The sequence below is a fragment of the Mycobacterium sp. TY814 genome (assembly GCF_030755175.1).
GTDB lineage: Bacteria > Actinomycetota > Actinomycetes > Mycobacteriales > Mycobacteriaceae > Mycobacterium.
Window position 1 is genome coordinate 1,262,730 of sequence record NZ_JAUFRY010000001.1, and the last position, 56,898, is coordinate 1,319,627.

The window sequence follows — 56,898 nt, forward strand, 5'->3', positions numbered from 1 at the left end:
CCTCGTCATCTGCGAAGGCGACTTCGACAAGGAAACGGTGCCGGAAGCGCAGGTTCAGGGAGCTGCACGCGTATTCGCCTGGGCAGCAGCCAGATACGGCATCTCGACGAACACGCTGGCCGGCCACCGGGATCTCGCCCAGACCTCGTGCCCCGGAAAGAACCTGTACGCCTACCTTGCGTCGGGCGAACTCAAGCACCGCGTCGACACTCTCCTGGAAGCCGGCGGCGTGGACCTGCAGCCATTGTGCGGAGCCGCAGGCGCGGCGAGGGTCGCCGACATCGAAGCCGGCAACTGACGCACGGCATCTGTGGGCAAAGTTCTTTTACGCTGCACCACAGAGCTTTTGATCGATGGTCTCGATAATCCGCACAGTTGCCTGCATTCGACTGAATGCCGATCGCGGGACCGGCGGTGTGCCCTCGGCACGAAGCGCGCCGTGCCGCGGCAGTTCGTCGCGACGCAATCCCTGAAGCTTTGGGTGAACACCGGTCGACGAACCCTTATCCTTCGAGGGTGGATCTTGCACGTGAACGCGGGCGCGGGGCCGGTTCACCACGAGGACCGGGATGACTGCCGGAGACCATCCGCTCGCGCAGTCCCTGGCCGATTGCGCGAGCGAGCAGTTGCACCTGTCGGGCCGCATCCAGTCCCACGGGGCGCTGATCGCCGCCGACCTGCAGGACAGCCGAATCACCTATGCGAGCGCCAACACCGCTGAGTTGATCGGGGTGGCGCCGGACCAACTTTTCGACTCGCCGTTGCTGAGCGTCTTCCCTGCGGACGAACACCAGCGGCTCGAGGAGGCGATCGAGCAAACCGGCTACCGGCCCTCCTCCCCCGACCTCTACGGGGTACGCCTGGCCGCTGCCGTCGGCTTCAAGGTCGATGTGATTCTGCACCGGGTGGCCGGCCAGATCGTCGTCGAGCTCGAGCGGGCGCACGGCGAGGATCCAGCCAATCTTGTTCCGGTCCTCTATGCCTCACAGGGGATCGGTGAAGCGATGAGCGTTCCCGACATCGAAGCCGCCGTTGCGAGCGCCGTCCGGGCGATGACCGGATTCGACCGCGCAATGGTCTACCGGTTCCACGAAGACGAGCACGGCGAGATCGTCGCCGAAGACCGTCTGCCCGGCCTGGTTCGATACCTCGGGCATCACTTCCCCGCCAGCGACATTCCGCCCCAGGCCAGCCACATCTACACGCGCAAAGCGTCGCGCTTCATCCCCGATGTCGACGAGGGCGACGTCGCGGTCATCGCGTCCCCGCGGATGGCCGGAACCGCTCTGGACCTGAGTCACGCTGCGCTGCGCAGCGTGTCGCCGTTTCATCTGCAATTCATGCGCAACATGAATACCGCTGCGAGCGTGTCGTTTTCGATGGCGGAGGGCGGCCGGCTGACCCGCCTCGTGTCGTGCACGTCGGAACACCCCCGTTGGCTTTCCCGCTCCGAGCGCCGAGCGTGTGAATTGCTGGTCCTGCAGGGGAAGCTCCAGGTCACCGCGGCCGAACAGATCTCCAGGCTCAATGATGCGGCCCGTCGTGAAGCTGTGCGCAACCGCCTGCGGGCCGCCATGCAGACGGCCCCTGCCATCGGCGAAGGCCTCGCTTCCGCTTCCGAGGACCTGCTGGATCTCTGCGGGGCGGAGAGCGCGGCAGTCTGCGCAGACGGGCACTACCAATCGATCGGCGCAGCGCCATCAGAGGATGCCGTCCGACGACTCGCGAGCGAAATCCGCGCCTCCAGATCGCCCGGCTCGCCCTGGGCCGCTGACCGCTTGCAGCAACAGACCGCGGACAATCTCGGGGCGGCCGGCTGCTTGTTCGTCGCACTCAGCGCACCCGACGACTTCGTGATCTGGTTCCGGCGAGACCGACTGCAACAACTCCGCTGGCTGGGCGATCCGCGCACGCATTCCACGGGATCGCTGAATCCGCGCAAGTCGTTCGACACCTGGCTCGAGCAGACCAGCGGCTCCAGCGTGCCCTGGACAGAGGCCGACCTGCGGGCGGCGCGCCTGCTGGCATACGACGTCGAATCCGCGCAACTCAGCCGCGCCCAGGCCCAGCTCGCCCACCTCGGCATGCACGACCCGCTGACCGGGCTACCGAATCGTCACCATCTGAGCAGTGTGATGGCCGCCATGCTGGCGGGAGCATCGTCCGCCGCCCCGGTGGCCGCCATCTTCATCGACCTCGACCGCTTCAAAGCGGTCAATGACAAATACGGGCACGAGGCCGGGGACTGTGTCCTGCGCGAGGTCGCCAAGCGCATCGCCGAGGTCACCCGCACCGGGGCAGACGTCGTGATCCGGGCCGGCGCGGACAGCCCGCCCGCGGTCAGACTGGGGGGCGACGAGTTCTTCGTGCTGCTGCCCGGGGCCGATGCCGCCGGGGCATCTCTGGTGGCGGAGCGCATCCGTCAGTCGCTGCTCGAGCCGATCGCCATAAACCCAGATCTCCGGCTGACCATCGGCGCTTCCATCGGGGTGGCGCTGGCGGCGGAGCCCGAAGAACTGCACCATCTGCTGAGCCGGGCCGACGCCGCCATGTACGAAGACAAGCGACGCCCCAAGCCCGTGGAAGCATCCTGATTCGTCGTCCTGAATCGTCACTGAAAGTCGATGAGCCCCCCGTCGGAGTGGCATATCCCGGCGACCGCCAGTTTCACCAGCACCTCGCCGGCCCGCGGTGGATCCAGCTCGATCTCACGGATCTCCCATGTCCGGCCCGCGCCCAGCAACACCGCGCCTTGGCATTTCATCGGCCGAGCATTCCATTGCGGCAGATCGGCCCGCCGACCAGGGACCATCGGCCCTACAGCGGGCCCACGCCGGGGGCGCATGATGCGTGCATATACCGGGAGGAGCGCCATCATGGCAGAAACAGACGCCGAGAAGAAGACCGTCGCGGAACGGGCGGCTGACCTGACCGAACGAGCGGCCGGCCTTTCTGACGAAGTCCTCAAGTCGGTCGAATCCGGACAACGGGCGGCGATCGATGCGGTGCGCAAGTTCGTCGGCACGGTCGAGGATTCGTTGCCCGGGCACGGTGAGGATCACCCGTCACGACGCAACACCATCGTGGACGCCGCTTTGGACATGGCGGACAAACTGGTCAAAACCCAGTACGAGTTCATCCGGAGCGTCGTGAGCAGCGCAAACGAGTCGTTGCACAAGCAGCCCGAGGACAAGCCACCCGCTGAGTGATCGCCGTCGGCCGGGTGCGGTTGCGGTGGGCGAAATTCGCCCCCCCGCCGTGCCGGTTTGTAGGCTTTCGGGCATGCCGTTCAAAAACGGCGAGGTCTTCGCTGGCTACGTGATCGAGCGGCTGCTCGGCACTGGTGGGATGGGCGAGGTCTACCTCGCCCAGCACCCACGTCTGCCGCGTCACGATGCGCTGAAGGTCCTGTCCCTGGCGGCCACCTCCGACCAGGAATTTCAGGCCAGGTTCAAACGCGAGGCGGAACTGGCGGCCACGCTGTGGCATCCACACATCGTCACTGTGCTGGACCGCGGTGAGTTCAACGGCCGGCTCTGGATCTCGATGGAATACGTCGACGGTATGGATGCGGGCCAGCTGGTACGCGACCGCTACCCGGATGGCATGCCCGAGCGCGACGTGGCCGACATTGTGAGCGCGGTCGCAGAGGCGCTTGATTTCGGTCATGACCGCCGGCTGCTCCACCGCGACGTCAAGCCGGAGAACATCCTGGTGGCCGCGGCCGATGGGCAGCGGCGCCGGGTGTTGCTGACCGACTTCGGCATCGCCCGCAAGATCGACGATGTCAGCAACCTGACCGAGGCGAACGTCGCGGTGGGAACCATCAGTTACGTGGCTCCCGAGCAACTGCTGGGCAAGTCGCTGGATGGTCGGGCGGACCAGTATGCGCTGGCCGCGACCACCTTCTTTCTGCTGACCGGCGCTCCGCCGTTCCAGGACTCCAACCGCGCCGTGGTGCTCAGCCACCACCTGAATTCGCCGCCACCGCGCATCTCACAGCGGCGGCCCGAGCTCGCTCACCTCGACGCCGTTCTGGCGAGAGCGCTGGCCAAGGACCCGAACAAGCGCTACCCGACGTGCGCGGACTTCGCCCGGGCCCTCGCCGAGGCTGGTAAGGCCGGAAATGCCGGCCTGGCCGAGCGTCCCACCACCCAGCGACTCGAACGTCTGATCGTCACCGGTACCGCCCGCGCAGTCCGCTCGGACGGTGCACCAGATCAGGTCGGGACGCTGTCACTGCAGGTGGTGCCGCACGAACCGCTCGAGGACCTGCCGCCTGTGCTGCCGGTCGAAATCCAGACCGATCTGGTCGCCGGTCAGCTCTCCGACGGCGACGAAGTCGAGGTCACCGGCATGTGGGACGGCGAGACCCTCGACGCCGACAAGATCGTCAATCTGTCGGCCGGCGCACGCCCGAAGCGGCCCCGGCCCGAGGCCCCCGCCGTCACATCGACCAGATCGACCACATCGCCGACAGCGCCGATGGACAAGCCACCACGGCGCAAGAGGGCATGGATACTGGCCGCTCTCGCCGCCGTCGCCGTCATCGCGCTGAGCGCCGGTGCGGTGCTGTACTTCACGCACGGATTCGGCCGCGAGACACGCCCGGGGCCCATCGTCAAGCCGGTGAGCGCCACGGTGTTCTCCCCCGACGGCACCCCTGACAATCCGCAGGACGCCAAGCTGGCGATCGACGGCAACCCCAACACCGGTTGGTCCACCGTGACCTATACCGACGCCGTGCCCTTCCCGAAATTCATCCAGGGCATGGGTCTGATGCTGCACCTGTCCGAACCGACGGCGTTGAGCGTCGTGACGCTCGATGTGCCCAGCACCGGAACCCAGATCCAGCTCCGCTCGTCCCCCACCGAGAAGCCCGCCAAGCTGTCCGACACCACGGAACTGGCTCCGACCACGTCGCTGGAACCGGGACGCAACCGCATCACGGTGACGAGCAAGACCAAGACCTCGAATGTGCTGGTGTGGATCTCCCGGCTCGGCACCACCAACGGCGAGAGCCGCACGGAGCTGTCCGATATCACCCTGCAGGCGGCCGGCTGAGCCGCCTGACGAGGAGCTTTCGTCCGAAAGACCCGCCGGGCAGGGACCTTGTCCTCTGGCCGCCTGTGGCTGTGGTCACCGATTCTCAAACGATGACCGAGACCACGCCAGCCATCCCGTTCTCCGTCTGGCGAAAGATCGCCATGGCGACCTGGCGGCCGCGGACAGACCCGACTATTTCGGCCACGATCGACGTCGAAGCCGGTCAGCTGCTCGATTACATCGACCAGGTTCGCCTGGCGACCGGCCAGCACATCACCCCCGTAGACCTCATCGGCCGGGCTGCGGGCAAGGTCGTCGAAGCCCTGCCCGGGCTCAACGGCCGCGTCGTGTTCGGGAGCTTCCTGCCGTCCCCCACCATCGACTGCTTCTTCGTGGTGTCGCTTCGGACCGATCCGGTGGCCGGGGTCGAGGCAGCCAGGACCGATCTGTCCGGCACCGTTGTGCGCCGCATCAACGAGAAGCCGCCGTGGGCGATCGCCAAGGAGCTGGCCGATCGGGCCGGCCGGATCCGCCACGACAACGACCCGCAGTTCAAGAAGATGAAGGCGATGGTCAAAGGGCTGCCGCCGCTGCTGCTTCGCCCCCTGATGGCGGGCGTCGGATTCGTCACCGAGAGCCTGCAACTGCCGCTTCCGTTCACCGGCCTCGAAGCCCGCCCGTATGGATCCATCCTCGTCAGCAACGTCGGGACCTACGGCCTCGATTCAGCCGCCGCCCCGGTGCCGAACTTCTGCCACGTGCCCATCACAATCCTGATCGGTGCCGTGACCGACAAGGTGCTGGCGCGAGACGGTCAACCCGTCGTCCGTCCGGTGTTGCCTCTAACGATCAATCTCGACCACCGGTTCGTCGACGGCTACCAGGCGGCGACGATGGCCCGGATCTTTCGCGAGTATCTCGCTGATCCCGCCGCGTTCGACCCGGTGCCTGCGGCGATCCCGTCGGGCGAGCGGGAGCCCGCGCAGTCTGATGCGAAAAGCCCGGCGACCGCCTAAACCCGCAGTCAGGCCGCGATGCCGAGTTGCTGGTTGATTCCAGGCCAGTAGGGCAGACCGCTCGGAGTGAGCAGGATGAAGTCGTGAATCCCAGTCTGATTCAGGATGAAACTGAACGGAGCACCCTGCGCGACGGCCGCTTGCTGCAGGATCGCCGCTTGCTGGACGAGTGGGTCCAGGGCGCCGGAGTAGACGTAGGTCGGGGGAAGCCCGGCAAGGGACCCGTACAGGGGGCTCACCATCGGGTTGGTCGTGGACAGACCGCCTGCCCAGATCCCACCGAGACCGCCGCTGTTACCGACGTCCAGCCACGGCGATAGCAACACCATGGACGACGGAACGGGCTGACCCTGGCTGACCAGGTACTGGACCGACGCCAGCGCGAGGTTACCGCCGGCGGAGTCGCCGACCACGCTGACATTGGCCGCCCCGTGCTGGGTGATCAGCGAGGAAATCAGGCCTGCCGTTCGGGGCACCACCCAGCCGGCGGTACCGCCTTCCTGCACGAGCGGGTAGATCGGCACCTGGAAGGTCGCGCCGGTCTGGTAGGCCGTCACCGAGTAGTTGATCCAGTGGAAGAACGACGCCGGGAAGATGAACGCACCGCCGTGCAGGCCGACGACGTATTCGCCAGTCGGGTTGGCCGGCGTGATCTGTACGACGCGCATTCCGTCGTATGACGTGAACTGGACGGTCTGGCCGAGCAGCGCGTTCAGCAACGGTGGCGGCGAGTTGCCCAGGAACCACGACAACGGCGGGGCGTCGCTGGCGATCAGCGCCAGCAGCGGAGAACCCTGCACCGATGTCAGCGATGCGAATCCGGCGGCCAGCGTGTTAGGGATCTGCTGAATGCTGAGCACCGTCTGCTCGAATGCCGCCAACGGGGCAGCGCTTGCCGCCTCAGCGGAGGCATACGCTCCGGCCGCGCCGGCCAATGCCTGCGTGAACCGCTCCTGGAACACGGCCACCTGGGCGCTGAGTACTTGATAGCCCTCGCCGTGGGCGGAGAACAGCGTCGCGACCGCCGCCGACACCTCGTCCTCGGCCGCGGCCAATACCGCTGTGGTGGCGCCCGCGATGGTCTCGTTTGCGCTGGCGACCGCCGAACCGATGGAAGATACGTCGGTGGCCGCAGCAGACATCAATTCGGGAAACGCAACAACGTAAGACACAGCGCCGCTCCACCCTTCGATCGCCCGATTGTCGGGAGCTTAAGCCGCCGTGCAGCGTTCGGGAAGCGGTTTGCCGGAAACCGATGTCGGCCGTCGCCGGCGTGGATATGCTGCCGAAGATGCAGGTTGCGCCGGAAAGTCTCATCAGCGCGTCACGTCATTTGGCGGCCATCGGGTCCGATCTGGATTGCGCCCATCTGCGGGCAGCGGCACCGACAACGAACATCGCCAGCGCCGCGGGCGATGAGGTGTCGACGGCGATCGCCGGGTTGTTCGGCTCGCACGCCGAGGAGTTTCAACAGGTCTCGTTGCAGGCGGCCGCGTTTCACGAGCGGTTCACGCAGGCCCTGACCAACGGCGCCCACGCATATGCGAGCGCGGAGGCGTCCAACGCCGCGGTGTTGTCGGCCGCCGCGCCCGCCGCGGACGACAATCCCTGGACATTTCTCGTCCAGTTGGGAGCCCTGATCCTGACGCCGCCCATTTTCGTTGCGTTGCTGGGCCTTGCGTCGACTCTGCTGGCGACTTACTGGGCGGCGACGCTGTTCAGCACGATCGTGCTGGGCAACGCGTAGCGCTCCTTGCCCCGGGGAGCCTGGCGCTCAGCCGGTGATTACGCCCCACCCATTAGGGCCCCAGCCGACAGTCTCCGGTGTCGCGCGTGTTGTTGCGGCTACTCGAAACGCGCGACCGTTGTCGTTGATGTCGATCGCGCCTTGCTTGCCATCGTCAGCAGACCACTGCAGCGTCGCAGTCCACTCACAGGTGCACGTGGTCGTCACGGCACTGATCCGCAGATTCTCGGGCGCAGCGCTGCTGACGGTGTGAGGCAGCTTCTCGTCGGTCTCCGCTGTTACTGCAACCGGAGTTGCATCCAAGTTCAACCCGAACTGATACGTGTCCGTTGGCCCCTTCTGCCTCATCAGGACCACGTATGCCCCCCGCAGCGGCTCGGCCCTCGACACGACGTTGACGGTGATCCTCTGGATCACCACATGGTGCCCGTGCAGGCCCTGCAGCCTGAGCTCGACGACGTTGCCGCTGGCGGGAATGCCGCCGTTGTCCGATGCCCACCGGTCAACGTCACCGTGCTCGGGCGGCAAAGGCAATTGCGCAGGGGGCGTGGCGAATACCCAGCCGTTGTCGAACTCCACCGGTGACGGAACGGTGACCACTACCGCGAGATACTGCGGCGGGTGCAAAAGCTCGTTGATCCAACGCACACCCGCCGTCACCCCCAAAGTAAGGAGTGGGATCACCACCGCGGACGTGAGGACTGCCCCCACCCATACCCGTGTCTTCGTCCACCGGGCGCGCCGCCGGCCGGCGGTCGCGTCCGGTACCTCGGGTGCCTGTCCTGGCGCGCTCATCGTGCCCGGCCGACCGGTCAGGTGCCCTGCATAGACGCTGCGCCGCTTGGCTTTCTGCTCCGAGTGGCGGTCTTCTTCCGGGCGGGTGTTCGCCGCGAGCGCGAGGCCAACGGCGTGGCCGAACCGGGCTCCGCGGCTGCTGCGAGCGATGGAGTGACCGTCTGGTCGCCGTCTGCCCGCTTGAGAACCTCTGCCACGGCATCCACCAGAGTCCTGCCGTCGAGTTGCGGCCAGCCCTTGCCGTCGGGACCCAGCAACTGCTCCCAAATCTCCTGCAGCAGAATGTGATCGGTGGGTTCCGCCTTCTTCGGCTCCTCGACCTGCGTCGTCAACTTGCCGAACTGGTCGAACATACCGAGCATCGCCTTCTTCACCTCACCGCGGAACCATTTCATGTCCATGTCGCCCGGGTCCGGCTTGCCCTGTTTGTTGATGCCGAGAGGATTCTCCGCGCCGGCCCATTCCTTGTGCCCGATGACATGGCTCGCGTCGTCGTAGCCCAGCTTCGTGAGCACCGCCGCACTGGCGTCGCGCATGGTGTTGATCTGCGCGGGCGGCCACGTCTCATTGCCCGGATAGTGTGCCCCTGGTTGCCACGCGCACTCGAAGCCGATCAGCCTCGTGTTGCCACAGCCGTCGGGGATTCCCGGATAACAGCCGGGACCGGCGTGATTGCACGGACCGATAGCGACCAGGTGGAACTTCCCGTCGGAGGTGATCAACCCTTGCGACAGCGGGCCCGGCAGCCACCCTCCGGGTTGCATCACACCATCGCGGATGACCTCCCACTTTTCGTTGACGTTTCCGGTGTGATGGATCATCACCCCCCAGATCGGTCCCATTGAACTGGAACCGTTTTCACCACATCCGGTGCCACGGTCCTGCCAGCCGTCGTGAACGACCAGACGGTCGCCAAGCGCTTGGCGCAGAACTTCCTCCAACCACACAGGGTCCCCGGTGTACGGCATTTCTTTTCCTCCCTCTGGTGCTCCGGCGAAGCGTTCGAACATCTCGCCGGCTTTTGTCCTGCGGCTGCGAATTTCATCGAGATAATCGCGGCGCGCGTCCGGATCGTTGTATGCGTCGTCGGCGGACGTTTCACCGGGACGCTGCTGGAGCCAGAAGATGTTCTTCCAGATGTCCGACGATGCCCCTGCACTGCAACGCTTCTCGTCGAGCCGGTCGAGAAACACCCGAATGTTCTCGTTGGGATCGTCGCGGCCCGGGTAACTTCCGTCCTGTTGGTAGATACCGTGCCAAGCGCCGCCGCCGCCCTGCGCATCTGGGCGCAACCCCGACTCCTGAATCGCCGTCGACAGGCAGGCGATCGCTTCCTCGCGGTTGTAGCGGCGTCGCAGGGTTTCACCGATGATGACTTCGGCGACGGTATCGAGGCCGGACTGTCGGGTCAGCGAACCCAGCCGTTTCAGCGCCATCCAGCGCTCCGAATATTGTTGCACGGCAGCACTTGGTGCGGTGACGTCCCATTGGCCGAAGTCCTCCCGCAGGATGCGATTGCGATCTACGCCCACGCCGCCGACGCTTTGTTTGTCGATCTCGAACTGGTGCAGGTGGGCCGCCGGATGAACCTGCCCGCCGCTATGTCCCTCATCCCAGTTGTGCATCCAGAAGTACGTGCCGATGCCGTCTCGGATTGCCCAGTCGATACAGGGGTAATTGCAGTAGATGCCCATCCGCTCCTTGCCGAGCAGCTCCTGCCAGGCCAGCAAGTAGGGTCGGCACTGGGTGTTCCACTCCTGTTCGCTGGGGCAGGCGTCGATCGACACGTAGATCGGGGCGGTGTCCGGCCCGCCCGCTTCGGTATGCAGTTGCTGTCCACGTTCGGCGTCTTTATATCCCTGCGCCGCCCCGCCTTTCCAGTCGGCGGTGTCGGCCTTGCCGAACTGGTAGTTCGACACCACCACCAGGCCGTGGGCACGCAGGTCGTCGGCCTCCGCTTTGCGCAACGGCTTTCCCTGCATCCAGGTTGCGCGCGGATCCGACACGTAACGCACGGCGCCGGCGTACCCGGCGGCCTTGATCTGCTCGGCGCTGGGAACGCCGGCCGAGTAGTCGAGGAGGATCTGCCCGATGAGTGACTGTGCTGCTTGCAGTTTCGGAGCCTGGCGCGGGTCGACGGCGTCCTTGAGCCACGTCTTGTTCGGGTCACGGTCCGGCCCGCCACTGCGCCCGGGCGGGCCCCAGGTCTCGAAGTGCAGATGCGGGCCTGAGGAACTACCCTCGGAGCCCACCACCGCTATCTGTTGGCCGGCCCGCACGGTGTCGTTGGTTCGCCACGGTTTACCGGTGTCGGGGTTGACCAGTGATGACGGGGGCATGTGTCCGACGACGAAGTCCAGGCCCCATTCCTGCTGCGCGTCGATCCACAACCACGAACCGAAACCGCCTGGATCGTCATTGATTCCGACATGGACGAAGAATCCGTCGGCGGGCGCGTAGATCGGCGTTCCGTAGTTCGCCGCGATGTCGACACCACGGTGGTCGGGGCGGTCATCGGTGCGGTACCCGCTGCTGTCACCGGTATGAGTGCCAGGTGCCAACGGGTGGTACTTGACTTTAGTGGGACTATCAATCCTCAACTGGCGAGCTGGTTTTGGCTTTGTGGCGTGTTTTGATGCCATGATTCGTTTCTTTCTCCGCACACGTCATGCATTGGCCGGACTGGGTGTTGGCGGTGCCACCAGGCGACCGGTGAGCAAGCTCCGCACCCAGTTCACGCCTTCGTTGACGTCGTACGGGGAATAGTGCGGGTTCGGTTTGTCGTGGACGAAGACGACCCCGGAGATGATCGCCTCAATGATGGCCCATATCTCTTCGAGGGGCCGGCTGAACAGCTTGCTGATCTGGAACGCCAGCGAGATCGGGTCCGAGAAGAAGTCGCCGCGGGCGGCGGCCTGGTACACCGCCGCTTTCGCCTTGCTGGCGTTGTCGTCGCCGTTCTCGGCGAAGATGTCGCCCTCGCGGTAGACGTCCATCCAGTTGTCCGGCTTGACCGGGAAGCCGGGCAGGCCGAAGCGCCGGTAGGGATCCAGGCCATGTGTTCCAGTCTTTTTGATCCAACCGGTGGCCCAGGGAGCGATGCTGTCGGTTTGACGGCACGGGTTGCCGTAAGCCAGGACGCCGAGTAGGTCGGCCTCCCGCCACTCGAGCGGCTTGCCTGGTGCGAGATGGTTCATCCAGAAGTCGAAGCCGACGATGGCACCCTGACTGAATATCCCGAGCACCCACTTGGTGCCCGCCGGGAACGGCACCCCGTTGTCCATTACGGTCGCCCCGACCAGGCGGGCGAGTTCGTTCTCCCCGCTGGCGTTGTCGAACGGGAGGGCCGCGTTGTTATAGGCGATCGGCTGATGGCGGCACAGCCCCTCGCCTTCCAGCTGAGTCGCCGTGTCGGCCACCGGGCCGAAGAACATGTCCGACTGGTGCCCTTCGACGGTGAACATGATCGGCAGGGTCGGCGCGGAGCCCGAGCGCACCCTGTCACCGGTTCCGGGCGCCGGATAGCTGCCCAGCCGTTGGCGCACAGCGAGATTGGCGACCGCGCGCCCGCTCGCGTCGCGGATGATCGGCAACCCGGTGCGCTGACAGAACTGTTCGACCGCGCGGGCCACCAGTTCGTCGTAGTTCGGTTGGGCTACCACTCCCAGATCGCGCGCCCACTGATATTTGTCGTGCAGTTTGGCCGTCAGCAGCGTGATCGCATCCCAGTTCGGGGCGTCGCGCGGGGTGTCGGGACTGTCGACGTCACCCACTCCCAATCCGATCCACTGTCCGTTCGCGTCATTCGCCATGTGGATCTCCTGCCTGACTACCAAGGCGAAAGTTCGGCCAGATGCCCCGAAGTGTCTGGCGTCGGCCCCCTCGCCAACAGCGACTTCGCCTATCGCCCATGATCTTCACCACCCCGCCCACCAGGGAGGCTTTGATCACAGCACCGGAGCGAACACGTCGATAGAGTCGAAAGTCCTAATGTGATTCAGTTTGTGCAGCAACGGAATTGAGTTGCTAATCGAGTACTTTCCAGGAGTTGGGACCGCCCTCCGCGGCCGAGCTGGTGCCGGACTCCACCCCCGAACAACTACCGCTGCGGGTTGTCCGCCATTGCCCCGGACCGGAGTGGTCGAGCACGGTTCCGTCCAGGCTGAACTCGAAGGTGGTCGGCACCGACGTGTCCGTCTGCCATCGGCAGCGCGGGTCGTTCGCGTCGTGGCCGGTCTGATGAGTCGTCCACGTCCCCGTCATCGTCATCCCGGACAAGGTGCCGGTGAAGCTTCCGGTGTACGTATCCGCTTGATATGGCTGGTCCCAAGTCGCTGTGCAGGTGACCGCGGTGTCGACGACGTGGCAGTCCTGTACCGGCCCGTAGCTGTCACCACCGATCCGGAAGTGCTTCATTGGCGGCAGGCCGGCACCGTTCTGGTCCCGCGAGGTGGTGGTGCTGGCGGTAGTGCTGGATGGTCCAGTGATGATCGTGAACGGCGCAACCGGAGGCTTACTCGGTGTCGAGCCGCAGCCCGCGAGCGCGAATGCCGTCGACGCTGCCGCAACGGACCGAAATAAGTTTGCCCACATCAGGTTCGCCAGTATCGGCGCCCGCGCACATCGCGATTAGAGACTAAGGACCCTGCTTTTCGGGCCATAAGTCCGCCACCCATCCAGACGGGACCGAATAGAGTCAGCAGATGCGGCTATGGCGGTTTGGGGCGTTGGCTACATTGGGTGCGATGGCGATCTCGGTCGCACCGGCAGTCGCCGCACCCGGTGACCCACCGGTTGATGACCTCGACGGCTATCCGCTCGCCCCGGGCACCTACACCACCTCGTACCGCTCGTGGGTCTACTTCACCACTCCGGACGGGCGGTCATGCGGCCTCGCCCCCAACGGCGGTCCGGTTGGATGTGACGCGGTGCCCGCAGACGCCCCACCCGGCACCAACCAAACCTTCGCCGACGCGACCCACCCCGCCGAGTACCGTCATTCGGACACCAAGACTTTCACCGGCAACGTGACCGTGCTACCCGCTGGATACCGGGTGCAGACCCTCGGCGGTGTGTGCGCGGTCGACAACCAGGGTGCCGTGCACTGCCATACCGAGGGCAGCCACGGGTTCATTCTGTCGACGAGTCACGGGGTGCTCTGGTAATGGCTGGTTCCTGAGGCCTATTCGCCCGGCTCCTTGAGTTCTGCCTGCCATCGAGCGCGGCGCTGTTCTTCGCTCGCCTCCCACCATGGCGGTGAACCACGCTCCCCCAGAGCAACTTTCGTAGCATTGACACCCGCGCGGGCGGTCGACTCCGCAGGCGTTCCCTTGGTGCGACGCACCTCCCGGCGCCAGGCCATCAATATCCGGACGAGCTCTTGCCTGCGATCGTCGGGAATCGACGGGTCCGTTGCGCGCCATTTGCGACCGTCAACGACGATGTAGTGCCCGTCATCGGTGGGTTCGGGTGCTCGATTCGAAATGCGCCACTCCTATCAGCCGACACTCTGGATACCCACCGCCATCGGGGCGGACACCGAACGCCTGAAGCTCCGCCGCGGCCTTCGAGCACCAAACAGTGTCTTTGGTCCTTCGGCTTGCATCTCTTCGGCCCTGATAGTCACTACCTCGCTGAGTGATGCTGCGGGTGGGTAAATGGCCGATCAGAAAAGAGCCGACATGTGGCATCCACCACGCGGCGCGATCCTGGTATGCGTTGATGGCTCGGCCGCGGCGCTGGGTGCCGTCCGATGGGCGGCCCGCGATGCGGTGCTGCGGGGCGCCCCTTTGGCTCTGGTCCACATCTCCGACGCCGCCTTGCCGGAGTGGTTCGAGATCGCCGCGCCGCCCGGCTTCAGGCAATGGCAGGGGCAGCGGGCCCGCGATTTCATCGCGACGGCGATCACGGTCGCCGAGGAGTGCACTGCGGCGTCGGGTCCCGTGCAGATCGATAGCCAGGTGTTCAATTCGGCCATCGTCCCGACGCTCGTGGGCCTCTCCGCAGAGGTGGAGATGCTCGTGGTCGGCCACCGCGGACATGGCGGCGTGTTGGCCGGTGGCGGCCTGGGCTCGGTGAGTTCGGCACTGGTCTACCACGCGCATTGTGCGGTCGCCGTGACCCACGACGATCAAACCGTGAACGGCCATGTCGCGCGGGCGCCGGTGTTGGTGGGCATCGACGGCTCACCGGCATCGGAAGCGGCGACGGCCATTGCATTTGCGGAAGCATCGCGTCGAGGTGTCGCCCTCATGGCCTTGCACGTGTGGACCGAACCCTGGGTTTCCGGCTACTGGGGGTCGTTCCAGGACGCGACGTGGGACGCTCGGCTATCCGAGGAGGAGGAGAGCCTCGCTGAGCGGCTGGCCGGTTGGCCCGAACGCTATCCCGAGGTGCCGATCCGGCGCATCATCGAAATTGGCGATCCCGCACGGTGTTTGATCGAGGCTTCCAAGCAGGCACAGCTGCTCGTGGTCGGCAGCCACGGCTGCAGCTGGTTCCGCGGCAAGCTGCTGGGATCGGTCGGGGCGGCGGCCGTCAGCAGGGCGAAGGTGCCCGTGATCGTCGCGCGTCAGTCCTGAATCCCAGATGGCTCACGCTAAGCCGGGTTGGCGAAAACCGGCCGCTCCCCGGACATTCCAGCGACCACAGCAGCGATTTGGTTGGGCGAGCCGATCAGTCCGGTTTGCAACTCTGATTCGAGGGCGAGAGCAGCCGCGGGGTCATTGCTGACCCAGGTCTGGTCGTACAAGCGCTTCGCGGCACGGATAGCATCCGGCGACTTCTGCGCGATCTCGTCCGCGAGCGCCAGCGCCGCCGACAACGGGTCCGCGGCGGTTCGGGTGACCAAGCCGAGCTCGGAACTCTCACTGCCGGAAACGATGCGGCCAGTGAACGTCAACTCTTTCGCGACGTCGATAGGTAGGAGTCTCGGCAACGTCTGTGTGATTCCCATGTCGGGAACGAGGCCCCACTTGATCTCCATGACGCTCAGCTTCGCGTCGGGCGCGGCGATGCGGATGTCGGCGCCGAGCGCGATCTGCAGACCGCCGCCGAAGCAGTTGCCATGGATCGCGGCGATGACTGGCGCCGGTACCAACGACCAGTCGTAGCTCACGCGCTGGGCGAGGTTCGCCGGCCCGTCTCCGTCTCGGGTCAACAAGACGCCCGTGCCTCGTTCGCCGCCCATGAAACTTGCCACGTCCAGGCCTGAGCAGAAGCTCTTGCCCTCACCGTGCAGCACGACCGCGCGGACCGAGGTATCACGTCGGAGTTGCGCGGCGACATCCACCAGGCCATCGAACATCGCCTGATCGAGCGCATTGTGCTTGTCGGCGCGCACCATCGTTGCCGTTGCCACACCGTTGTCTGCGATCCGAACCCGGACTCTGTCTTCGCTCACGAAGAGCAATCTATCGCGGGCACGCAGAGCGCCGGCCGGGACCGCGCTAGGTGGCGGGGCGGTAGCGCGCCTCGGCGAACGAGAACAATCCGTAGGCGAAGAGGCCGACGGCGATCAGCCAGAGGACCAGCTGTCCCCAGCTCTGGCCGGCGAGTTCGGCCAACAACCCGGACAATCCCTTGGCGTTCTTCGGGTCGAAGGTCAGGCCGGCGATGACGAAGAAGAAGCCGACGCCGATGGCCACCAGTCCGCTGCCCACGTAACCCGCCCGGCCCAGCGCTTCGATGACCTTGCGCTTGTCCTGGCTCAGGCCTCCGGTGCGCTTCATGAACTCGCAGTTGATGGCGTGTTTGTAGATCTCGTAGCCACCGAAGCCGATAGCGCCGAGGCCGACGATCAGCACGATCCACCGTCCGCCGGGCAGGCCCATGACCACCCCGGCGGCATGCTCCTGGCCCTCGCCACCACCGGCGCCGGGGACCGCGCCGGCATCGCCGCCCCAGTTCGCGATGAGAATCGACAGCGACGCCAGCGCCGCACCGCTGTAGAGAACGCCCTTGCCCGCGTATTTGGCCCGATGGCTGCCGTCGGACCCTTCGATCGGATCACCGGAGACGGCCTGGCTGAATTTCCACACCACCAGCGCGATCAAAGCCACCGTCAGGGCGATCAGCAGGAACTTGCCGAACGGCGCCTGCGCGACGGTCTGGATCGCCCCGGTCTTACTGGCGCCGGCCGAGGAGCCATCACCCATCGCGACCTTGATGGCGAGGAAACCTAAGAGCGCATACAGCGCTCCCTTACCGATCAGGCCCACCCTCGCGACCTTGGATCTGACGTCACCCGCATGCCTCTGTGCACTGACAGTAGTTCTGCTCATCGCGTACTCGCCTCCGCCTAGTGGACCGCTGTGCAATAAGCGATTACCCACCGCGAAGGCGCGCGACGCGCACCCGCGTCAATTCATGCGAGTTGGCACAGCCCCGGTCCCGAAGAGCGCTACGACCCGGCGCCCCGTTCGGACGGGCCACCTTCGACCGGATCGCGCCCGGCAGCGCGCTCGCTCCGGCGGTTGTCATTGAGCTGCTGAATGACGCTTTGCGTGTCGCTGTCGCGCAGCCCGAAGTCCTTGCAGGCCGAGCGGATCTCGGCCTCGGTGAACATCGGCACGGGCGCCTTGTCCCCCCAGCCCCAGTTGGGTCGGTCTTCGTTCAACGGAACTCCACAGCCACCGATTGCTCCTTCGGGTGTCGTCCGACGTTACGACCAAGATATGCGCCTGACCTACGCAAGGTCTTCTTGGGAGGCCCGGCCCTGCGCAAGAGTTCCGCAAGGCGTCAGGCGCACGCTGTGGTGACCAACGACGAGAGAGATCCAACATGAGCCGACGAATCGCGGCACTCGCGTCCGCTATGTTGACCGGCTGTGGCGTGGGGCTGGCCGCCCCGGCCCAGGCGGGACCCCTACCACCACACACCTGGTGCCCAGGCCACTCGATGGTGTACTCCCGTTACGACATGTCGTCGGGACCGGGAGTTGGCTACCGATGGGACATGAATGTCTGCCACACCTGGTACTGGGTCAAGAACTCGGCCGGCAACGTTCCGTACCAGGGGCAGCTCCCGAGCGACGTGTGGGACGGAGACAATCCGCCTCCCGTCAAAGAGGATTCGTGCGACTTCTGCTCGTAGGAAGCGGCGCTGACACAGTCCCTCACAGCCGTGCTGATCGCGTACTGATAGAAGTTGTTCTACTGCGGCAGGCGTGATCGCTCAGACATGCTCGACGATGTCAGCTCTCGAAGGGAGCTTGATGACCTGGTACACCGGCAACACCACCTACGACACCGTCGTGACGATAGGTCTGGTCATCGCGGCATTGGTGATCATCGGCGGCCTGTTCGCGCAGAGTCCTTACGGCCGATTCGGCGCGACGGCGCGCGGGGTGAATCTCAATCCGAAGCTCGGCTGGTGGCTGATGGAGATACCCGCGACCGTGGTTTTCGCGATTTTCTACCTCACCGGGCCAGGCCGATTCGACGCCACGCCGCTCGTCCTGGCGGCCATCTGGCTCATGCATTACGGCAATCGGGGTTGGTTCTTCCCGCTCTCGATCAGACAGGTGCCGGGCAAACGCGGCAGCTTCAACATCGTCGTGCTCGCCTTCGGAATGGTGATCACCACGATGCACGGCTACCTCAATGGCGCGTTCTTCAGCCACGACTACAAGCACCAGTACGGCTCCGATTGGTTGACCGATCCACGGTTTCTGGTCGGGTTGGTGGTCTACCTCAGCGGATTCATCCTGCTGGTCCGGTCGGAGTCGATCGTGCGCAACCTGCGCGACAAGGCGAACCCGGGCGCAACTGAGTACAAGATCCCGTACGGCGGGGGGTTCCGGTTCGTCACCAGCCCGGCATATCTGGGCGAGCTGATCGCATGGGCGGGGTTCGCCCTGCTGACCTGGTCGCTCGCCGGAGTGATCATTTTTCTGATCACGGCGGGCAATTTGGTCCCGCGGGCGTTCGCCACTCACACGTGGTACCAGGAGAAATTCCCTGACTACCCGCCCGAGCGAAAAGCGTTGATACCCGGACTGATCTGATCAGGTCAACGCTGCGACCGGCGTTTCCGCCGCCGGGAGGACGCTCGCCGACAAGCACGATCTCCTTTCGTCGGCGCTCAACGCCGCGATGCGCGCAGGCCACATCAAGGCCAAGCCCGGCAGCCGGAGTCCGGCTTCCATGACGCGAGCGTGACCCCCCGTCGACGAGCCCACCGGCGACCATCTGCCAAGGTGGTGAGCATGACTGCACAGAAGCCCGAGATCGATTTCCCCGGCGGCGAGCCGCCCACCGACCTGATCATCACCGACGTCGTCGAGGGCGACGGCGCGGAGGCTACCTCCGGAAAGACGGTGGTCGTGCACTACGTCGGCGTGGCTCACTCCACCGGCGAGGAGTTCGACGCTTCTTATAACCGCGGTGACCCGTTGACGTTCCAACTCGGCGTCGGCCAGGTCATCCAGGGCTGGGACCGGGGCGTGCAGGGCATGAAGGTCGGCGGTCGCCGGCAGCTGCACATCCCCGCCCACCTCGCCTACGGCGACCGTGGCGCCGGCGGCGTCATCAAGCCCGGCGAGTCGCTGATCTTCGTGGTCGACCTGCTCGACGTCAGGTAGCCGCGACCAAGGCTGGCTGGCGTGGACCGAGTCGGGAGTCTTGCAGCGGCCCACCCACGCTAAAGCGTTGTGGTGCACTGCTATTGGTATCAGACGTAGCGGTTGCGGCCCGCGAGGGCGCCCATCGTCATCTGCAGTGCGTAGATCACCAGCACGAAGATCCACGGCACGGTCCAGCCGCTGGTGACGTCATGAAGCAGCCCGAAGAGGAACGGGCCGACGCCGGCAAGCAGGTAACCAAAGCCCTGCGCCATCCCTGACAACTGCGCGGTGTCCTCGGTGGTGCGAGCGCGCAGTGCAATCACGGTGAGCGCCAATGAGAAGACGCTCATACCCAGGCCGACGAGCACACTCCACAACAGCGGCGCCGCAGCCGGATTGATCAGCAAACCTACGACTCCGACAAGGCCGATGACACCCAGCGCGACTATCCAGCCGCTCTGGCTGCCGGATCGAGCCGCCATCGGCGCGAGGAAAATGCTGATCGGCACGGCGATCAGCGACATCAGGCCGACAAGCATCCCCGCGGTCGCCTTGGGCACACCGCTGTCGATGAACACCTCGGGCAGCCAGCCCAACATGATGTATGCGAGTGTGGACTGGAAGCCGAAGAACAGAGTTACCATCCACGCCAAGCGATTTCGTAGCAGCGATCCGCCTGTGGGACGGGCCGGCAGCTCGGCAGAGCTCACTCGCGCGGCACCCACAAGCCACGCGATCAGGGCCAGCAGCGCGAGGGCGGCCCAGCCGCCGAGCGCGCCACGCCAACTACCGAACGCAGACTCCATCGGCGGTGTCAGCGCCGACCCCATCGCGCCGCCACCCTGCAGGGCAGCGGTGTAAATGCCCGTCATCACCCCGATCTGAGCGGGGAACGACCCCTTGATGACCACCGGGATCAACACGTTGATCAATGCGATGCCGCCGGTGGCCACCACAGTGCCTGAGATGACAACGGAGGGTCCGTCGAGTACGCGCAACAGCAGGCCGACGACCAGTGTCACCAACGCGGCGCTGATGGCGTGCTGCAGTCCGATCCGGCGGGCCAGCCACGGCGCAGCGAGTCCGGCGGCGGCAAAACACAGTCCGGGCAGCGTGGTGAGCACTCCGGCCCAGGTGGCCGACGCGCCAAGCGATTCGCGCATCACGCCGAGTAGCGGCCCCACGCTGGTAAGCGCGGGTCGCAGGTTCAGCGCCGTAAGCACCACCGCGGCGATCAGCAGGCCACCGCCCGCTACCTTGACGGCCGGGCGGATCTCGTCAAGAGTGGCTGCGCCGTAATCGGCTTCGGCGCGCATGTCTGCCACTTCACAACTCATTGAACTCTTCGGTGAATGAACCATCGGCACGCGTATACCCCGATGAGCCGAGTCTCAGCGAGGCGCTGGGTGTGGACCGCAGCACAGTGCGAGAGGCGGTGCGCGCCTGACACACGCCGGAACCTGTTTCAGCCGGCCCACACATCCTCGACGTAGTGGTCCGATTCGATGAGACCGTTCAGCCAGTTGCGGGCCTGGGCTTCGTCAGCGCCCGTCCGTGCGCGGTAAATGTCGAGGAACGACCCGCGAACCGCGGGCGCCATCCGCGCGCCGTCACCACAGATGTAGACGTGGGCGTCCTTGTCCGGGTCACCCAACAGGTTCCAGACGTCGTCGGCGTCCGCGGTGATCCGGTCCTGCACGTAGCGAACCCCGTTTTGCGGCGCCCGAGAGAAGGCCGGGCGCATCTGCACGATGCCCAGGGCCTCGGCCTGTTCGAACCGGTCTCGGAAGATGTAGTCGACCTCCGGGTCACGCACCCCGAAAAAGCACAACGCAGGCTCCACCGGCGCTCCGGCCTCCTGTGCGGCCAGCCGGTCGCCGAGGAAACCGAGGAACGGTGCGACGCCGGTACCGGCACTGACCAGTATCACGTTCTTGGCCGGATCGGCACCGGCCCGGAACGCCTGACGGGCCGGGTCAACCCGCGCACGGATGGTTTGTCCTGGTTGAACTGTCGCGAGGTAGTTGGACGCGACACCTTTGAACAAACCGCGCCCCGAGCGAGCCGGCGCATCAAGCACGCTGACGACCAGTCCGACCGTGCGTGGTGACCGCAGTGACGACGATGCGATGGAATAGTGCCGCGGCACCATGGGGTCGAGCAGTTCGAGAAGTTCGGCGCCGGTGAGAACGCAAGCCGGATATTCGTCGAGGCATTCCAGCACGCTCAGCGGGCAGCCGTCTGGGGCCTCGGCGAGTTCGGTAAGCCGCTGACGCTCGGCGGGATTGCTGTTGGCCGTCGCGAGACTGCGCAATTGGCTGCTAGTAGCCGGCTTCTGCAATTCGACGAAGTGCGTCAGCAGTTCTCGAACGCTGACCTCTCGGTCCAGCGCGATGAGCCGTCGTGAGCTGCGCCGCGGGTTGATTGCCAGCCGCAGTCCCGGGTCGAGGCCCAGTTGGGTCAGAACGGTGTCGACCACCTCGGGCGGGTTGTCGGCCATCACCGTGAGGTGGTCACCCGTTTGGTAGTCGACGCCGTCGGGAAGTTCCACGCGCACATTGGTTTTGGCTTGCCCAAGCCCGGGGCTGACCAGTTCGGTTCTCTCGACGACCGTCATCGGGATCACCGACGAACGTGCGTCCATTGCCGCCGTCACCGGACCCACGATCTGGCGGAGTTCGTAGAGCGGTTCGGCCGCATCCGTGAGCGGGGCGGCGTCGGGGTCACCGAAGCGTTCCGCCAACGACGACCACAGCGCGGCGGCGAACTCCTCGATCGTGCCAACCATGTCCCCCGAGGTGTCGGCCGCTGCCAGCGGAACCAATCGGTTGGCCTGCAACTCGCCGAGGCGCTCGTCGATGCGCCGCGGGACCGCCTGGTAGGTGTCGGCCCAATTGTGGTCACCCACCCCAAGGACTGCCACGTTGGGTGTCGGGTTCAGCGTGGTATCGGTGTCGAGCAGCCAGCTGAGGAAGGCCCGCGCATCGTCAGTCGGCTGCCCGTTATAAGACGAGGCGATGATCACGACGGCCTCGGCTTCGGGGAAACCACCCGCGGCGTCGTCGAGCGGCGCCACGGTCGTCACGCAGCCTAAAGCCGTTGCATCGTCGGCGAATTGGCGGGCCAGAGCGCGGCAGGTGCCGAGGTTGGAGCCGTGCAAGATGGCCAGCCTGGTACCGGCCGTGATGGCCGTGGGGTGCTGCGCCGCACTCTGCGCACCGCCCGCCTCAACGCCGGGTGTGTCGGTCTTGCGGTCCTGTGCGGTGCGCCGGAGGACATCGAGCCGGAAGCCGATCGGCCGGCGACTGTTCGGCGTTTCCCACTGCGGCACATAGTGATAAGCGTCGATGAGACGATACCGATGTATCACCCGGGCAAGTGCCATGGCGGCCTCGTGCAGCGCGAATTGGCGGCCGATGCAGGATCGCGCACCGGTTCCGAAAGGTTTGAAGAGCGCGGTCGGCCTGCCCGCCGAGCGTTCGGGAGCGAAGCGGTCGGGATCGAAGAATTCCACATTGTCGCCCCACTGCGGCTGGCGATGCAATGCGCCGGTGAGTACCGTGACCGCCTCGCCGCGTTTGATCGGGTACTTGCCACCGATCACCGTGTCTTCCAACGCCATTCGATCGAACTGCAACACCGGCGGGGAAAGTCGCAAAGTTTCCTCGATGACCTGCCGCAGATAGGTCAGCTTGCCGATGTCGTCGTAGCCGGGCAGGTAGTCGTCTTCGGGTCCGAAAACGGTGTCCACCTCGGCCTGCACCCGATGCAACACCGCCGGACTGCTGACGATGTTGAACAGCGCATTGGGCATCAACTCCGACGTGGTGAGTTGACCGGCGATCAAAAAAGTCAGGATCTGGTTGCGGATGTTGTCGGTCTGCAGAACCGGATTGCCGTGCGGGTCTCGTTGCAGCATCAGCGACAACAGATCCTCGGACTCACGCCCACCGGATTGATGCTCGGCTATGAGCCCGTCGATGAACGCGTGCAAGGTGGCCAATTCCTCGTTGAACACCGGCGTCGCCGTCCCAGATCCCAACTCACCCATAGCCGTCGTGAAGCTCTGCGGGATCGGAGCCAGGCCCGGGCACTCGAAAGAGTCGAAACGCGAACCGAATCCGGCCAGCGCCACGGTGTCCATCGCCAGCTTCTGCAAGTCGTTCGACACATCGACCGGTCCGACTCCCACGCTGGCGTCCCACCGGTCGATCAGCTTGCAGTTGATGTCCAGCATCGAGCCGTGATACGCGCGCAATCCCGCGTAACTGAAACCCGGTAACAGCACATCGTGCGCCTTTTGCCAGTTGGGCTCGCCGTGGTAGGCCGTGAACAGACCGTCACCGGCCAGCGGCCTGACTCGGGCCAGGGTTGCCGTCAGGTTCTTGGCGAACCGGCTTTCGTCGCACAACTCGGTCACGAGTTCCAGCGAGCACGCGTAGAGCTTTCTGATACCGCCGCCGAAGTCCGCATAGAACAACGGGCCATGCAATTCACCGAGTAGGTCCACGGGCAATGCCCGGGGCCGGCCTACTAATTGGTCGGGGCCGGGCAGGGGTCCCTCGGCCGAGGGGACACCGGGAAGGTCCGGGGGCGGCGACGGATGAAACTCACTCATGTCGGCAGCATAGGTTTCGACCCAGTTCGTCGCTCGGAAAACCTCAGTCCTCGACGATGCTGAGCGCCTGCGTCGGGCAGCTCTCGCACGCCTGCTCGAGATCCCCGCGCCGGTCGGCACCGATGTCCTCGATCAAAATGTTCATGACGCCGTCGGGTCCGACCTCGAAGATGTCGGGGGCGACGGCCTCGCACAGTCCGATCGAGGAGCACTTCGTGCGATCGACGACGACTTTCATTTCTTCGTCTCGGGGGTGAACTCCACGCGCATGGACAACACGGTGTGGAAGAAGTTGCCGGTGCCCAACTCCGGCTCACCGACCGTGTGGATGTCGGGCAGGCGGGTCAACAGTTCCCGGAAGGTGACTGACAGCTGCCGGCGGGCCAGTTGTGCGCCCAGGCAATGGTGGATCCCTCCGCCACCGAAGGCGACGTGCTTATTCGGCGAACGCGAAAGATCAAGCCGCTCAGGATGATCGAACACCTCGGTGTCCTGGTTGGCCGAGGAGTAGAACATGATCACCTTGTCGCCCTGAGTGATGTGCTGACCACCCAGTTCGGTGTCGTGCGCGGCGGTGCGCCGGAACGTCATGATCGGGGTGGCCCACCGGACGATCTCCTCGATGGCCAGTGGCATCCGACCGTCGAGATCCTCCATCAGCCAGGCCCGCTGCTCCGGGAAGTCGGTGAGCGCTTTCATGCCGTGCGACGTGGACTGCCGCGTGGTGTCGTTGCCGGCGACGATCAACAGGAAGAAGATCGACGAAATCTCCTCGTCGGTCAGCCGTTCGCCGTCGACCTCGGCCTGCACCAGTGCGGTGACCAGATCGTCCTCGGGCTTGCGCCGCCGTGCTTCGACAAGTTCCATCGCAATGGCGTTCACCGTTACGATCGCCTGCGCCACCCGGGCCAGCGGTTCGGACCCCTCCAGCAGCCGCGGATCACGCCAGCCGTCGACGAACTCCGACTCGTGAGCGATAGTGCGCCGGTGCTCCTCGGGGATGCCCGCCATATCGCAGATGTTGTGCATCGGGACCAGCCTGGCTACCTCATTGACGAAGTCCGCCTCGCCCTTGTCGGCGATGCCGTCGACCACGCGCCGGGCATTGGCCACGATGTGATCGTCGATGCGCGCCAACTGTTTTGGGGTGAACGCCGCGGCCATCAGCCGCCGCAACTTCGTGTGCCGCGGCGGGTCCATCGCGATGAACCCCTGGGCCGCGTCCAGCATCTCCTTGGGAATCGACTCGAACGCGATGCCCTCGCCGGACAGGAAGTCCTGCGGCCGCCGGGTGACCTCGACCAGATCGGCGTGCCGCACTACGGCCCAGAAGCCCTGATCGTTGGCATCCTCGAACAGTCCGTTGTTTACCGGCCGGTGCCACGAGATCGGGCGCTCGGCGCGCAGTTCGGCGAACGTCTTCTCGCGGTCCCGCCAGGTGCCGGACCAGAAAGCCAGCGACGACAGATCGGCGGGATCGTACGGACGCTCTGTTCGCGTATAGGCGAGAGTCATGGTGCCTCCAAAGCATTGTGGTATCCGTCACCGTAGACAATAATCTGAAAATGTCGACAGCAATCGACAATCTTCGATTTTCGTCAGCTAGACTCCCTCTTGATGACCGTCGTAGACCTCCGCGCCGAAACCCGCGCCTATGGCCGCTCCCGCCTGCGCGAACTGGCCCTCGACGCAGCGCGGGACGTGGTTCTCGACCGCGGATGGTCGGCGGTGCGGATGGGTGCGATCGCCACCGCCATCGGCGTCAGTCGCGCCAGTGTGCACGCGGAGTTCGGGACCAAAGACGATCTGGGGCAGGCACTGGTGCTGCGCGAGGTGCGCATCTTTTTCGAGGAGATGAGCAACCGCTTGGCACAACGCCCCGGCGACCTGCCCGGCGCGATAGGGGACGCCGTCAGCTACATGCTTGACGAGACGCGCGACAATCCGCTGCTGCAGACCATCCTGACCCGCGCCCCGGTCGACGGCGACACGTCGTTGTTGCCGCTAGTGACGACTCGCGGTGAACCCCTGATCGCGGACGCCGTGGCAATCCTGAGCACCTGGTTGACCGATCAGTGGCCGGAGCTCCCCGCCTCCGATGTTGATCTGATGGCGGAATCCGTTGTGCGAACGGGCTTGAGCCACATCCTGACGCAGACCGAGCCGAAGGACGACGTCGCACGGAATCTCGCCCTGCTGGCATGCCGATGCCTGAAATTCCCCGATCCTGACTCCGGCCGGACTCCTCGGTAGATCGCCGACACAAACCCCGCCCGCGCGGAGTTCATCGAACGCTAAGTGCTGCCGGATTGCTCCGCGGCGCTCGTGTCAGCTGTCTGCTGACCGATGAACTCCACGCCGGCACGAATTGCGGGGCGGTGGCGCAAGATTCGATAGTGCGCCAACCTTCCGAGCCCTCGCGTTGTCAGTAGGCGCGCGCCCGGCCATGCGGTGGCCACGCGTTCACTGGCTGCATGGGGACTGTCCGGGTCGTCAGGGTCATGAATGAGAAGCAGCGGCGGATAGTTCGCAAGTCGACCGGTCCACGTCATGTTCGTCTCGTGCAGCTGCATCCCGATCCGCGCTTCGAGACGACGATGCAGGCCCGAGCGGATCCGTCGGCCGAAGTTGTGACGAGCGGCGAATAAATCGAGATAGAGCGGGAATTCGCCCATGGGCGCCAAGAAGACCAAGCGCCCTACCTGTGCACCCTGAGCCGCCGCAAGTACCGTCGAGTTCGCTCCGAGCGAGTGAGCGACCACCGCGTGCGCCGACCCATGAGCCTCGATCATGGCCTTGATCGCATGGGCACACTCGATCGCAGTGGTGCGCCCGGGCGCGAGTGCACCCCGTTCCGATTCGTTGTGGCTGGGCAAGTCGAACGCAACGACCCGATACCCCGCCTCAACGAGCGGTTTGACGAACACTGCCAAATGTGCGCGCTGGCCGCCCCAACCGTGAACCAGATACACCGGCGGCCCCTCGCCCCACTCCTCCCCGGCGACCCGGTGCCCGTCCCAGAACGCTTCTACCTGTCTCCCCGGTGGAACACCCGGCGGCATCCGCAGACTCGACTCAAGAACCGGCGGGGTGCACCACAACTCGACCGCCCACCGCGATCCCAACGACGGCGCCAACCGCTCAAGCAACCAGAAACGTCGGCGCACCGAGTCAGCCACGGGCGGCAGCACGCCGGAGCCTTCAATATCGAGCGGCGCCATCCCGCCAGCCGCTGCCTGCGCAGTTGCTGCTCCGGTTTCGCCTGCCGTCACAAGCCGCGACCTTTGTCAGCCCGCACAATCCGAAGGGCGGCGATACTGGCGAGCGTTTGGACATTGCGGGGCAGGTCAGCTACCGGCACTGGTCGGACTCGTAGGACTGGTCGTGGTCGTGGGAATCTTCGTGCTCGTAGGACTCGTCGTGCTCGTAGGACCGGTCGTGCTCGTAGGACCGGTCGTGCTCGTAGGACCGGTCGTGCTCGTAGAAGCTTTCGGGCTAGTAGGACTTGTCGGGGTAGTAGAACTTGTCGGGCTGGTAGGACTCGTGGGAGTGGGACTCGCAAGGCCTGGACCTTCGCCGCACCAGTCCTGCACATCCTTCGGGTACTGCTCGAGCGGTAGAGGGCAACGTTGCCCCGGCGGGAAATTGACGCCGGCATTGACTAGATCGCAGGGGACGTAGACCTGCTTGCCTTTGGGCGTGTTGGTCAAACATTTCGTCGGCGGATCGGCATGGCCCTGGGCAGGGACGATGATCACCACCGCCAACGCGGCGAGCATCCCGATTGCAAGGCGATAATTCACGAGCACTACTTTATCCAGAGCCCCCGACACGATGAACTCTGCTGGGAAGCTAGTCAGCCACAGCCCATGAAACGGAAATCTGGCCGGAGCCACTGACTCTGACCAGCATCTTCTAGGTGGAGCTGCCCGAGATCGAACCCCACGCTCCAGCTGGGATTTGGCATATGAGCTGCGGTTTCGTTCCCGTTCAGTCCCGCTTGTTACCTGCGGTTGCGTTCTCGGGTCTTGACCGCGTCGCAAGCCCGTCATTTGCAGGCGACAGCCAAGAAAAGCGACCGGAATCCGACATCAGCCTGACTTTGACCTCACTTGCCAAGGGTGCGGAAACACGGCCTCGACGCGCAGGCCCTCGGTTGACCAGAAGACTTTGTAGGGCTGACGGTTCGTCGGTAGTCCGCCTCGCCTGACCAGCGATCAGGCCGCGATACCGAGTTCACGGTTGATCTGCGGCCACCGCAGCCAATCCGCCAGAGCCCAGTCGTGATGTTCGAAAGGCGCAGTTAAGAAGCTGAACGGGGCTCCCTGGCTAACGGCCGCCTGCTGGAGGGCATTAGCGGAGATTACGAGTACATCCAGCCCACCCGAATAGACATACGTTGGCGGGAGTCCGGCAAGCGACCCATAGAGCGGACTAACCATGGGGTTGGTAACAGAGAGGTTGTCGCCCCACCACATGCCGACCTCGCGTCCAAGCGTTAGGTCCAGCCACGGCGACAGTAGAACCATGGAAGACGGGACTGGGCCGAGCGGGTTCGTCTGCAGTATGTGTTGGACGGCCGCGAGTGCGAGGTTGCCGCCCGCGGAGTCGCCGATGACGCTGACGTTCTGGTACCCGTGTTGAGATATTTGCGAGGAGATGAAGTTGGCCGTCGTTGGTACCACCGTGCTGGCGGTACCGCCTTGCTGTATCAACGGGTAAATAGGCACCTGGAACGTCGCGCCGGTCAGGTAGGAATTCACCGAGTAATTGAGCCAGTGCAAGATTGTCGGCGGCATGATGTAGCCGCCGCCGTGCAAGGCAACCACGTATTCGCCGGTCGGGTGCGCCGGCGTGATCTGCACGACCTTCATCCCCTCGTACGTGGTATACGAAACCGTCTGTCCCAGAAGCAGGTTCAGTAGCGGTGGCGGCGAGTTGCTTCCCACGATCCACGAGAACGGCGGAATGTCGCTCGCCAGCAGCTGCAAGATTGGCGAACTTCGCACTGAAAATAACGATGCGAATCCGGTGGCCGCTTCGGCAGGAAGCCGCTGAACAGTGACCGCCGCCTGCTCGAAGGCCGCTAACGGCGCAGCACCGGCCGCCTCGGCGGCGGCATACGCTCCGGTCGCGCCGGACAATGTCTGGACGAACCGCTCATGAAACGCCGCCGCCTGGGCACTGAGAGCTTGAAACCCTGCGCCGTGAGCGGAGAACACGGCCGCGATCGCCGCTGACACCTCGTCCTCGGCGGCTGCGAGCAACCCCGTGGTGTCACCCGCCGCACCCCGGCCGGCCGTCGCGACCACCTCGCCGATCGAGGCGAGGTTCGTGGCGGCGGCGGACATCGCCTCGGGCAACGCAACGACATACGACATCGAGCAGCTCCACTCTTCGAAGCAACTGGTCACGTGCCAAGCCGGCACCGCCGACTAGCCGGAGCTTATGTCGTTGCCACAAAGCACGCGACGGTTTCGCGAGAACTGCTGCGGCTCCGTGTCACAGCCGCAAGTCGGTACATGACGTCTATACCCGACCGCAGACCGCCCCACACCCGGAGCGCCTGTTCATTGAGCAAGCAGCACACGGAGGACTATGGCGGGCAGGCTATGAGCCACGCTCGGTGCTACCCATTGCTGCGGCGGTCGGCCTGCCAGAGCTTCTCAGACAATCCCCGCAGGCCTGATGCGGCTGGTTTCGTCCATGCGGTGTCAAGTTCCGGTACCCGCTTGACGAATGAGTTCCGGTAGGTGCTTTACAGCGAAGCTGGGCCTTGATGGCCGAGGTCGCTTCCGGCGTAGCGGCGATGGGGGCCGGGGTCAAGGCTCGGCCCTCGGGCCGACCGCGCAGCGGCCCGGCCTTGACGGCGGCGCCGCTGGGCGCATCCTGGCGCGGCTTGCGGGGACGACCGTGCGGTGTGGCGTACGCGCCGTGCTCTTTGGCCCGGTCATGGCGGATGGCGTGGGTGGCCAATCGGATCAATCCGTGCTGATCCACCCAGCGTTGCACGCCGGCACTGCGCAGATCCGCACGCTGACCAGGGCACCGTTGCCCATGGGTAGCAATCGCTGCGGGGGGCTCCACGACTTCAAGATCAGCACCCGTTCAGGTCTTGACGCCGTCAAGACTCGGAGTCGCGTGGAGAAGTCTCCCGGCTATTCGCGAACGGCAGGTGGAAGCTCAGGGAACGCGGGCGAATCCACGCCCAGCGAGCCAGAACTCGCCAACGGTCGAACCTGAAGATAGACACCCATGCGGTGGGTGTCGGTGGTCCGGGCATGCTCCATCGTGTGCGAGTGTCCGCCGGGGGCGTACGCATAGTCACGTGCCAGTTTCGCGGTCTTCCACAAGCTGACCGAGGTGTGTTCGAACGGAAGCTGCGATGAAATGTCGACGCTGCCCCGATGGCCGGGATGAAAGGCCGCCCTCGACGCGGCATGCATGTTGTTCCTGACGAACCCGAGCAGGTGTCGCGGCTTGAGGATGCCGTGCACGATGACAACGAGGGGTTCGTCGGAGGAGATGGCCCTGCTGCCTTCATCCGACGGGTTCCATCCGTGCCAATGGTCACCGGCGTGCTCGACGCGCGCGCGCACCACCTCGCCGTCGAGGCTGTAGCGGTGGGGTGAATGCACCGCGTAGGCGAGTGGTCCGCGGAAGGCCGCCTGCGCCGACTCAGGTGAATCCCACGCAGCGATAAGGGCACGTCCGGGCGGGAGAAAGCTCGAAGGGCCCAGTTGGTGCGTCAAGTGGTTGGAGTGGTTGACGGTCACCGCCCGCAAGCCCGGAATGTTCTGCTCTAGAGCGGCTTTGACACTCCGACTCCACAGCCACGGACCCCGCGGGGGGCGGTCATAGACGTCGACGGTGAGATAGTCGGCCGAATCGGGCATGGGAGTTCAACTCCCCTCGAGAGGTAAGAACCAATCGAGCGTGGTCTTGTGTTCAGTCATCTTCAGCCGCCTTTCCGCGGAAGAGCTCCGAGTGGGTCAGTTGGCGAGGAATTCGATTGCAGCAGAGGCAAATTCATCATGGTATTGGAAAATTCCGCCGTGACCGGAGTTCGGGTAGATGATGAGCTGCGAACCTGGAATTCTGCGGTGTAGGTCTTCAGACAGAACCGTGGGCACCATCCGGTCGTGGTCGCCGTTGGCGATCAGGGTGAGCTGGCTGATCCTCGAGAGGTCGGCCGGCGCCCCGCGCCCCCACCGCTTGATCGCCTTGAGTTGCCTTTGAAGCACTATGACAGTGATGGCGGCATCGCGGTCTCGGGTGCGTTCGTTGAGGCGGGCGACGAAGTCGTGGGCCTCTCGCCGGCCGGTCTCGTCGCGCTTGAAGAACAGGAATTCCTTGGGGTCTTTGCGACTGACAGTGGCGCGGACCATGTCGTAGAAGGTCACGCCGGCGACCTTGTCGATTCCGTTCCCGCCCGCAGGTCCTGTTCCGGTGAGGATGAGTTTGCGCACGAGTTCGGGATGCTTCAGCACGAGTGCCTGAGCGACCATGCCGCCGAGGGAGAAACTCAGGATGTCGACTCTGCGGTGACCCAGTGCCCTGATGAAGGCGGCGATGTCCTCGGCCATTGCCTCGACGCTAACGGCCGGGACGCCGCTGGACGCGCCGACACCGCGGTAGTCGACTGCGATGACGTGATGGTGCTGGGCGATCGGGTCGATGACGGCGGGATCCCAGTTGTCCAGGTTGGCGGCGAGGTGAACTAGAAATACAACGGGCACTTCGCTTTTGGGGCCCAGTTCGCGGTAGGCGAAGTTCACGCCCGCGGCTCCGATCGAGCGAGTCGGCGCGTCGCGGTAGGACCTGATTGGCCGATCGGTGTTGTGGAGGTTGCTCATTGTTCGCCTTCGCCATTGTGGGTGGGGTCATCGCCAAGAAAGCGCAGGGCCTCGGCGAGGAAGGTCTGGTGGTGCTGGAACACTCCGCCGTGTCCGGAATCGGGGTAGATGATCAGTCGGGCGTTGGGGATCCGGCGGGCCATGTCGGCGGAGTGGCTGCTGTCGACCATCAGGTCGTGGTCTCCGTTTGCGATCAGGACGGGCTGCTTGATGACCAAAAGATCGTCGGGTGCGGACTTGCCGGCGTGCCGGATGGCCTTGATCTGGGCGACGCGGGCCTGCAAGGAGATTGGATCGTCGAGGTCGCGAGTGCGTTCTTTGAGGCGGTTCAGGTAGTCCGACGCGGCTCGTTTGCCCTCGGGTGTGCGCGGGAAGAACAGGAAGTTCCGCGGGTCGCTGCGGGTGAGGGCTGCTTTGAGATAGGCGGTGCCGACGATGGTGGCCATCTTGTCGATGCCGCCTCCGCCGCGTGGTCCGGTGCCGGCCAGGATCATCCGGCGGACCAGTTGGGGTTGTTGGAGCGCGATCATCTGGGCGACACCGCCGCCGAGGGAGAAGCCGAACAGGTCGACATAGTCCAGTCCCATGGCACGGATGAAGGCGATGGCGTCGGTACCCATTTGCTCGACGGTGCCGGGTACCGAGGAACCGGTGGCCCCGACACCGCGGTTGTCGAAGGTGATAACGCGGTGATGTTCGGCGATGCCGTCGATGATGCGTGGATCCCAGTCGTCAAGGACCGCGGTCAGGTGATGGAGGAACACCACCGGAATACCTGATCCTGTCCCGAGTTCCCGGTAGGCGAAGTCGACGCCGTCGACGTTGAGCGTGTGGGTCGGGGTGTCTTTCCACATTGTCGTCGTTTGCCTTGTCATCGTGTGCCTTTCGATTCGGCTGTTTTCTTGGTGGCGGGTCGGGCGTCGAGTGCGGATAGTGCGGCCTGGGTCGCAAGATCGCGGGTCATCCGGGAATCCAGCATGGGGTTGACGAGGCCGCGCAGCGCCGATAGCGGCTTCCACCGAGAGGGGGCGAACACGGTCGGTGATCGACGGGCAAGTCCGTCGACGAGGGCTGTCGCAGCAGTCTCGGGAGCAATGCGCTTCAACATCGTCTGCGGCATCGTCGCGAGGAGTTGATCGGCCAGCGGGTCGCCGTCTACACCCTCGGTGATCATCGCGGTGTGAACCATCGAGAAGTAGGCGACCAAGGTGGAGACGCCATGGTTGGCGAGCTCCACCCGCAACCCTCGGCCGAGCTGTTCGACAGCCGCCTTCGTCATCGCGTAGGGAATGGTGCCCATCCCGTTGGCGAACGCGAAAACCGAACTGAGCAAGGCGATTTGGCCGCGGGTGGCGATGACCTGATCGATCGCAGCCTGAACGGTGTTGACCACACCGGTGACGTTCACCGCGAGGAGGGACTCGACCGAGGACAGCGGTGTGGTGCGCAGTGTCCCGGTTTGAGCCAGGATGCCCGCGTTGGCGATCGCGATGTCGAGGCGGCCGAAGCGATCCACGACGGCGTCGATGGCGGCATCGAGTGTCTCGCGGGCACGAACGTCGGCGACCAGCCCCATGGCCGAGTTTGACGACATGGCCGCCCCGATCTCCGGGGTCTGGGGGTCAAGGTCGGCGATGGCCACCTTGGCGCCGCGGCGCAGCAGTTCGCGTGCAGTGGCGCTGCCGATCCCGCCGGTTCCGCCGGTGATGAGAACGACTTTGCCGCGCACATCGTATGCAGGAGCTTTCATCGGACACCGCGCTTGGGACGCCGCGACACAGTGCCGTTGCGTCGCAGCAGTGCGATCGTGGTGGCCAGACGGCCACGCTTGAGGTCGGGTTCCTTGCCCGCCCCCATCCGGTGCAGTTGATCGGTGTGCCAACCGATGTTCAGCACTCCGTCGAGCGCCTTGCCGTCGATCTTGTTGCCCAGTGCGCGGGGGATGCGGTAGCTGAGTTCGCGAGTCGTCAGCACTGGGAGGCGTTCCGACAGGATGGCGCCCGCGGCGTCCGGGACCGTAGCCGCCGGACGTGCGATGCCGATCACGTCGCAATCACCGGCGTGCAGCGCTTCCTGCATGGCTGCGCGTGAGCGGAAGCCGCCGGTGACCGCTAACGGCACTCCCCCGGCCAGCTGCCGGACCGTTCGCGCGTAGTCCAGGAAGTACGCCTCGCGCGCCCGGGTACTGGCCGCAGCCGACCCCGCCATGGCCGGCGATTCGTAGTTGCCGCCGCTGATTTCGAGCAGGTCGATGCCCTCGTCAGCCAAGGCGGCCACCACCGCGCGGGACTCCTCCTCGCTGAACCCACCGCGTTGGAAGTCAGCGGAGTTGAGCTTCACGCCCACGGCGAAGCCCGGCGACACCCGAGCACGGATCCGGCGGATGATCTCGAGCAGGAAACGCATCCGCCGCGCCGGGTCGCCACCCCACTCGTCGGTGCGCAGGTTGGATAGCGGCGAGAGGAACTGAGTGACGAGGTAACCGTGTGCAGCGTGAATCTGGATCCCGTCGAATCCGGCGGTCTCACAGACAGTCGCCGCCGTCGCGAAGCGCTCGATGATTTCCTCGATCTCGGCAGCAGTCAGTTCGCGTGGCGTCGCCGAGCCCGGGAGATTCAGCGGCACTGCACTCGGCGCCACCGGGGTGTGGCCGATGGCCAACGGATTGGATTGCCGGCCAGGGTGATTGAGCTGAGCCCAGATCGGCACGCCACCGTCGTGCGCGGCTTTGGACCACCGCGTAAGCGCGTCGAGGTCGCGGTCGTCCTCGATCACCACATTGCCGGGTTCGCCCAACTGAGTGCGATCGACCATGACGTTGCCGGTTATCAGCAGCCCGAACCCGCCGTGGCTCCACGTGCGATAGAGCTGCTCGAGTCGCGCTCCTGGAGCGTGGGTCGACTCGGCGAGCGCCTCGCTCATCGAGGCCTTCATGATCCGGTTCGGCAGCACTAAGCCGCAGGGCAGCGGCAGGGGGTCATGCAGGTCAGTCATCGGCAGGCACCTTCTGATGATGGAATTACGACTGTAATATTATGATCGTAAGGCAATGCGCTATGATGTGCAAGACGCCCTACAGCGGCGAGCAAGGAGGTGACGGTGGCGCGTTACACCGCAGAGCACAAGAGCGAGACGCGTAAAAGGATTCTGGAAACCGCCGGCCGGCGGTTCAAGCGGGACGGCATCGACAGTTCGGGAATCGCCGCGATCATGTCGGACGCGCAGCTTACCAACGGCGCGTTCTACGCGCACTTCAAATCCAAGGAAGATCTTGTCGCCAACGTCGTGGCCGACCAGATGCTCAGATGGCAGGCGAACCTTCCATCGACGCCGGACAGAGCTGAGCTCGAGGCATTCGTGCGCGAGTACCTGTCGCCACAGCACCGTGACCATCCCGAGACCGGGTGTCCGAACGCCGCTCTACTCGACGAGCTCGGCCGCTGCGACAAGGCCACCCGGCGGTCGTACACCCAAGCGATGCAGGGCTTCGTCGGCGAGGTGGCGGCACGGCTGTCTCCGGACGATCCCAATTCCGCGCGCTCCGACGCGATCGGACTGTTCACCATCCTGGTTGCCACCATGCAACTCGCACGCGCCGTCACCGACCGCGCCTTCTCCGACGACATCCTCCAATCCGGAATCTCCAACGCCCAAATCCTGCTAAGTCATTCACAACGTCCGACGTCGACCCACTCCCGAAAGCGGTCCCGATGACAAATTCCTGTCATCCCCAACGCTTTTCGGTTATGAGGGCACCGCGGTGACGGCGGACATGACACAGCGCAGTGGTGGCAGTCGGCGCAGACTGCAATGGACGCTGGGGGTGCTCGCGGCGATACCAATGGTCAGCGCAACAGGCGAGATTGTTCGGGGCCCACAGGGTGTTCCGGGTGGCTCGCCGGATGTGACACCAACCGTGGACAGTTCGCTGCGTTATGCCAACGTGTTCAAATTCGCTGTGGGACCGGTTATCTGGTCTCAACTGGGACCTGTCGAGCGCTCACCGGCCCTCTCGTTCGCGATCGTAACGATCGCCGTCGGTGGGCTGGCCCGGTTGCGGTCATGGCAACAACGTGGCAGACCACAACCCGGCACCGTGGCGGCGATCGCACTCGAGGCCCTTGGCGGGCCGCTCCTTTTGATCTGGCAGCGGCGCGTTGCCTCGAGCCAAGTTTGACCGACCGCTCCCATCCACCGAACGACGAAGAGAGAAGAGAAGACATGCCTTCCGTACTGGTTACCGGAGCAGGCCGCGGGATCGGCCTGGCGATTACCGAGCACATGAGCCGGCGAGGATGGGACGTCTATGCCACTGCCCGATCCGCCGACGCCCTGCAAAGCCTCGACCGCTTACCCCACGTGCATGCGGTCCCACTCGACATCACCGATCGGTCCGCGATTGCCGCCCTTCCCGATCTACTCCCCGCTGAGCTCAACGGCGTCGTCAACAACGCCGGCATCATCGTCAACGGACCAGTGGAAGGGTTGGCACTGGACGACCTGACGAAGCAGTTCGACGTCAACGTCATCTCACAGATCGCGGTGACCCAGGCGGTGCTACCGAAAATCCGTGCATCCCGCGGACGGGTGGTGTTCATCTCGTCGGTCAGCGGGCTGTTCACCACGCCGGGCACCGGCGCCTACAACGCATCGAAGTACGCGATCGAATCCCTGGCCGACGCGCTGCGGATGGAATTGCGGCCCTGGCGAATACCGGTGTCACTCATCGAGCCGGGACCAATTCGCACCGACATGTGGGCCGAGGTGCTCAACGAACACGACCGTATGGTCACGCACCTCAGTGATGAGCACCGCCGACTATATGCGTCGCACCTTGCTGGGAGTAGGAAGTTGTTGGGGCGCATGCAAAAGCTTGCCGCCGATCCCAAGAAGGTCACCAACGCCGTCGACCATGCACTGACATCGAAGCGCCCTAAGAGTCGCTACTTGTTGGATTTCGCCAGTCGCGCCCAGAAAGCGGTCGTCGCCATCACGCCGACCGCGGTCAACGATGCGGTACTGGCAGCGGCGACCACATCGAAATGAGGCTTCGAGGGCTGTCTCGGGCCAGTTGAGGGCACGATGGAACAGGAGAGGCCAGGCCTTTCGGCCTGGCCTCCTCCTGGTGGAGCTGCCGGGAATCGAACCCGCTGCAAATGCCCAGGACACCGCCTCTGAGCTGCTGAAACACAACGCTGTCATTCGGATTCGCGACACGAAAATGCGGAGCGTGACATGCGGAAACGCGGGGGTGCTTTGACAATGTCAATGGGAACGATGTCGGTGCATGAGTGCCCACGTTGCGGTTTTCAGACGGCCTGGAAGTCGTGGCCGGAACGGCACCCGGTCGCGACTGTCGTGATCGCGGTGCCGACGATGTTCACGGTCGTGTCGGTGGTCTTGGCGTATCCGTGGTTCTTCGTTCCGGTGATGATCGTTGCGGCTGCTGTCTGGATCGATCGGCGGATGCGGCGGCGGGCGGCGATCGCGGCCCGCGCTGACCATGAATATCGCGAATTGATGGTCGCGGCGGCGCGCGGCGTGTCACCCTTGGCTTTGCGGCGGCCGCGTCAGGGGCGGCCACGCGGAGCGGACCACTGGTCACCCACCAAACCAATCACGCTCTGATCGGGGGTTTTGCAAACATGTCGTTCGGGATTGTTCCGGAGTTCGTTTCAGCGGCGGCTGCGGATGTGGCGCGGGTCGGGTCTGCGGTCGGTGAGGCGACGGCGGCGGCCAGCTCGCCGACGACGGGGCTCGCGGCGGCGGCTGCGGATGAAGTGTCGGAGGCGATCGCTACCATGTTCAGCTCGCACGGGCAGGCGTTCCAAGCGGCCTCTGCTCAGGTGGCGGCGTTCCACGATCAGTTCGTGGGGCTGCTGAACGCGAGTGTCGGCCGGTACGTGTCGGCTGAGGCTGCGGCGGCGAACCCTTTGCAGGCGCTGCTGGATGTGATCAACACGCCGACGATGACACTGCTCGGCCGGCCGCTGATCGGTGACGGCGCCAACGGGTACACCGACACGTTCGGTAACGGCACAGCCGGCGGCGCCGGTGGGCTGTTGTGGGGCAACGGTGGCCGGGGCGGTGACGCAACCAAGATCGGCGGATCGGGCGGTGCGGGTGGTGCTGGCGGGATGATCGGGAACGGCGGTATGGGCGGCACGGGCGGCCCGGCGGGGACGATCAGCGGGGCGCAGTACCGCGCCGGCGCGGGCGGCAGTGGCGGCCAGGGCGGCTGGTTGTTCGGCAACGGCGGCACCGGCGGCACCGGCGGGATCGGTCTGAGTAACGGGATGGGCGGTTACGGCGGCTTCGGCGGCTCGGCGGTGCTGTTCGGCCAGGGCGGGGACGGCGGCACCGGCGGAGACGCGAAGGCCGGGTTCCCTGATTCGATGCCGGGGATCGGCGGCCCGGGCGGTATCGGTGGCGGTATCCCGAATCTGTTCCCAGGGATCTTCCCGAACGGGCGGATGGGTAATAGCGGAAACCTGATCCCGTAGGAACGCGGCGCGGGATCATCAGCATAGACAGGAGAATCCGCCGAGATGACGCCACAACATGACATCACCTGGGAGACGGTCACGCTCAAACCTGGTTTCGAAGCGAAAGCCGGGCACTCTTACCAGCAGATGATGTCGGCCTGTGGGCGCGTTCTAGTTGTCATTGGGCCCAACGGCGCACAGGTCTACCGGCGTAACTCAGATGGCGATTACGAACTGGCAAGCAGCGTCGAACTGACGTAGGCCCTGCGTATCGGCGATTCCTGAAACGCAAAGAAGCGCCCCCGGACGAAGCCGGGGGCGTTTCGTTAGTGCTGCTGGGGCTATTCGTCGATCACGACGGTGATCCGCGCGGGTGTCGGCGCAGTGCGTTGACAATTGCGACGAACAGCCAGTGAATCGGATCGTATTTCGGAGGCACCTTGTTGGATAGGTGGCAGTACAGGGCGAATAACACCGCTTCGAACGTCCACCTGTGAGACTTCAGGTAGCGGTCCATCGCCATTGAAAGCTGTTCGGGCAGTGTGACGTTGACGCCGAGGACGTAGGCGATCAGGCCGAGCCACGCGATGTCGGTGGGCTGCAGCTTGACGATGATGCGGCTCATTTCGGGCCCTCCAACGTTTCCTCGAGGAACGACAGGCGGGCGGCGGCGAGCGGATCGTTGCGCCAGATCCGCTCAAATTCGAAGTAGTCGTAGTGCCGCGGCAAGCTGTAGTCGGTTTCCGCGCTTGCCACTTCGGCTTGATGGTGCCAGCGGGCGTCGTAGACGGACCAGGCGCGCAGGCACCGCAGGTCGTCTCGCATCTCCCGCATGTCCTTGGCCAGCAGCTCCACTTGGTTGCTGAGGTTGGCGATGACTTCGTTGTCCTCCGCGATGTATTCGCTGTTGCGGCGCTTGCGTTTGACCCGGTTGTGCCACCACTTTCCCGCCGGTAAGATCTTCGCGATTAGCGGGTGCTTTTCGATCAGGTGCGTCGTCAGGGTGGCGAAGAACATCACCAGGGCGAGGATGCCAACCCACTGCTGGGGGATGTATTTGAGCCAGTCTTCGCTAAGCATCGCGGCGCCGCCGTCTGGCGAAGATCCAGTTAGCTACGGCCATCCCGAGTAGGTCGTAGGTGTTGAGCCACCCGTACCTGGGGTGTTGCTGCATGACAGCGACGAACGACCCGAGAGTCATCGCGGCGTACACGCACAGCAGTGCTGTGTGGGCGATGAATGACAGCCAGGCGCGGGGGTTGGGGCCGCGGACGGGTTCGGTTCCGGACATGAGGGCTTCGCCGAACCAGCCGAGGACGCCGAGGCTGATGAAGATGATGCCCCACGCCCATAAGGGTGCGCTGTCTTCGACTTGGTTCATCGCTGCGAATTGGCCGGGCGGGGCCATGATGTAGTTCAGTCCGCGGGCGACAGCTTCGCCGAGCAGGGCGATCTGCCCGTAGCGCAGCGCGCGGTCGCTGACGTAGCGGTACGTCATGCGTCGTCGTCGACGTTGACGTGTATGTGGTCGGTGTGTCCGCTAGTCGGAAGGGGGCGGCGGCCGGTTTTGCGGGGACGCTGACGGATCTCGAGCACCTGGCTCGGTGTGGGGAACAGCAGTCCGAGGGGGGTTGTCCCGGGGGTTAGTTTGGCGCCGGCGACGGAGATCAGCAGTGCGTATAGCGCGCCGAGTCCGGCGGCGATCGCGACGCCTGCGGAGGGGACGCTCAGGTGTGCGGGAAATGCGGTGGAGCCGATGGCGCCGAGGCCCCATGCGTTGAGGGCGAGGGTGGCGGCGTAGTGGGCCATGCGGGCGATGGTGGCTTGCCAGAACGTGAGGGTGAACAACTCGCTGTTGGCCATGCCAGTTCCTTTCGAGTAGTCAGGTACCCGCAGGTCAGCGGCCCGAACGCGCTTCGTCGCGGTTTAGAGCTGGTTTAGAGTTCGTCAGCGGCGGAATCCGGCGACGATGTCGCAGCCGACTTGGAAGCCGCTGCGGCCGCCGAACTCGTCTTTCGGGGCGTAGTAATCGCCGTGGACGCCGATGCCAGGCAGCGCGACCAGCAGGCCGATCAGGTCGGGGATGCTGGTCAGCAAGCCCTGCACCGTGAGCGTCTTGATCAGTTCCGGGTCGGGTTGTTCGCTGCTGCCCGTGATGCCTCCGACGATGGGTGCGAGCGCAGCCACGGGTAGGCCTGCGGCGCCGGACAGGATTGGCAGCGCCAGAGGACTGGTGAGGCTGCCGGCGAACGGTGCTATCAGGTTCAGCAGTGCGGGGATGGCGATCTGGCCGAGGTAGATGACGAACGGCAGCTCGGTCTCGGCGCGGACAATCACTTCGTACGCGAGGCGGGCAATCTTGGACGTGCAGGCCGCATAGAAGTCCGGCGTCGGGGACTGATTGGTGATCGACCACGTCAGCGACTCGAGCCATGCGGGGGCGGTCCAGTTGGATATCCCGGCACCGGGAGGGCTGTTGCCGACCTTGGTGGGCCCAGGCTTGCGGGTGGGGTCGCCGAATGCGATGACGCCGTTGATGCGCGGGCGCAGGTGGGCATACCGGCCGCCGTCGCCGAACAACCTTGCGACCGACCGTTTCATGCCTTCCGCGGACTGGGAGTAGCTGAAGAACCAGAACTCCACGTTCGGGTCGTTCAGGTCGGGGTTGAGGCTGATGAGGCGTTCCAGTTCAGCGTCTTCGGCGGCGATGACATCGTTGTAGGACAGCGACGGGTCACCGCCCATGAAGCCGAGGTACCCGCCAATTGGATACCCGACGGGCTGGTGGTTGAGGTTCAAGACCGCTTTGCACCATTCGCCGAGGTCGAAAGGCGGCCCCACCCACCACGGAACACCAGACCCAGGCGCTGAGTAGCACCAGATGGGCCGGTGGGGGCGAACGATTTTCAGGTCAATCAAGTCTTGGTCGGAGACAATGCCGTTGGCGGCTTCCCTCGACGGGGCCTGTCCCGTGCGGAATTGGTATTCCTTCTGCCACGACACGGCACGGGGACCGTATTCGTCGGTGTTGGGGTCCAGCGGGCCGAGGGTGCGGCCGTAGCCGTGGAACATGGCGTCCATGACCTGCCGCCAGCGGCGGACGGTTTCGTTGCGGTCGCCCAGTTGGAGCGGCATCAGGGCGTCGCTTCAGTCTGGAACGTCACGATGGCGACTTCCGGTGAGTCGACTTTCCGCTTCAGTTCGGCGAGTCCGTCACGGAGGGTCATTTCGTCGCCGTTGGGGTAGACGCCCATTGACGAGTCCGGTCCCCATTCAGGGTGTTTGGGCCCGAGTTGGTCGAAGATGTAGCGGACCTTCGCGAGAAGTTCGGTCTGTTCGTCGTCGGTGAGTGCCATGAGCGGTCCTTCCGCCGGTTGATTGGTGCGGGGTTCGATGAGGGTGAGCAGCCGGTCGCCGACGCCCAGTGCTTGCTGGTATCTGGTGCGGCGGTCGGCAATTCCGTTCTGCCCGCCGTTGATGAGTTGAGTGACGGCGACGATGTCGCCCTGGTCGGACAGACTGTTGATGGTGGGGCGGGCGACGGTCCAGTACCAGGCGGCGCCGATGCCGGCCCATTTCAGGTCAGCGAGTGCGGTGGGGTTGTCGACGAAGTAGTTCGGATCCGCGATCAGCCCTTGCGTGGCGGCCCAGCGTCCGAATGCGGCGTAGTTGGCTTGCCAGGTGATTTGGATCCAGGTCCGGCCGATGTAGGGGGCGTAGCGGCCGTCCTTGGCGTATTCCTCGGTGGTGGCGAAGCCGTCGGATTCGTGGCCCCACTGCGCGAGTGCCATCGCGATGCGGTTGACGGTGTTGCATTCGGCGAGTGCCAGTCCGGCGATCATGGGGTCGATGAGTTGCGCGGCGCGGTCCTCGTCGATGACGGGGACGGCGTCGTAGAGGGCGGTGATCGCGGCCGCGCGCGCGTCCGGAGCCGCCGGCGGAGGCTGCTGCGGCTGCGGTATCCCGATCCCGCGGCGGGTTGAGAAGCCGTCGGGGCGGATCTTTCGCTTGATGAAGTCGTCCACGGCGGGGTTGCCGTAGGTGTTGATGTTGCCGCCGTTAGCGAGGGACGCGAGCTGGAAGTGCATGGCGTCCTTGGGGTTTGTCCAGTCGTTGCCCCAGAAGACCATGCCCTCGTACCAGTCGAGCAACGCTCGGACCTTGGCGCGTTTCGCCGCGTCGAATCCGGCATCGGCGATCCGGAACGGGTGCGATTCCCAGTTCAGGTCCATTGCAGTGCCGGACAGGTGGTTGGAATCGGCGACAGAGTTTCCGGGTGTCCAACACGCCGAGTCGGCGTCGCGCAGCGGCTCAACCTCTGCGTTGAAGTCAGCGGCGAACGCCCGCAGGATTTGGAGAGGTTGCCCGTTCTGGATTTGGAGGCTGACATCAGTACCGGGGACGGTTACCCAGGTGCAGGAGCCTTCATCGACCATCGGCCATCCGTTGGAGGACCAGTCGTTTCCGTAGACATTGCGGCGCGCCATTTATTCGCCACCGATACCGAACAGTTCGCGCATCACATCTTTCAGCGGCACTTTCGAGAGTTCCTGAAGTGCGTCGCCGACGGTCATGTCACCGCACACTTGGACCAGGACGTCGAGCAGCACCGTCCCAAGGATGTTGTTCAGGGGCAACGATTTCGGCTGGTCGGCCGGTTCTGGTTGGGGGAACGGGATAACGGCCATGTGGGGTCCTTTCAGTGGCGCCGTAGTGGCCGGAGCCAGCGGCAGATTCGTTCGGGGATCAGGTGCAGGAACAGGACGCGGAGGGCGTAGCGCAGCGGGACGTGGTCGCGTACGGGGCAGCCGCATTGGAGGCATCGCGCTTCGGGCGCTGGCATGGGGTTGATGGTGAGTCGGCCGTGCGCGCGGCCGAGGTGGTAGCTGTCGGCGGCGGCGCAGCTCGTCATGGTTGCGGCTGGTCTTCCGGCTCGGCCGCCGCCGGGTCCGGCTCCGGCTCGGGTGCTGGGTCCGGCTCCGGCTCGGGTTCGTGCTGCGGCTCCGGCTCGGGTTCTGGCGCGGTCGGCGTCGGGGGTACCGGGTCGGGTTCCGGCGGGGCGTCCTCGAGGTCGTAGGCCGCCTCGACTTCGCAGTAGGGTTTCACGACGAAGTTGATTCCGTCCCACGTGATGCAGTCCTGCTCAGTGGCTTTCAGCGTGTTCTGGTCGGTCGCCATGCCGTTCGTGGGGCGTAGCGTGACCGCGCACAGGATGTGATCGGGCGCCGACGGCGACGGGTCGAGATACCACTTCGCGGCCAGGGTGAAGCCGAGTGGGGTGCAGACCTTCGCGAGTTCTTCGAGGTCGTCGGGCATGCGGTAGCCCTTGGCCTGCACGGGTACTTTCGCGGTCAGATACATCGGCATAGCGGTCTCCTAAGAGTCTTGGACTGCGGTGATGTAGCAAGCGCCAGGAGCGCCGTCGTAGCCGGGCCCAGATCCACCGGCAGTGGTAGCGGTTCCAGCCGCGCCGCCGCCGCCTGGGGAATTGCCCACACCGGCGGGCGAGCGCGCTCCGCCGAAGTAGGTAACCTCTTGGTGGACAACATTTCCGGGACTATCGCCCTGGTTGTATACGCCTAAGAATGTGTAGGGCTGGGTTGTGCTGTCCTTCAAACCTTTGTTCGCGGTGATGGTGGGATGGCCTGTGATCACAACGGTGGTATTTGCACCGTCTGACCCATGCACTGGGGGCTGGTTGACTCCGGGGTCGCCAGCACCGGCACCCCCAGCCCCGACGTTGACAGTAAAACTTGTCGTTCCGGTGGGGATGTCATAGGCATCCCCGTAGCGGAGTCGCACTGGGTTCCAGCTACCAGCGCCACCCGCTTTGTAAGAGGTGTCTAGGGTGCTGTTTTTGGTGCCTGCGTGGGAGCCGCCAGCGCCTGCCCCGCAGGGGACGATGTCGATGTAGTCGCCGTCTTCGACCCAGGAAGGGATGTTGTAGGTGAATGTTCCGGCGGTCTCGAATTCGGCTGTCTCGGGTAGGTGTTGCGCGCGGCCGGCGCCGCCCGCCAGAGAAATCCACGGCACGGCTGCGTCATATACGGGGACAGCGATCGAGCTAGGGGCCGAGCCAACCGTTCCATTTAGCACTACGGACACAGCGCCCCAGTTGTACGTCTGACTCCCGCCGACGTTTCTAGCTGTTTGGTTGAAGGCCGCGCCTGTCCCCGCCGCGTCTCCCATGATGATGTTATTGCTAGAAGTAGCCCCCCGGACGGTACCTCCACCAAAGTTGTCTATGCTGCCAGCCTGCCAAGAGGTGAATCCGGTGACAATCGTTGTGTTGGAGGGGGTTACGGGCGCTGCTTTTGTCATGGTACCCCCGGCTGCCACGGCTCCGGTGGTGGAACTAGCGGCGCCAACTGACGAGACACCCACCAAAGTCATTGCCTCACAGGAGATGTTGGCTGATGCGCCAGTGCATGTCGCGGATACGGAAACAGCAGAGCCTGTGGTTCCTGCCGCTGCCTGGGTTATACCCCAGATATGGGTATACGCCACGTTCCCACCAGACGGCCCATACTGGGCAACCGCTCCCAGTTGCGTCATAGCAACACCGTTGCAATACGCTTGGAGCCCAGTCACATTGAAGACCAGGGCGCTGGTAACTGCCACGATGTAATCGCCTGCCGCAACGTTTAATGTCGTTGAGGCTGTGGAAATTCCACCTGTTCCGCCAAGCGCGAAGGTGCCGACGGTGCGAACGGTGGGCCGAGTGTCGCTGTTGCGGGTTGCGCCTAAACCCTTGGGGTAGACGCTGGTGTGCGCCGGCATCCACGCGTTGCTGACCCCAACGATGTTGTATGTGCCGGTTCCAGTTACCTGGATTTCGGCGACGTACCATTCCCCCTGCAGTGTGGGGAAGAAGTCGGTCATCGGCAGGTTGTAGAACTGCCAGCCGTAGCTGTAGCCCGGAAGGGGGCTCGTCAGCGACCCGATTATGTTTAACGACCGGTGCGTGCGGGTGAACACCCCTGTCGTGGTGTTCACTTTGTAGATGTTGACATAGACGCCGGTGATACCGGTGAGCGAACCACCAAGCCACACAACAGATTTCTTCAAACCGTTATCAGGTAGCCCTATGACCCCCATGACGCTTTTCGTCTGTGTCACCGCGACAGTTGTCGGGGATGCGCCGTTGATGTTGGACAGCGGGAACACTGGATCCGCGGAAGGGTCGATCGACAGATACGACTGCTTCGAGATCGACTGGTTCGACTGGAATTTCGCCGCAGCAGTCGCGATGTCGGAGGCGTTGTTCAGGTCGGTGCGGACTTGCTGCGCCGCGGTCGACACCTGCGGCGGCGCCACACCAGACGGGATCCCGAGGGACGCCCGCAACCCCTGCCACACACCATCGGCGAGCGACTGGACGGTGTTGCCCATGTTGGTGCCGAACCCCGTCAAACCTTGCACGGCAGTGTTCGGGATGTTCGCCAGGTAAGCGACGTTCGCGTTGTACCAGTCCTGAATCTGCTGCACCGTCGAGTTGATCGGTGAGACAACGGTGCCGTTGAAGATGGAGCTGATCTGGGTGAGCATCGTTACGAGCTGGGAGATCAGCGACCCCAACGCGGCCATCGTGGCTTCGCCGGCACCGGAAAGCAACGCCGCGATATCGTCGCCGACGTCGCTGATCGCATTCGCGGCGTCCGCTAACCCGGTGTCGAGGTTCCCGATCAGCGACCCCAACTGATTGAGCGTCGACAGGCCGAGATCCGACAGCATCGCACCCAAGTTGTCGGCCACCGTGGCCGCGGTCGACAGCCCTGATGAGATGAACGTGACAACCTGCCCGAACGTGTAGCCGGTGCCCAAAATGCCGTCGATCATCGCCGCGAAGTTCGCGAAAATCTCCGTCAGGTCATCAACCAGCCCGGAGATGAAGCCTTTCTGCATCAAAGATGTGCGGCGGATCGTGGCGTCGTCGAACCACACCTGCCCCACCGTCGCGGATGCTTTGACGCACAGGCGGATCCGGATCGTCTCGACTCCGGACGGCACGGTGCAGGAGCCGGCGATCTGCGCCCACCCGCCCGACGCGCCCGGTGATGCGATCGCCGCGATGTCGGTGATAGTGCCGGTGTCGGTCATCACCTGCAGCGCGAACGGTGACCCGGTCGCGGTGACACCGGCCCACGTCACCCACGCCGCCAGGTCGAACGTCTGCCCCGGCTCAACGGGAACCACTGACCCCTGCAAGCCGTGTTCGGTGCCGGTCGCGCGCACGGTGGCCGACCCGTCGGCGGTATGCCCGATCAGGTCCCACACGAAGTCGGGGTCGGTGATCAGCGGGTCCGGGTATTCCCGCGTCCACGCCGGCCCCTCGTCGCCCAGCGACTCTGAATCGTCGAACCCGGGATCGAGTTGCAGGTTCGGTTGCACGTTGCTGATCGATCCGGCGGGGATCAGCAGCCGCGAAATGAATTGCTGCGCAGCAGCAATCGGGTTGAACGACTCGATACCCAACCTGACGTTGCCCAGGAATTGCATCAGGTTCCGGAACGGGATGGTCAGTTCCGGCAGCGGTGAATTCAGCACATTCCCGCCGGCGCCGAGCACGCGGATCACTTCGTTGAGGAAGTTGATGATCGCGGTCAACTGCACGATCCACGGGTCGATTGCGTCGGTGATGAACTCGATCGCGTTGCCGAACCGGGCCAGGTCGATACCGGAGAACAAGTCGATGATCGGCTTGAGCACCAGCCCCAACGGCCCCAAGCCCGCGGCGGTGATCCCGAGCACGCTGAACAGTTCGTTGATCGACGGCAGCAGGCCACCGATCCCGTCGAACAGATCCCCGATCGCGGTGATCAACGCTTTGGTGTCCTTGACGAACTTCGCGTCGATGCCGAACACACCCATCCACGCGCCGATCATGTTGTTCACGACGTCGGTGAACTGCCGCGTCGGCACGACATAGCCGAGGAAGAACCGCTGCGCCGCCTCGAACAAATCAAGCGGGAACGGGCCGTCACCCAGCCCGAACAGCGCACCCAACGTGGGCAGGATGTATTGCAGGTCACCGAAGTCGAGCAGCCCTTCGGCGAGCTGCCCGCCGCCCATCAGGACGATGATGTCGGCGACGAACTGCTGCAACTGCTGGATCGGGTTCTGGGTGGCTTCGTTGACGCCCTGCTGCAGCTTCTTCTGGTTGCCCGCAAGGTATTTGATCTGCGCGTCATGCTGCTGCAGCAACCGCGTGAAGTCGGTGTCCTGCCCAATCCCCGGCGAGTCGACGATCGACGTGAGTGCCCGAGACTCCGACCCGGTGTATTGGCGGCCGCCGAAATTGGGGCGCGTCATATCTGGATGCTCGCGTCGTCGAACCACACCTGGCCGGCGGTCATCGCCGCGTCGACATGCAGACGCATCGCCACCGACGCCGCCCCCGTCGGGGCGAGCAGATTACCGGCCAACCTGGTCCACGGGATCTGCCCGTTGCCGCTCACCGCGCCCACCAGGAACGCCGACATCGGGTTGTCGTCCTCATCGTAGAACTGGGCAACTAATTGTATTGCCGCGCCTGCTGATACGCCGTTCGCGCATTTCACTGACACCCCCATCGGGAAGATCTGGAACGGCGCTAAGCCGTACGGTTGCGTCATCAGGTCGTGGTGGGCGCCGTCGGCGTGGATCGTTACCGACCCCAACCGGTTCGCGCCCTGCGCCGGGTCGTGCGCCCAGCCGGGCCCCGTCGGAGTCCAGCCGTTCAAATTCAGGTCAAAAGCCGAGTTGAAGATGATGTTCGTAACACCGGACGGGAAGAAGATCGGGTCGTAGTTGAACGCCCCTTCAGCCTTCAAAGCCAGTTGCACCACACCTTTTTCGGTGTCAACGGTGATCGCGATGACCTTGTGGAATTGGGCGACCTCACCGACCCACGGCATGTTGCCCTTGACGATGATCGAGTCTCCGACATCGAACGAACCCAGCGGCGCGTTCGGATGGTTCGGCAGGATCGTGATCGTCTCCCAATACGGCGGGGTCTGCCGGCGCGCCAAACGCCTGTTGGCCCAGGCGGCGGAGCGTTCGTTGGAGTCGATGAACGCGGTGTCCTCATCGAGGTAGCGGCGCAGCCGATCCGGATCCGCATTCGCCAACCTCGCCGAGTATTCCTGGCCCGGGAAGTATCCGGTGATGCCGACGTCGGACACCCAGTCGACCTGAGATTCGGTGTGCGGCTTCGCCGATATGACGTTCTCGTTCAGGATGAACGCCAGGTTCTCCTGAATCACCCCGAGCCGCGGGTAGCCGAGTTTGATCTTCTTCACCACGTCGGTGCGGTCGGCGTTCCACGCGGACTGCTCGACGTAGTCGAAGGGGACGTCGCGGGCCAGGGCATCGATGTAGTCGCCGCAGTCGAGACGGTCGGTTTGGCGGACGAACGTGGCGAAGAAGTTCAGGTTCAGCAGGTCGCCGTCGAACGCGTACCCGGGCAGCATCTCCACGCCGGCGGTCGTCGGATAGATTTCGACACCCAGGTCGCCGTTCGGGAAGTCGTTCTGCAGGTGCCGCCAGATTTCCACGACGGGCCGGTAGACGTCGTTCGCCAACCAGTTCAAATCTTCGAGCCACGGGATTCCCTTGGGGTAGCAGGAGAATCCCTTGGCTTTCAGTTGAAGGACGCCGCTGTTCTCGTCGATGTCTGAGGGCTGCACGATCCCGGTGCCCCAGAGGCGGCGTTTGCCCTGCATGATCTTCTCGACGTGGACGAGTTGCCGCCACGGCTTGAAGTAGATCCCGGCCGCCGAAGGGTCGTTCGGGTTGACGTCGCATTGCAGATCGAACGGGCCTGACAGGGCACGGGTGATCCGCAGCTTGGTGACGTTGAGGTCGTAGGTGACGATTTCGCGGGTGCCGCGGGACTCCTGAACGCTGATGCGCCAACGGTCATCGGGCGGCAGGAACACCCCGTTCTCGGCGATCGATTCGATGAACGTCCACGTGAAGCTGCCGGATGTGCCGGCGTGTTTGGTGCTGATTCCGACCACGTCCGCGTCCCAGGCGAAGGTGCCGGTGGCCTGGGCGTTGGCTGGGCGGCGCGCGGCGACGCTGCCGGTGAAGGTGTAGTCGCCGGCAGCGGTGGCTGACGTCATGTTAGGTGGCGGAGCCGTTCAGGTCGAACGTTTCGATGGTGATCACACCGTTGGAGTCGAACGTGTTGTCACCGGTCAACGCGAAGTTGCCTTTCCATACTCCGGAGCCGGATGTGTTGGACCACAGCGAGATCCAGGTGACGGGGCCGTTGGGTGTGCCGCCTTCGAACACCATCGGCGCTGCCAGGCCGAAGTCTCCGTCGGCGGTCGGTGTCGTCCAGGACGGCACTTCCATCGCGGCGCTGGACTTGTTCGCCGCGCCGCCGGTGCCCGGGTTGCCGGTGTGCAGTTGCGCGCCGCCCAGGTTGGAGCGTATACCGTTCGCGCCGTCGACCATCGCAGAATTGGATAAACCCATGCTTGTACCCCAACAATCAAGTGAGAGTTGATAATTCGATCAGATGGTGTGGTAGGCGTCGCGCCACAACACCAGGCATTTACTCGCCGAGCTCGTCGACGACGCCGACCATGACATCGCCACCGGCGACGCCGCCGGCAGCCGCAACTGGTCCAGATACTTCGTCGCCCCGATCAGCTTGTTCCGCCAATTCACACCGTTCGAGTCGACAACACGCCGCATCCACGGATAGCTCGAGACCTCGACCGTCACCCCGGCAAGAATGTTCAAATCCAGCTCGATCTCGTTGTTGCCGACGTTCACGATCGGATGCGACTGCGGCCCGACCAGCAGCACCCGGAACCACGCCGGAGCATCCCCACCCGTCGAATAGAACACCGGATCCGCGCCCACCGTCAGCGACGCCAACGTCTCACTATCGGCGTGGCACAACGTGTCCAGCCGCACGAACTCCGCGTTCACCGTCCGCCACTGACTCGTCTGCGTTTTCGGCGTGTACTCGAATTTCCGCGGCCGACCCCAAATCTGCTTCGTCACGCCGTAGCGGTCGCAGTGGATCAGCGCCTTCGCCCCCCCGAACTGCTGCTTGACCTCGTCGGCCTTCCACTCCCCCTGCAGCACGCCGAGCAGCTTCGAGGACTTCGTCACCAAATCCGCAGGCAGCGTGTTCGGCATATAGCGGACCGGGGCGTTGTCCTTCACGCCGATCTTGAACGTCAGGGTGCCGCCCTGAAATGTGTCCTGCCCGAACAGCATCGTGTCCGACAACGGGATCTGGGTGTCCTGGTTCTGCACGTTGTAGGAGCCGATCTTCGGCGGCATCACCTCGTACTGGGTGCCCGGGCCCATCACCAGATCACCGATCTGCCACTGACCGCGGACCAGATTCTTCGACATCTCAGAAATTCGCCGCGCTGACGATATCGGGGACACCGCGTTTCCAAACCGCGAGCAGTTCGTCATCCGCGACGTAAATCCACGTTTCGCGTCGCACAATGCCGCTGATTAGGCGCTGGCTTACCCCGTACCTGTTCGCTAACACGTTGTCGATCGAGTATGGCTTTACCTCTACCCCGCATCGGTAGACGCGGCCCTCACTATCTGCATGCCAATCCGGGTATTGTTCTCCACACCAACGCATTTCAATCATTTTGAGACCCCATCGCGGATGTCGTCGTCATGTCAAAAGTTGGCTGGGGCCAGGGCGCCGGCGGTGGCGCCAGTGTTCACCAGCCACATCGCCTCAGACATCATGTCGTACGGCGACTGGCCCGGGCCAGCGTAGATATTCAACTCACCCACACCAGGATTCGCATTACCACCCCCTCTGAAGTCGTACAACCCGTTCATCCACGACGGCACGTTCTGCACGTTCTGGTTCCCCGGATTGTCCTGCGAGTACGAGATCAACTGCCCGGTGTTCTTGTTCAGCAGGAACCGAACATCACCCATCAACGGCGTCCCCAACGCGCCAGCAGTCAACTGCGACAAGAACCGACCCACATACGTTCCCGCGATGCGATACACCTGCTGCCCGAAATCGATCGCCGCGTTCACGCCCTGCAGGATCCCCGAAATCATCTGCGCGATCTGCCCGGCCGCCGACAACGCCATCGCCGCCCCCTGCGACCCACCAGAGGGGTCACCCGAGCCGCCGGCGCCGACTAGACCGCCGATCATCGACAACACGCTGCCGGTCGCTTGGGCGACCTGCGAGGCGAACGTGATGTACTTCTGCACATTGTCGATGATCTTGTTGACGTCCTCGGTATTGCGGACGCCGTAGACGAGCCTGTCGGCGATGTCTTGGGTCGCCGCCAGGCTGTCGAGGCCGCCCTGGACGGCCTGCAGGACGCTGCTGACCACGTTCGACGCGCCACCCATGAACGACGAGAACGTCTGCATCGCGTTCGGGCCCTGCGCGAACCCCTGGTTCTGCGCGATCTGCTGCTGCGTCGACTGCAACGACTGGATGAGGTTCTGGTTCCCGAGCGCGTCTTGGGCGCGCAGCCCGGCGATGGTGGTGTCGATGCCGTTGAGCGCGCCGAGCACTGCCTGGTCCCCGGCGCCGGGGGTTTGCGCGGCGTTGATCTGCGACGCCAGCGCCGGGTTGCCCTGCAAATAGGCTTGCAACTGCTGCTGGTTGATCGTCATCGTCTTGCCGCTGGGATCGACAAGCTGATCGAGCTGCCTGCCCGACGGCAGCAGCAGATTCGCGTTACCCAGCCCAGTCGCAGCACCAGCCATCGACCCCGGCGGGACCTGGCCGTTCAACAGGACGGGAACGTCAGTGCCCCAATGAACGTGATTGGTGTGGCCGGACAGATCCCCCGCGTAATACCCACTGCCAGACACGTCTTGGCCGCTGGCGATGCCGTAGTCCCGTTGGCCGCGATAGATCAACTGCAGCGTCTGCGGGCCCAGCACGCTCGCGATGAACTGTGCGAACGCTTCCTTGTTAGCCGACGGCCCGTTCGGGACGGCCGGGTCGTTGAAGTCGAACGCGTAGCCCATCTGGTGCAGGCTGTCACCGGTGGCGTACGTCGACGCAGTCAGGTTGAACGCGGCAGCGAGCTCCTGCGCCCACTGCGGCACCTGGTAGGCGTTCGGGCCGCTGGTCGGATACAGGGTGGGCAGGCCGCCGATCGCCCGGATACCGGCCTCCACGTTCGGCGCGTTTGGCACCCGAGTGGCCTGCGACGCCGGATTCAAGCCGATCCCGCCCTGCGTCGTAGGTGGTACTGCGATCGGCGGCACGGTGGGCGCCGGGCCGGCACCGGTGCCGCCGGTAACCTGCGGCCACGTCGGCTGCTGACCCATGATCTGCTTCGCCAGCCCGAGCTGGTTCATCACGTCCTGCATGTACTTCGAGCCCTGAGCGCCGGACCCCAACTGCGGGTTCTGCGTCAGCACCGCCGCCAACAGCGGATTACCCGGGTTCTTCGCTAACTCCCTGGTGAACGCGTCATAGAACGCGTTGATCGCATACTTCGGGTCGTTGACCTGATCCAACGTCCCCCAGCCCGACGACGGCGACTGCTGGAACAACCCAGACACCAGACCGGCACTGCCCTGCACGCCACCGGAGAACGTGGGGTTGAAGCTGGATTCGGCGGCCGCGACCGCCAGCGCCGTCTGAATCGCCGCATCGTCCAGGCCGCGCGCCTTCCCCGCCGCAATGATGGCCTGCTGAATCTGCTCCTTCGACGAGGACGCGGTGACGTCGATCGGCGCCAAATGCCCCGCCAAACCGCTTGCCGGGCCGCCGGTGCCCAGAACGTCGTTCCACGACGGTCCCCGCTGCCCCGCCTTACGTATCAGATCCTCAGTCTGCTGGCGGGCGAACGCCTCCGGAGACATCTTCCGCCACGCCTGCTGATTACCACCCGGCAACGACGTCAACGTCTGCAACACCTGCTGAACGCCGTACTGCATCAGGAAATTCGTGCCCGACTGGAAACTCTGCACCAACGCGCCGAGATCCTTCGCCAGCCCCTTCAGGCCGCGGTTCTCGGGGAACTGGCGCCGCAGATAAGCGGACAGGATACTGGTGTCGGCGCCGGCGATGTTGTCGGGCAGCAGCGCCCCGCCGAGACCTTCAGCGCCGCCGGCGTACGCCGCGCGCCGCCCGGCTCCGGCCGCGCCGGCGGTGCCGGCCGACATCGCGCCCGCCGCCGCATCCGCCGTCGCCGCGGCCGCCGCCGACACCGCCCCCTGAGCCGACGCCATACCGGCGGCCATGTCCTCGACCATCATCCGGCCACGGACCTTCGTGTAACCAGACCCGGAGAACGGGCCCACCTTGGCCGGTGACTGCTGGAACCACTGCGCGATCTGGTCCACGATCGAGTTCGCCGCCGAACCCAGCCCACCCAGGCCGCCGGAGTCGAGCATGCCGCGAATCAGCCCCTGGACAATGTTCTTGCCCCAGTCCATCGCCTTGTTCGGCAAATCACCCATGAAGTTCGTGAACGCGTCCCAGATCCCGCGGATCGCCTGCGGCAGATCCTTACCCAGCGCGTCGTTCAAGCCGCGAATGCCGTCGATGACGGTGCCGATGATCTCAACGAGTTTCGTGATCACCGAAACGAATTCGCGCGTCAACTCAATGATCACCGGCAGCAGCGGCACCAAAGCATTCAGCGCATCAGTGACCGCCTGGAACAGCGTCGGCAACTGCGGGCCCACGTTCTGCACCAGCCGCAGGAACGCATCAACCAACGGCGGCAACTGCGGCAACAACGCCACGAACGCGTTCGCCAACGTCTGGAAAATCTGCGGCAACTGCGGCCCAACCTGCGCCATCAACTGCGAGAACGCCTGCGCCATCCCCGTCAGGAACGTGTTCAACGCCGGCGCCATCGCCACAATCTGCGGGCCGAGCTGCGCCATCGAATCACGGAACGTGTCGAAGAACGTCTGCCAGCCCGGCGCGATCCCGATACCCAGCTTCACGAACGCCTCGGCCAGCGACGCCAAACCCTGCACCAACGGCTTCAGCATCGGCACGAACGCATCCGTCGCCGTCCGCAACGTCTGGAAGAAATTCGTCAGCGTCGACTGACCCTCCGCCGACTGCGTCCACCGGTCAAACTCCGCCGTCACCTTGTCCAACCAGCCCAGCAGCCCGCCGCCGCCGAACCGGTCGGCCATCGTCATCACCGTGTTGAACGCCGACGCCACGTTCTCCACGATGTTCACCAGATGCCCAAACGCGTTGATACCGGTCTGAATCCACGCCTGCAACGACCCGTTGGCCGCCGACCGGTTGATGAAGTCACCGAACTGCTGCGCCAACTGCGCGATGTTGCCGCCGATCTGCTGAAAGAACGACGACCCCACCGTCACCAACTGCGTGAACACCCCCATCAGCGGGGCGATCGCAGGCTGCAACGCCTTCAAACCCGCCGCGAGGTTGTCGGTGAATGTGGTGAACGCCGCCATCGTCGCCGGCTGCTGCAAAATCCCCGCGAACTGGTGCGCGAAGTCACCGAAGATGCCAGCCACCTGCGACATCGCCGACGTTACCGCCGGGAACCAGTTTTGGATCAACGGGGCGATATCGGCGGCGATCTTCTCAAAGAACGACTGCTGCACCGCACCCGCGCCGAGCTTGAACATGTCGCGGAACTGCGCGATCTGCAGCATCGACTGCGCCGCCGCCGGCGCCATGTCCGCGATGTCCTCAAGGAACTTCTTCGGATCATTGGCCATCATGTCTTTCAGGGCGTCGCCGACACCGCGGAACGCGATCTTCAGCGTGCCGATGGAGAACGCAGCCCCCGAGATCGCCGCGGGCAGCAGGCCGAGCAGCCCGGACAATTGGCGGACCGCGTCGACGATTTCGATGATGCCCTGCGCGCCAGCCGCGCCGCCGAGCCCGGCCAGGCCGCCGAGTGACGGCAGGCCCAGCGTCAGCCCGGAGATCTTGCCGAACGCCACCTCGAACTTCGCGATGTCGGCGATGAAGTTCTTCAGATGGTTGCCGCCGCTGGACGCGCTGCTGGCGAACTTATCCATGCCCTTCGCGGCGACCTCGAGACCCACCCCGGCCGCGCGGCCCTCCGGGCCCAGCAACGACACCACTTTCCCGGTGACGCCAAGGACTTTCGCCAACGCGTTCGACTTGTTCGCGACGTCGGTGTGGGTGGTCCCGAGTTCAGTCAGCTTCGCGTTGACGTTCGGGATGATGTCGCGGAACGCATTCATCACACGCCCGCCGATGTTCAGCTCATCGTTGAGCGCACGGTGCGCGTCCCGCTCATCCCGGGTCGCCCGCACATGCCGCTGCTTGGCTTCCTCAACCCGCTTGTAGGAACGCTCAATGTCGTCCATCGTGGATTTCGAGTTCAGCAGCACCTGCTGGTGATTACGCTCCGCCTGCGCGACGTTCTCACTGGCCTGACGGACCTCGTTCAGCCGCGCCTCGTACGCCTTCGCCGAGTTCCCCGACGTCTGCATCTGCTTATCGGTATCCGACAGCGTCCGCTGCGTTTTCGACAGCGACGTATCAGCCTTCTCCGACGAAACGATGACCTTGTCAAGCCCTTCGGCCGCCCGATCCGCGCCATCACCTGAGTAGTCGATCTCAATTTTTCCATAAGCCCTACCGAGGTTGTAATCTGGCATCTAGCAGGCCTTTTCGCTCAATATCGGCATTGCGATACGGTCTCTGTCGTTGTGCGAGAACAATTCACACCGCTTCGCGATTACAGCTGCCTCAGCCGCTTCGACCGAATCGAAGACACCGAGATAGTGGTCCTCGTTGTTGTGGCCGACGCGGGCGTACCACTTGCACAGCTTGGAGTGCCAGTAAACGCCCAAGACACCGGATGAGCGGTTGTCGCGCCGGGCACCTCGTCGGTTCTGATTGTTCTGCGAGCGCGTCGCTAGGCGAAGATGAGTTCCCCTGACACACAACTTGTTATGGCAACGGTGGTCAACTTCCAACCTGCCTGGATCTTCACCAGTCTGAAGCCAATAGCCGACGCGGTGTGCATAGCAGGTCTTGTTGTTCACCCTGATCTGGCCATACCGGGAGCCTGGGCTGACCTCGGGTGCGCAACCTGTCCAAACCCAGCACGGGGTGTCCATCCCCGGCATGGTCGGGCCGTCTTTGTCCACCTTTTGCCAGAACTTCTGCTCCACCGGGATAGGCCGTGTAGGCATGTCAGATCATCCAGCCGTCGCCGAGCGCGATTTCGTCCGGGTCGGCCGGGTTCTCCCCGACGACACGCACATACGGAGACTCCGCCTCACTCGGATCGGCGAAGCCAGTCGCTGAAATGTCCATGTCACCGCCCATCATTCGTTCGAACTCACGCTGACGCTGCGTCTGCGCGATCACCGGATTGCTCGACGTCGCCGCCTTCTGAACCTTCGTCTGCACCGCCTGCCCGAACGCGGCCACATCACGGTTGAAGCAAAATTTGCTGAATTCGGTTAGCTCACAGTCGAATATCGCGACTTCACTCGGAAGCGTCCCGAACGTCTTCGCCGTCTCCCATACTTCCCAGACCAGCGGCTTGTTCCGGGCGTACCCTTTTGAGCGCGTCGTGCTGCGCCTCCAACGCAGCAGTCTTCATCTCATCAGGCATGGCGTATTCGAAGATGATCCGCTTGTCGACCAGATCGATTTCCTCGACGTTGATCTGCTCATCGGTCGTCGAGCCGACCAGCACCACCGTCGGGCAGACGACCGCGGCGGCGGTGATACGGTTCAGCGGGCCGAACAGCTTCTCGCGGCTCTCCGCATCCTGCAGCGCCGCTTCCGCGCTGTGCAACGCCTCCGGGGAAAATCCGCCGTCG

The 56,898-nt window shown here is 64.5% G+C and carries 54 protein-coding genes and 3 pseudogenes (2 of these 57 running past the window's edge); 18 read left to right on the forward strand and 39 right to left on the reverse strand.

Going from position 1 to position 56,898, the window contains the following annotated elements; genetic code table 11:
• Together QXH22_RS05345 and QXH22_RS05350 are read left to right on the forward strand one after the other, a co-directional pair.
• Positions 1–298, forward strand: partial view of an N-acetylmuramoyl-L-alanine amidase gene (locus QXH22_RS05345; RefSeq protein ID WP_306275080.1) — the 3' portion only. It extends 470 nt beyond the left edge of the window; 298 of the gene's 768 nt are visible here — the last part of the coding sequence; its start codon lies beyond the left edge, outside the window; it ends in the stop codon at positions 296–298.
• 271 nt (positions 299–569) lie between these two features.
• Positions 570–2,594: a sensor domain-containing diguanylate cyclase gene (locus tag QXH22_RS05350; protein WP_306275081.1), complete on the forward strand. Its 2,025-nt coding sequence runs from the start codon at positions 570–572 to the stop codon at positions 2,592–2,594.
• A gap of 41 nt (positions 2,595–2,635) precedes the next feature.
• Here QXH22_RS05350 and QXH22_RS05355 read toward each other — a convergent pair.
• Positions 2,636–2,764: pseudogene (locus tag QXH22_RS05355) on the reverse strand (alcohol dehydrogenase); the annotation flags it as partial.
• A gap of 112 nt (positions 2,765–2,876) precedes the next feature.
• Between QXH22_RS05355 and QXH22_RS05360 the strand changes: the two are divergent.
• From QXH22_RS05360 to QXH22_RS05370, 3 genes are all read left to right on the forward strand, one after another.
• Positions 2,877–3,209 (forward strand): hypothetical protein, encoded by a 333-nt coding sequence (locus tag QXH22_RS05360; protein ID WP_306275082.1) that lies wholly within the window; start codon positions 2,877–2,879, stop codon positions 3,207–3,209.
• 73 nt (positions 3,210–3,282) lie between these two features.
• Positions 3,283–5,064 carry a serine/threonine-protein kinase gene (locus tag QXH22_RS05365; RefSeq protein WP_306275083.1) on the forward strand — a complete coding sequence of 594 codons (1,782 nt, stop codon included), beginning with the start codon at positions 3,283–3,285 and terminating at the stop codon, positions 5,062–5,064.
• A 92-nt stretch (positions 5,065–5,156) separates the two neighbouring features.
• Positions 5,157–6,062: a 2-oxo acid dehydrogenase subunit E2 gene (locus tag QXH22_RS05370; RefSeq protein WP_306275084.1), complete on the forward strand. Its 906-nt coding sequence runs from the start codon at positions 5,157–5,159 to the stop codon at positions 6,060–6,062.
• Between the two features lie 8 nt (positions 6,063–6,070).
• Here QXH22_RS05370 and QXH22_RS05375 read toward each other — a convergent pair whose 3' ends face one another.
• Entirely contained in the window at positions 6,071–7,234 is a 1,164-nt protein-coding gene (locus tag QXH22_RS05375; protein WP_371934157.1) for a PE domain-containing protein, read from the reverse strand.
• Between the two features lie 119 nt (positions 7,235–7,353).
• Between QXH22_RS05375 and QXH22_RS05380 the strand changes: the two genes are divergently transcribed.
• Positions 7,354–7,809, forward strand: coding sequence for a PE family protein (locus QXH22_RS05380; protein ID WP_306275085.1), 456 nt, complete (start codon positions 7,354–7,356; stop codon positions 7,807–7,809).
• Between the two features lie 27 nt (positions 7,810–7,836).
• Here QXH22_RS05380 and QXH22_RS05385 read toward each other — a convergent pair whose 3' ends face one another.
• The 5 genes and pseudogenes from QXH22_RS05385 to QXH22_RS05405 form a co-directional block, all read right to left on the reverse strand.
• A complete protein-coding gene (locus QXH22_RS05385; RefSeq protein WP_306275086.1) occupies positions 7,837–8,604 on the reverse strand; it encodes a hypothetical protein in 768 nt (255 codons plus the stop codon).
• 17 nt (positions 8,605–8,621) lie between these two features.
• Positions 8,622–10,859, reverse strand: coding sequence for a glycoside hydrolase domain-containing protein (locus tag QXH22_RS05390; protein WP_306275976.1), 2,238 nt, complete (start codon positions 10,857–10,859; stop codon positions 8,622–8,624).
• A 6-nt stretch (positions 10,860–10,865) separates the two neighbouring features.
• Positions 10,866–11,246 (reverse strand): annotated as a pseudogene (locus tag QXH22_RS05395) (M23 family metallopeptidase); the annotation flags it as partial.
• 24 nt (positions 11,247–11,270) lie between these two features.
• Positions 11,271–12,416: a peptidoglycan-binding protein gene (locus QXH22_RS05400; protein WP_306275087.1), complete on the reverse strand. Its 1,146-nt coding sequence runs from the start codon at positions 12,414–12,416 to the stop codon at positions 11,271–11,273.
• 214 nt (positions 12,417–12,630) lie between these two features.
• Complete coding sequence (locus QXH22_RS05405) at positions 12,631–13,020, reverse strand: hypothetical protein (RefSeq protein WP_306275088.1); 390 nt, start codon at positions 13,018–13,020, stop codon at positions 12,631–12,633.
• A 329-nt stretch (positions 13,021–13,349) separates the two neighbouring features.
• Here QXH22_RS05405 and QXH22_RS05410 point away from each other — a divergent pair, with 329 nt between their 5' ends.
• Positions 13,350–13,769: a hypothetical protein gene (locus QXH22_RS05410; RefSeq protein ID WP_306241769.1), complete on the forward strand. Its 420-nt coding sequence runs from the start codon at positions 13,350–13,352 to the stop codon at positions 13,767–13,769.
• A 17-nt stretch (positions 13,770–13,786) separates the two neighbouring features.
• Here the strand turns inward: QXH22_RS05410 and QXH22_RS05415 are convergent, their stop codons facing one another.
• Entirely contained in the window at positions 13,787–14,089 is a 303-nt protein-coding gene (locus QXH22_RS05415; protein WP_306275977.1) for a hypothetical protein, read from the reverse strand.
• Positions 14,090–14,285: 196 nt separating this feature from the next.
• Here QXH22_RS05415 and QXH22_RS05420 point away from each other — a divergent pair, with 196 nt between their 5' ends.
• Positions 14,286–15,185, forward strand: coding sequence for a universal stress protein (locus tag QXH22_RS05420; RefSeq protein WP_306241770.1), 900 nt, complete (start codon positions 14,286–14,288; stop codon positions 15,183–15,185).
• 17 nt (positions 15,186–15,202) lie between these two features.
• Here the strand turns inward: QXH22_RS05420 and QXH22_RS05425 are convergent, their stop codons facing one another.
• From QXH22_RS05425 to QXH22_RS05435, 3 genes are all read right to left on the reverse strand, one after another.
• On the reverse strand, positions 15,203–16,006 hold the full coding sequence (locus QXH22_RS05425; protein ID WP_306275978.1) for a crotonase/enoyl-CoA hydratase family protein: 804 nt from the start codon (positions 16,004–16,006) through the stop codon (positions 15,203–15,205).
• A gap of 46 nt (positions 16,007–16,052) precedes the next feature.
• Positions 16,053–16,823, reverse strand: a complete 771-nt coding sequence (locus QXH22_RS05430; protein WP_306241772.1) for a DUF1206 domain-containing protein — start codon at positions 16,821–16,823, stop codon at positions 16,053–16,055.
• A 182-nt stretch (positions 16,824–17,005) separates the two neighbouring features.
• Complete coding sequence (locus QXH22_RS05435; RefSeq protein ID WP_306275089.1) at positions 17,006–17,221, reverse strand: hypothetical protein; 216 nt, start codon at positions 17,219–17,221, stop codon at positions 17,006–17,008.
• A gap of 164 nt (positions 17,222–17,385) precedes the next feature.
• On the opposite strand from QXH22_RS05435, the gene QXH22_RS05440 reads away from it, so the two are divergent.
• The 3 genes from QXH22_RS05440 to QXH22_RS05450 all read left to right on the forward strand — a co-directional run bounded on the left by QXH22_RS05440 (position 17,386) and on the right by QXH22_RS05450 (position 19,186).
• Positions 17,386–17,697 carry a hypothetical protein gene (locus QXH22_RS05440; protein WP_306275090.1) on the forward strand — a complete coding sequence of 104 codons (312 nt, stop codon included), beginning with the start codon at positions 17,386–17,388 and terminating at the stop codon, positions 17,695–17,697.
• Positions 17,698–17,818: 121 nt separating this feature from the next.
• Positions 17,819–18,610 (forward strand): methyltransferase, encoded by a 792-nt coding sequence (locus tag QXH22_RS05445; RefSeq protein WP_306275091.1) that lies wholly within the window; start codon positions 17,819–17,821, stop codon positions 18,608–18,610.
• Positions 18,611–18,811: 201 nt separating this feature from the next.
• On the forward strand, positions 18,812–19,186 hold the full coding sequence (locus tag QXH22_RS05450; protein WP_306241777.1) for an FKBP-type peptidyl-prolyl cis-trans isomerase: 375 nt from the start codon (positions 18,812–18,814) through the stop codon (positions 19,184–19,186).
• An 89-nt stretch (positions 19,187–19,275) separates the two neighbouring features.
• On the opposite strand, the gene QXH22_RS05455 is transcribed toward QXH22_RS05450, so the two are convergent.
• The 4 genes from QXH22_RS05455 to QXH22_RS05470 form a co-directional block, all read right to left on the reverse strand.
• A complete protein-coding gene (locus QXH22_RS05455; RefSeq protein ID WP_306275979.1) occupies positions 19,276–20,484 on the reverse strand; it encodes an MFS transporter in 1,209 nt (402 codons plus the stop codon).
• A 149-nt stretch (positions 20,485–20,633) separates the two neighbouring features.
• Positions 20,634–23,786 carry a cytochrome P450 gene (locus QXH22_RS05460; protein WP_306275092.1) on the reverse strand — a complete coding sequence of 1,051 codons (3,153 nt, stop codon included), beginning with the start codon at positions 23,784–23,786 and terminating at the stop codon, positions 20,634–20,636.
• A gap of 43 nt (positions 23,787–23,829) precedes the next feature.
• Complete coding sequence (locus QXH22_RS05465) at positions 23,830–24,024, reverse strand: ferredoxin (protein WP_306241779.1); 195 nt, start codon at positions 24,022–24,024, stop codon at positions 23,830–23,832.
• Positions 24,021–25,301: a cytochrome P450 gene (locus QXH22_RS05470; protein WP_306241780.1), complete on the reverse strand. Its 1,281-nt coding sequence runs from the start codon at positions 25,299–25,301 to the stop codon at positions 24,021–24,023. The genes QXH22_RS05465 and QXH22_RS05470 overlap by 4 nt, the downstream gene beginning before the upstream one ends.
• Positions 25,302–25,403: 102 nt before the next feature.
• Here QXH22_RS05470 and QXH22_RS05475 point away from each other — a divergent pair, with 102 nt between their 5' ends.
• A complete protein-coding gene (locus tag QXH22_RS05475; protein ID WP_306241781.1) occupies positions 25,404–26,039 on the forward strand; it encodes a TetR family transcriptional regulator in 636 nt (211 codons plus the stop codon).
• Between the two features lie 41 nt (positions 26,040–26,080).
• Here the strand turns inward: QXH22_RS05475 and QXH22_RS05480 are convergent, their stop codons facing one another.
• From QXH22_RS05480 to QXH22_RS05515, 8 genes and pseudogenes are all read right to left on the reverse strand, one after another.
• Positions 26,081–27,007, reverse strand: coding sequence for an alpha/beta fold hydrolase (locus tag QXH22_RS05480; RefSeq protein ID WP_306275980.1), 927 nt, complete (start codon positions 27,005–27,007; stop codon positions 26,081–26,083).
• 996 nt (positions 27,008–28,003) lie between these two features.
• Complete coding sequence (locus QXH22_RS05485; RefSeq protein ID WP_306241782.1) at positions 28,004–29,167, reverse strand: PE domain-containing protein; 1,164 nt, start codon at positions 29,165–29,167, stop codon at positions 28,004–28,006.
• A gap of 430 nt (positions 29,168–29,597) precedes the next feature.
• Positions 29,598–29,891: pseudogene (locus QXH22_RS05490) on the reverse strand (hypothetical protein); the annotation flags it as partial.
• A 53-nt stretch (positions 29,892–29,944) separates the two neighbouring features.
• The gene (locus tag QXH22_RS05495; protein ID WP_306275093.1) at positions 29,945–30,682 is read right to left on the reverse strand and encodes a hypothetical protein; all 738 of its coding nucleotides are present in this window, start codon (positions 30,680–30,682) and stop codon (positions 29,945–29,947) included.
• Between the two features lie 96 nt (positions 30,683–30,778).
• On the reverse strand, positions 30,779–31,642 hold the full coding sequence (locus tag QXH22_RS05500; protein ID WP_306275094.1) for an alpha/beta fold hydrolase: 864 nt from the start codon (positions 31,640–31,642) through the stop codon (positions 30,779–30,781).
• Positions 31,639–32,517 carry an alpha/beta fold hydrolase gene (locus QXH22_RS05505; protein WP_306275095.1) on the reverse strand — a complete coding sequence of 293 codons (879 nt, stop codon included), beginning with the start codon at positions 32,515–32,517 and terminating at the stop codon, positions 31,639–31,641. The genes QXH22_RS05500 and QXH22_RS05505 overlap by 4 nt, the downstream gene beginning before the upstream one ends.
• Entirely contained in the window at positions 32,514–33,392 is an 879-nt protein-coding gene (locus QXH22_RS05510; protein ID WP_306275096.1) for an SDR family NAD(P)-dependent oxidoreductase, read from the reverse strand. The genes QXH22_RS05505 and QXH22_RS05510 overlap by 4 nt, the downstream gene beginning before the upstream one ends.
• Positions 33,389–34,636 carry an NADH:flavin oxidoreductase/NADH oxidase family protein gene (locus tag QXH22_RS05515; RefSeq protein ID WP_306275097.1) on the reverse strand — a complete coding sequence of 416 codons (1,248 nt, stop codon included), beginning with the start codon at positions 34,634–34,636 and terminating at the stop codon, positions 33,389–33,391. Before QXH22_RS05515 ends, QXH22_RS05510 begins: the two co-directional genes overlap by 4 nt.
• Before the next feature lie 105 nt (positions 34,637–34,741).
• Between QXH22_RS05515 and QXH22_RS05520 the strand changes: the two genes are divergently transcribed.
• The 6 genes from QXH22_RS05520 (at position 34,742) to QXH22_RS05545 (ending at position 38,388) form a co-directional block, all read left to right on the forward strand.
• Positions 34,742–35,356: a TetR/AcrR family transcriptional regulator gene (locus tag QXH22_RS05520; RefSeq protein WP_306275098.1), complete on the forward strand. Its 615-nt coding sequence runs from the start codon at positions 34,742–34,744 to the stop codon at positions 35,354–35,356.
• Between the two features lie 58 nt (positions 35,357–35,414).
• Positions 35,415–35,819 (forward strand): DUF4345 domain-containing protein, encoded by a 405-nt coding sequence (locus QXH22_RS05525; RefSeq protein WP_306275099.1) that lies wholly within the window; start codon positions 35,415–35,417, stop codon positions 35,817–35,819.
• Positions 35,820–35,863: 44 nt separating this feature from the next.
• Complete coding sequence (locus QXH22_RS05530) at positions 35,864–36,688, forward strand: SDR family oxidoreductase (protein WP_306275100.1); 825 nt, start codon at positions 35,864–35,866, stop codon at positions 36,686–36,688.
• A 330-nt stretch (positions 36,689–37,018) separates the two neighbouring features.
• Positions 37,019–37,270, forward strand: coding sequence for a hypothetical protein (locus tag QXH22_RS05535; RefSeq protein WP_306275101.1), 252 nt, complete (start codon positions 37,019–37,021; stop codon positions 37,268–37,270).
• A gap of 17 nt (positions 37,271–37,287) precedes the next feature.
• Positions 37,288–38,145, forward strand: coding sequence for a PE family protein (locus tag QXH22_RS05540; RefSeq protein ID WP_306275102.1), 858 nt, complete (start codon positions 37,288–37,290; stop codon positions 38,143–38,145).
• Positions 38,146–38,190: 45 nt separating this feature from the next.
• Complete coding sequence (locus QXH22_RS05545) at positions 38,191–38,388, forward strand: hypothetical protein (RefSeq protein WP_273439267.1); 198 nt, start codon at positions 38,191–38,193, stop codon at positions 38,386–38,388.
• Positions 38,389–38,479: 91 nt separating this feature from the next.
• Here the strand turns inward: QXH22_RS05545 and QXH22_RS05550 are convergent, their stop codons facing one another.
• From QXH22_RS05550 to QXH22_RS05625, 16 genes are all read right to left on the reverse strand, one after another.
• The gene (locus tag QXH22_RS05550; protein WP_306275103.1) at positions 38,480–38,752 is read right to left on the reverse strand and encodes a hypothetical protein; all 273 of its coding nucleotides are present in this window, start codon (positions 38,750–38,752) and stop codon (positions 38,480–38,482) included.
• Positions 38,749–39,207: a hypothetical protein gene (locus QXH22_RS05555; RefSeq protein ID WP_306237288.1), complete on the reverse strand. Its 459-nt coding sequence runs from the start codon at positions 39,205–39,207 to the stop codon at positions 38,749–38,751. The genes QXH22_RS05550 and QXH22_RS05555 overlap by 4 nt, the downstream gene beginning before the upstream one ends.
• Positions 39,200–39,625, reverse strand: a complete 426-nt coding sequence (locus tag QXH22_RS05560) for a hypothetical protein (RefSeq protein WP_306275104.1) — start codon at positions 39,623–39,625, stop codon at positions 39,200–39,202. The genes QXH22_RS05555 and QXH22_RS05560 overlap by 8 nt, the downstream gene beginning before the upstream one ends.
• Positions 39,622–39,990: a hypothetical protein gene (locus tag QXH22_RS05565; protein ID WP_306275105.1), complete on the reverse strand. Its 369-nt coding sequence runs from the start codon at positions 39,988–39,990 to the stop codon at positions 39,622–39,624. Before QXH22_RS05565 ends, QXH22_RS05560 begins: the two co-directional genes overlap by 4 nt.
• An 84-nt stretch (positions 39,991–40,074) precedes the next feature.
• Positions 40,075–41,262, reverse strand: coding sequence for a peptidoglycan-binding protein (locus QXH22_RS05570; RefSeq protein ID WP_306275106.1), 1,188 nt, complete (start codon positions 41,260–41,262; stop codon positions 40,075–40,077).
• Positions 41,262–42,614, reverse strand: coding sequence for a M15 family metallopeptidase (locus tag QXH22_RS05575; RefSeq protein ID WP_306275107.1), 1,353 nt, complete (start codon positions 42,612–42,614; stop codon positions 41,262–41,264). Before QXH22_RS05575 ends, QXH22_RS05570 begins: the two co-directional genes overlap by 1 nt.
• A complete protein-coding gene (locus QXH22_RS05580) occupies positions 42,615–42,815 on the reverse strand; it encodes a hypothetical protein (protein WP_306275108.1) in 201 nt (66 codons plus the stop codon). It lies immediately after the preceding gene.
• Positions 42,816–43,035: 220 nt separating this feature from the next.
• Positions 43,036–43,494: a hypothetical protein gene (locus tag QXH22_RS05585; RefSeq protein WP_306275109.1), complete on the reverse strand. Its 459-nt coding sequence runs from the start codon at positions 43,492–43,494 to the stop codon at positions 43,036–43,038.
• 9 nt (positions 43,495–43,503) lie between these two features.
• Positions 43,504–47,439, reverse strand: coding sequence for a hypothetical protein (locus QXH22_RS05590; RefSeq protein WP_306275110.1), 3,936 nt, complete (start codon positions 47,437–47,439; stop codon positions 43,504–43,506).
• Complete coding sequence (locus QXH22_RS05595) at positions 47,436–49,232, reverse strand: hypothetical protein (protein ID WP_306275111.1); 1,797 nt, start codon at positions 49,230–49,232, stop codon at positions 47,436–47,438. The genes QXH22_RS05590 and QXH22_RS05595 overlap by 4 nt, the downstream gene beginning before the upstream one ends.
• A 1-nt stretch (position 49,233) precedes the next feature.
• A complete protein-coding gene (locus QXH22_RS05600; RefSeq protein WP_306275112.1) occupies positions 49,234–49,590 on the reverse strand; it encodes a hypothetical protein in 357 nt (118 codons plus the stop codon).
• Positions 49,591–49,629: 39 nt separating this feature from the next.
• Positions 49,630–50,487: a hypothetical protein gene (locus tag QXH22_RS05605; protein WP_065133367.1), complete on the reverse strand. Its 858-nt coding sequence runs from the start codon at positions 50,485–50,487 to the stop codon at positions 49,630–49,632.
• A gap of 285 nt (positions 50,488–50,772) precedes the next feature.
• A complete protein-coding gene (locus QXH22_RS05610) occupies positions 50,773–55,719 on the reverse strand; it encodes a hypothetical protein (protein ID WP_306275114.1) in 4,947 nt (1,648 codons plus the stop codon).
• On the reverse strand, positions 55,720–56,238 hold the full coding sequence (locus QXH22_RS05615; RefSeq protein ID WP_306275115.1) for an HNH endonuclease signature motif containing protein: 519 nt from the start codon (positions 56,236–56,238) through the stop codon (positions 55,720–55,722). It abuts the gene before it with no gap.
• 22 nt (positions 56,239–56,260) lie between these two features.
• Positions 56,261–56,500, reverse strand: a complete 240-nt coding sequence (locus QXH22_RS05620) for a hypothetical protein (RefSeq protein WP_306241619.1) — start codon at positions 56,498–56,500, stop codon at positions 56,261–56,263.
• Positions 56,501–56,558: 58 nt separating this feature from the next.
• Positions 56,559–56,898, reverse strand: the 3' portion of a protein-coding gene (locus QXH22_RS05625; RefSeq protein WP_306275116.1) for a hypothetical protein. 386 nt of this gene lie beyond the right edge of the window; only the last 340 of its 726 coding nucleotides appear in the window; the start codon falls outside the window, past its right edge — the gene reads right to left on this strand; the stop codon is at positions 56,559–56,561.

Bases quoted from the DNA above. Each gene is read 5' to 3' on its own strand.
- QXH22_RS05590 (WP_306275110.1), bottom strand. From the start codon at position 47,439: ATGACGCGCCCCAATTTCGGCGGCCGCCAATACACCGGGTCGGAGTCT.
- QXH22_RS05465 (WP_306241779.1), bottom strand. From the start codon at position 24,024: ATGAAAGTCGTCGTCGATCGCACGAAGTGCTCCTCGATCGGACTGTGC.
- QXH22_RS05350 (WP_306275081.1), top strand. From the start codon at position 570: ATGACTGCCGGAGACCATCCGCTCGCGCAGTCCCTGGCCGATTGCGCG.
- QXH22_RS05470 (WP_306241780.1), bottom strand. From the start codon at position 25,301: ATGACTCTCGCCTATACGCGAACAGAGCGTCCGTACGATCCCGCCGAT.
- QXH22_RS05575 (WP_306275107.1), bottom strand. From the start codon at position 42,614: ATGGCGCGCCGCAATGTCTACGGAAACGACTGGTCCTCCAACGGATGG.
- QXH22_RS05540 (WP_306275102.1), top strand. From the start codon at position 37,288: ATGTCGTTCGGGATTGTTCCGGAGTTCGTTTCAGCGGCGGCTGCGGAT.
- QXH22_RS05360 (WP_306275082.1), top strand. From the start codon at position 2,877: ATGGCAGAAACAGACGCCGAGAAGAAGACCGTCGCGGAACGGGCGGCT.
- QXH22_RS05570 (WP_306275106.1), bottom strand. From the start codon at position 41,262: ATGCCGCTCCAACTGGGCGACCGCAACGAAACCGTCCGCCGCTGGCGG.
- QXH22_RS05585 (WP_306275109.1), bottom strand. From the start codon at position 43,494: ATGCCGATGTATCTGACCGCGAAAGTACCCGTGCAGGCCAAGGGCTAC.
- QXH22_RS05405 (WP_306275088.1), bottom strand. From the start codon at position 13,020: ATGAAGCACTTCCGGATCGGTGGTGACAGCTACGGGCCGGTACAGGAC.
- QXH22_RS05610 (WP_306275114.1), bottom strand. From the start codon at position 55,719: ATGCCAGATTACAACCTCGGTAGGGCTTATGGAAAAATTGAGATCGAC.
- QXH22_RS05385 (WP_306275086.1), bottom strand. From the start codon at position 8,604: ATGAGCGCGCCAGGACAGGCACCCGAGGTACCGGACGCGACCGCCGGC.
- QXH22_RS05440 (WP_306275090.1), top strand. From the start codon at position 17,386: ATGAGCCGACGAATCGCGGCACTCGCGTCCGCTATGTTGACCGGCTGT.
- QXH22_RS05530 (WP_306275100.1), top strand. From the start codon at position 35,864: ATGCCTTCCGTACTGGTTACCGGAGCAGGCCGCGGGATCGGCCTGGCG.
- QXH22_RS05450 (WP_306241777.1), top strand. From the start codon at position 18,812: ATGACTGCACAGAAGCCCGAGATCGATTTCCCCGGCGGCGAGCCGCCC.
- QXH22_RS05365 (WP_306275083.1), top strand. From the start codon at position 3,283: ATGCCGTTCAAAAACGGCGAGGTCTTCGCTGGCTACGTGATCGAGCGG.
- QXH22_RS05500 (WP_306275094.1), bottom strand. From the start codon at position 31,642: ATGAGCAACCTCCACAACACCGATCGGCCAATCAGGTCCTACCGCGAC.
- QXH22_RS05485 (WP_306241782.1), bottom strand. From the start codon at position 29,167: ATGTCGTATGTCGTTGCGTTGCCCGAGGCGATGTCCGCCGCCGCCACG.
- QXH22_RS05505 (WP_306275095.1), bottom strand. From the start codon at position 32,517: ATGACAAGGCAAACGACGACAATGTGGAAAGACACCCCGACCCACACG.
- QXH22_RS05545 (WP_273439267.1), top strand. From the start codon at position 38,191: ATGACGCCACAACATGACATCACCTGGGAGACGGTCACGCTCAAACCT.
- QXH22_RS05510 (WP_306275096.1), bottom strand. From the start codon at position 33,392: ATGAAAGCTCCTGCATACGATGTGCGCGGCAAAGTCGTTCTCATCACC.
- QXH22_RS05400 (WP_306275087.1), bottom strand. From the start codon at position 12,416: ATGGCGAATGACGCGAACGGACAGTGGATCGGATTGGGAGTGGGTGAC.
- QXH22_RS05455 (WP_306275979.1), bottom strand. From the start codon at position 20,484: ATGCGCGCCGAAGCCGATTACGGCGCAGCCACTCTTGACGAGATCCGC.
- QXH22_RS05420 (WP_306241770.1), top strand. From the start codon at position 14,286: ATGTGGCATCCACCACGCGGCGCGATCCTGGTATGCGTTGATGGCTCG.
- QXH22_RS05600 (WP_306275112.1), bottom strand. From the start codon at position 49,590: ATGGGTTTATCCAATTCTGCGATGGTCGACGGCGCGAACGGTATACGC.
- QXH22_RS05565 (WP_306275105.1), bottom strand. From the start codon at position 39,990: ATGGCCAACAGCGAGTTGTTCACCCTCACGTTCTGGCAAGCCACCATC.
- QXH22_RS05580 (WP_306275108.1), bottom strand. From the start codon at position 42,815: ATGGCCGTTATCCCGTTCCCCCAACCAGAACCGGCCGACCAGCCGAAA.
- QXH22_RS05555 (WP_306237288.1), bottom strand. From the start codon at position 39,207: ATGCTTAGCGAAGACTGGCTCAAATACATCCCCCAGCAGTGGGTTGGC.
- QXH22_RS05370 (WP_306275084.1), top strand. From the start codon at position 5,157: ATGACCGAGACCACGCCAGCCATCCCGTTCTCCGTCTGGCGAAAGATC.
- QXH22_RS05480 (WP_306275980.1), bottom strand. From the start codon at position 27,007: ATGGCGCCGCTCGATATTGAAGGCTCCGGCGTGCTGCCGCCCGTGGCT.
- QXH22_RS05525 (WP_306275099.1), top strand. From the start codon at position 35,415: ATGACACAGCGCAGTGGTGGCAGTCGGCGCAGACTGCAATGGACGCTG.
- QXH22_RS05460 (WP_306275092.1), bottom strand. From the start codon at position 23,786: ATGAGTGAGTTTCATCCGTCGCCGCCCCCGGACCTTCCCGGTGTCCCC.
- QXH22_RS05475 (WP_306241781.1), top strand. From the start codon at position 25,404: ATGACCGTCGTAGACCTCCGCGCCGAAACCCGCGCCTATGGCCGCTCC.
- QXH22_RS05550 (WP_306275103.1), bottom strand. From the start codon at position 38,752: ATGAGCCGCATCATCGTCAAGCTGCAGCCCACCGACATCGCGTGGCTC.
- QXH22_RS05595 (WP_306275111.1), bottom strand. From the start codon at position 49,232: ATGACGTCAGCCACCGCTGCCGGCGACTACACCTTCACCGGCAGCGTC.
- QXH22_RS05535 (WP_306275101.1), top strand. From the start codon at position 37,019: ATGTTCACGGTCGTGTCGGTGGTCTTGGCGTATCCGTGGTTCTTCGTT.
- QXH22_RS05495 (WP_306275093.1), bottom strand. From the start codon at position 30,682: ATGCCCGATTCGGCCGACTATCTCACCGTCGACGTCTATGACCGCCCC.
- QXH22_RS05560 (WP_306275104.1), bottom strand. From the start codon at position 39,625: ATGACGTACCGCTACGTCAGCGACCGCGCGCTGCGCTACGGGCAGATC.
- QXH22_RS05515 (WP_306275097.1), bottom strand. From the start codon at position 34,636: ATGACTGACCTGCATGACCCCCTGCCGCTGCCCTGCGGCTTAGTGCTG.
- QXH22_RS05380 (WP_306275085.1), top strand. From the start codon at position 7,354: ATGCAGGTTGCGCCGGAAAGTCTCATCAGCGCGTCACGTCATTTGGCG.
- QXH22_RS05410 (WP_306241769.1), top strand. From the start codon at position 13,350: ATGGCGATCTCGGTCGCACCGGCAGTCGCCGCACCCGGTGACCCACCG.
- QXH22_RS05445 (WP_306275091.1), top strand. From the start codon at position 17,819: ATGACCTGGTACACCGGCAACACCACCTACGACACCGTCGTGACGATA.
- QXH22_RS05605 (WP_065133367.1), bottom strand. From the start codon at position 50,487: ATGTCGAAGAATCTGGTCCGCGGTCAGTGGCAGATCGGTGATCTGGTG.